Source organism: Nocardioides sp. NPDC058538, from assembly GCF_042719275.1.
In the GTDB taxonomy this organism is placed as follows: domain Bacteria; phylum Actinomycetota; class Actinomycetes; order Propionibacteriales; family Nocardioidaceae; genus Nocardioides.
Map to the genome: position 1 here is coordinate 1 of NZ_JBHXNY010000034.1, position 54538 is coordinate 54538.

The following is a 54538-nucleotide window of genomic DNA, read 5'->3' on the forward strand; positions in this document are numbered from 1 at the left end:
CAACACCCTTACCATGGCCTTCGGCGAAGAACGCCTGGGTCTGAACTGAACACAAGCAAGCCGATGATCAGTTACACAAAGTTCCTGACACTCCCGATCTTGTCGGTATCGCTGCGCGGTTGGTCGCGGTCGAGGACGATGTCCGTTGGAAGGGAGAGGGTCCATGGTTGACGATGTCGAGCAGGTCCGACACGAGATCCGGTTCGCGCTGAACCAATTACGCGTTCGCAATGGCCAGCATGAGTTCGAGACCCTGACACGGATGCTCGCCAGAGCGACGGTGACTCGGAACCTGCTGCCGGCTACCGGGCCCGTCGCCGGTGGCGGTGACCAGGGCCGCGACTTCGAGACATTCCCTACGCAGTTGCCGGGCCAGGTGCAGCGGATCGGGTGCGATCTCGGTGTTCCAGACCGCGCCGCGGTCGGCTTCGCATGCACGCTGCAGCAGGACGGCTTGCGCGGGAAGGTTCGCGCCGACGTCGCTGAGATCGTCGCTAGCGGGTCCGAGGTCGAGTTCATCGTCGCCTACTGCGAGGCAGATATCCCTGTTGCCCGGCGGCATGCGATCGAGCTCGACGCGATGGAACGGCATCAGGTGCGCCTGGCAGTCTTCGACGGGAACGCGATCGCTGAACTTCTGGCGGACCGTGCGACGTTCTGGATCGCCGAGACGTACCTGCACCTTCCGGCGCGGCTGCTACCCGTGCCCGTCGACCGGCCTGATTGGTACGAGGAGGACCTTGCTCGCTGGCGCGCAGATGGAGACGCGATCGACACAATGGGTCGCCTGCTCGACCTGGCAGGATGCTTGCACTATGCGTGCTCAGCCCGTGAGGGACGCCCTGATGTGCCGTTTTGGCTCGAGCGCCTGGAGAGTGCCCTCGAGCCGGGCCATCCGAGGCCGCTTCGTAGACGAGCTCTTTACGAGTGCGTTGCCGCGAACATCCGCGGCCTGGGCGACCTGACGCCGGCCGATGATCGAGCTGCCGAGTATCTCGATGACGCCATTGCAGCTACAGACGCTCAAGAGCTCTCGGACGCGTCGGTGATCTTGATGTACATGACTGCGGCTCTGGCTCGCGGCCGGACAAGGCACGCTGAGGAGGCATTCCATGCTTGGAACATAGGGCTGTCCCGACGGGTCGAGGAGCTTCTCAACGCGGATCCGCCGCCGGGTGCCGCGTGCGTCCTCCTCGACACGCTCGGGTGGCTGCGCCTTCAACCCGATGTAGTCACCGCGAACCAGACCGAGGACGGATACGTTATTGCTGGCGAAATCACCGACATGACGTCCGAGGAGCTCGTTGCGGCGGTGGCGGCCGAGGAGCTGACTGCGGTCACCGTCCCGCTCGTAGACCCTGAAGGTGCAATCGACGCGTACACGAGGCTGGTCGACATTCTGCCGGACGCACCGCTGTTTCCCGTAGAGACGCTCGGCAAGGTGCTCACGATGTTCACGCCGGTCCTAGTCGATATCCCAGGATACGACCAGGTGGTCGATGCAATCGACGCGCGGGTCGCCACAACGATAGGTGAGGCGACAGCCGCGAACAATGCTCTTGACCGGTGCCAGGCGCTGATTGCGGTGGACCGCCGGGTGGCAGCGCTCAAGCAACTGCACCGGGCTCGAAACGGGTTGTTCTCCGGCGATGCGCGGCAGCAGATGGTGCACGCGACCCTGGCGACGTCAATTGCATATCGAGACATCGGCCTCTATATGGCGGCAAAACAGTACGCGTTCGCGGCGGCCTACCTGTCCGACAATGCGGATGCCGCACAGCACTCGATCGGGTTGGCGTACGCCGCGTTCGCCGACTATCACCAGGGCTCGTGGTGCAGTGCGGCTCACTTGGACTGCGAGGCGCTCGTGTCACACCGTCTGCTCGCCGAGCGGCCGATGGACTTCAATGAACATGACTGGCTAACAGGTGCGTTCTTCGAGCTGACCCAGATCAGGTCTCTGGCTCGCAAGGCCGGCGATCCGTATCTGAGCCACGTGGAGGGCGTGATCGGTCGCTACAGGATCGGCGGGTTCCTCGATGAGCTCCTCGACGGAGCCTTCGAGGGTCGGCCGCCGCCTTGGTTCGAGAACATCAAGCTCGACGACCATGTTCACCGGGTGGTCGAAGATCTCGGTCGTCCGCCGTTCGGCGACACGACCGAGATCCGCCACGTTCGGTTCGAGGCCCTCGGGGTGACATGGACGGTGGTGTTTCGCAACCTGTACGCCGACAGCGCGATCGGTGAACGGTTCGCGGCCGCACTGCAGACCGTTCTCGCCCATCTGGCCGACGAGGACCTTGGCCTGTTGCCCATGAGACGGACCGTCTACGTCACTGCGTTGCACGCCGGGGCTGACTTCGAGACTGAGGAGACGTTGTCGACACCCGAGGAGAGCAGGCTCAGCGTGTCGCTGGCGGGAGTAGGCAAGCTGACACAAGAGTCGGCCAACTTGGTTACGCGGGACACCTTAGCGGCGGTGATGGCTGCGATCTTGGGTGTCTCCACGCTATCCCAGGAGCGGCTCCAGAGCATCGTGGTTGGTGCTCTTGAGGATCACCTGCTGACCGATATCTCGTTCGCTGTTCCCTACGACGTGTTGTGGCACTCGATCGTGTCTGAGGCGAGTTTTGATGCCCGACCGCGCAATACGAAGCCGCTGTCTGCGCCAGAGGCGACGTCTGCTGAACCACATCGAGAACTGGCGGCCCCCGCGAATAGCGGACCCGGCTATGATCCGGACCGCAGTCGGGAAGAGATCGAGCACCGCTACAGCGACCTGCCGTCGCGCATGGGACCGACCCTCGACGCGTTGCGGGACGACTCAGCCTTCGCTGACGTGGTCGCGACGCTGCGGGACGAGGGCTGGCTGGACTGGCAACTCCTGATCGCGGTCCACAACGTCGCGAAGAACGCGCGGCACACGTTCCTCGCGCCGCGATCGCCCGAGGAGGCGCGGGAGTTGCAAGGCCGATTTATGGCTCCGGAGCCCGATGGTGACCCAGTATCGACCAATCTGTTTACCGCCGAGGCGTTGCGGAAGGCTTTGCTTACGACCGTGACACTAAGCGCCCAGACGTGGTGGAGCTTGGTGCTCCGGCCGGAACCACTGCCGTCGGCTGCGGTTCTGGAGCTTCTGCGCGTCAGGTATGGGTGGAACGAGGACGACGTCGATCACCTGGATCCGTTCGTGAGACCGGCTGTCGCAGTTGAGTAGACCAGTTGATGGACTCGCAGCGTCGGGCTGGCATGACGCTCTAACGCTGGCCGCTATCCCGCCATGGCGATCGCCGCTGCACGTGGTTGACCTCGGAACCGGGGGAAGCCCGCTGTTTGGTGTCCTACTCCCGCGTCGCGCACCTCGTTATGACGTGGCTCGCTGTCGCGCTGGTCGGAGGCTCCGCTACCGAATTCATCTTGGCGGGGGTGCTCGTGGCCCCGGTGGCAGTTTGAGCGCCCACTGTGTGCCGCCTACCTCAATTTGAGTATAAGAGCGCTCGGCTCGGGACGCGCGGCGCGGTTAGGCGCCTAGCGGTCGGGTGTTCGTATACGGTGCGGAGTGCCAATCGACCGGGCTCAGTGGAGGATCACTTGCAGCACAAGACAAGGGATTTCCCTCTTGACGAAATGATTCGGTTGGTCGCGTCAGGTGGCGCCGCTCTTCCGGAGTTCCAGCGCAAGTTCGTATGGGATCCGAATCAGGTTGTCGAGCTTCTGGACAGTGTCAGGAACGGGTGGCCTATTGGTTCGTTGCTCATGCTGGAAGGGCCGCAACCGTTCGGCATCAAGAGCCTGGAGGGCGGTCCAACGGTAGAGCCAGAGTACGTCCGCTTCTACCTGCTTGATGGACAGCAACGAGTGACCTCGCTCTACCACGCTCTAACAGACACCGGCGAGTATGTGTACTACGTGGACTTCGCCGACGAGGACGTGGAGGAGGACGACGCTCCTCGGATCCGCTGGGCCCCCAGGGCGCGAGGGATTCCAGTCGCTCGGAGATCGACCGCGATCACCGTGGCAGCCCTGTCCGATGACCGATTCTTCGACGACTGGACAAGCCGGCTCTCGATGGATGATGCAACCCGAGCGCGGAAGGTTCGCAAAACACGGCTCGGGTACATCGCTGGCGGTGAATACGAAATCCCGTCAACCGTTATGTTGCGCGACATCGACTTGGAAGCGTTGACACGCATCTTCGAGACCCTAAACCGGACTGGCCTTCGGCTAGATGCCTTTGACCTCATGGTCGCAGTTCTGTATCCAGACGGATTTAACCTGCGCAATGAGTGGGAGCGCGCGAGCGAGAGTTTTCCAATCTTTGATGAGATGGGCTCGGATGGGCTCGAGATTCTTAAACTTATTGCACTGTGGCGCCGCGACGAGGATCGGATGAACCCGGCGATCCGCCCGAGCAGGAGGGTGATGGGGGTTCGTCAACGCGACGTCTTGAGGACGCCGCCCTCGTACGTGCGCCAACATTGGCAGCGGGCCATCGGCGCCTACAGCGAGGCGTTGGAGTTCCTCAGAGTTGAGGGGGGGATCCGAGACGGCGACGGCGTGCCCTCCGATGCCATGACGCTGACCCTGGCGTACGCGCTGAACTCTGATTACTCCCTAGATGCAGTTCGCAGTTGGTACTGGACATCCATTGCCGACCAGCGCTATCTCCAAGGTGCAAACACTCAGGTATTGGCGGACATCACGGCATTCCGCAGGTCGCATCACGACCCGGGGGCAGTGCTGACGCAGATGAGAATCTCGCTTCAGGAGCCCATCCGACGCAACCGCATCCTGCGCATGGGGGTTCGCGGCTTGCTGATACGTAACGGCGCATTAGATCCCCTCACTGGAACGCGGCTCGAGGGGCCAACGACCGACGTTTCGATTGTGGAACTGGCGGGCGGGAAGGTTGCGATGAGTCCGGATCGACCGGCGACTGAGATCCTCGTTTTCTCTCGCGAGTCCGCGTCAGAGTTGAAGCACCGGATCAAGAACGAAAGACCTGAATATCTACTCGATCCAATTGCGCTTGGCAGTCAGGAAGTTCCTTCCCTGTCTGCGCTGGGCGACGGCGACTGGCAGACGTCTCGGATCCAGACCTTCCTCTCATGGATGGAGTCCATGCTGTGATCAACTGGAACTGGCCGAAGATCATTGGATGGGGTCTGTTCGCAACTGTTGTTATTTGGTTCGTCGCCCTGGCGCCCACCTTACTGGTCGTCGCGCTGCTGCCGGACAGCAAGCTTCCTGTCTACGGCAGCGCCGGTGGCATGTTCGGAGCTAGCTCCGCGCTCTTCAGCGGCCTCGGCTTCTTCGGCCTTGTGCTCGTTCTCTACTCTGATCTCAAGGAGCGTCGTCGCGACTTGAGTCACCGAGAGGATGACCTTAAGGAGCGCAAGCAGAGCAGGACGCCTTTCCTGGTCCCTTCCGTGGCGGAGAAGGGATCCAGGATCGTCCGTGCGAACAAAGTGGACGGCCGCCACATGGAGACTTCGTTGACACTGGACTTGCTCGTTCAGAACGTCACAGACGAACCGGCGATGAATATCACGCTGACTAGCATGATCGCGGGCGACGGTATGCCAGGCGCCCATGCCGTCATTGATGACACCCCGTTTGGTACGGGCGACGCCGCCAAGAAGAAGGCAAACCTTCACTTCTCTGCATCTGGGGCGGCTGCTGAAAAGCTTCTGCAACATCTGGCCGACGGTGTGGCCACCACGGTCGTGATCGGGCTTGAGTATGCCAGCATAAACGGGACACGCTGGACATCAGAGGTCAAGTACGAGCTAAAGAGTCAGGCGGCCGAACGAATTCTCTTTCAGGGCATCATTGACGGTAACGCCGAGGCCTTCGTCGAAGAGCGACCCGGTTTCAGTGGCGGCGACGACATATTCTTGGCCTTCAGCGTCGTACCTGGCTCATGGACGCATCGGCCGATGGCCTGATGTCCCGGCCGTGATTCCCGCTCTCGCGAGCCGCGGCATTCGATCACATTATCGACAGTTCAATCGAGTATCCTTTATCAATTCAAAGGCCGCAATCATTGGAGCGTTGTGCCCTCGGGCATGGCAGCCGAGAGGCTCGGCACCGTCCGGCACAACGGCAACCGATGTCTTTCGCCAGAAGCGGGTTAGACGAACGGCTTGCTGATGTCGCGCGGCGTCTGCTCGACTCAGCATCACCCGATCAGCTTGTGCGCCTTGGTCGGCATGTTGGCACGTTCGAAAGTCGAGCCGATCCGACTAGGGCGCCGTCCGCCGCCGTCTTTCTGGAGCCGGTTTGATTCGTGCGTACCGTGTAACGCCTGGGCACGAGTACGTGTGGGTGCACGTCGAGCACCAGCCCACGAACGAGGGTGCAGTGTGGCGGTTGGGGCACTCGGAGGACCTTCAGGATCCGTCCGTGCTGCTCGATGCGCTTCGGCGGCTGGGGTCGGATGTTGAGGACTGGGTGTGTGAGACGTCGTTCGGGTGGGGCGAGCAACGCCATGCCCGGCGTCTGGAGCCTGATGACCTGCCAGGATCGCCGTAGGAATGGCAGCATGAGCACCCCGTCACCAGGAGGCCCCATGCCCACCACAGCCACATTCGTCTCGCCGACCGACGGCACTGCTCTTGCAACCCGGACGTGGGGCGAGGAGCTGTCCGCGCCGAAGGGCGTGGTCCAGATCGCCCACGGCATCGCCGAGCACGGGCAGCGTTACGACCGGCTCGCTCGGGCTCTCGTCGAGGCTGGGTACGTCGTGCGGGCGGTCGATCACCGCGGTCACGGCGGGTCCGTCGCGTCGGCCGACCAGCTCGGTCACTTCGACTTCGGGGAGCTGGTGGCCGACGTCGCGGCCATGGGTGCCTCGCTACGCGATGAGTTCCCCGGGATCCCGGTGTTCCTGGTCGCGCACTCGATGGGGTCCTTCGCGGCGCAGACGGTGATCGTGGACCGGTCCGATCTGTACGACGGTGTGGTGCTGTCGGGCTCGACCGCCCTCGACGTACTCGCTGGTGCGCTCGCGAGCGCCGAGGGTCCGGCCGGGCTGGAGGCGTTCAACGCCGGGTTCGAGCACCGGACGGGGTACGAGTGGCTCTCGCGCGATGAGGCCGAGGTCGATGCGTACGTCGCAGACCCGTTGTCCGGGTTCGATCTGCCCGACACCGCCGTGCCCCAGCTCTTCGCCGGCGCCGAGCGGCTGGCCGACCCGGCGGCCCTCGGTGCGATCCGCACCGATCTGCCGGTTCTCGTCGTCTCCGGCGACGCTGACCCGCTTGCCGGAGGCGGCGCCCTGGTCGAGCTGCTGGGGGAGCGTTATCGAGAGGCCGGACTGAAGGATGTGACGGTGACGCTCTATCCCGGGGCGCGTCACGAGATCTTCAACGAGACCAACCGCGATGCGATCACCGCCGACGTGATCGGCTGGCTCACGGCTCATTCCTGACTGGGGCGTCCTCCTCGCGGGCGGCCACCCCGGCGACAGCACCCCCTCGGATGCTGGCTGCTTGGCTGGCGTCGACGAGGTGGTCGGTGTTCGTCGCCAGCGATGGTCAGATAGCTTCGCATATGCGAAACTATCTGTCATGAGTTTCGTGGGTGTGTCCGATGCCGCCGAGCGGCTGGGCGTGTCCACGCGGCGGGTGCAGCAGCTCGTCGCGAGCGGAGCTCTTGGTCAGGTCGCGCGCGGCCTGGTGGACGAGACCTCGGTTGAACGGTTCGCCACCGTTCGGCGTGGCTCGCGTCGCGCATGGTCGGAGGCCACGGCATGGGGCGCGGTGGCGATCTTGTCTGGGGCGGGTGCCGAATGGATGGGGGAGCGGCAGCGGCTCCGCCTCAGGGCGCGACTTCGCGAGCTCTCCGCCGTTGAGCTGGTCGAGCGTGCCCGTGAGAGGGCTGTTGTGACTCGATACCGTGCTCATTCCAGCGCCGGGAAGTACCTCCTGGCGGAACTGGTTTATCCGGTCGATGTGGCGGGCAGGCTTGGTCTCGCGGACACGAACGACATCGATGGCTACCTCTCGGCCGATGACGTCGCTGGCGTGGTGTCGCGACATGGTTTGATTCGGGACGAGGACGGTCGCGTCACGCTCCGCGCTACAACCATGAGCCTCGACGTGGTGCGTGACCTGTCGGGGCGGGGCATCCTGCTCGCGGCAATGGATCTGGCTGAGTCCCTCGACGTGCGCGAACGGCGGGCCGGCCTTGACGCGCTCGAGCATGCGCTGGAGGACTTCCATGGCTGAACGCGCCACCATCGAGGTGCCGAGTCCCGGTGGTGGTTGGGGTGCACCGTGGCCCAACGTCGCTGAGATCGAGGCGGTGCTGAGGCACGAGAAGTGGACGCTGGTCGGCGGTCTGATGGCGCAGCTCCACGCCATTCATCGAGGTGTCGACGCCCTACGGCCGACGAACGACGTGGACCTCGTGCTGCATGTGGAGACGACCCGTGGCATCGCTGCCGAAGCGGCGAACGCGTTGGAGTCGATCGGGTACGCGTTCGCTCCGTCGATCGATGAGCGAAGCACCATTGCCCATCGCTTTGTCCGAGGCACGTCGCGGGTGGATCTCGTCGCCAGCGCCACGGATGTCGTCGACGTTCTGGTGGCCGACCATGCCGCACCTCGTGTGATTGAGAAGCTGCGCGGCAAGAACATGATGGCGATCGAAGGGGGGACTCAAGCACTGCAGCGAACCATCAACGCGCGCCTGCAGATCACACCAGGGCGAACGACGACGGTAAGCGTGCCGTCCCCATTCGGTGCGCTGATCCTCAAGGCGGCCGCGTACCAGACCGATCCACGCGACAAGGAGCGCCACCTCCAGGATGCCGCGCTCCTGTTGTCGGTGATCGAAGATCCCTACGCAGAGCGTGAACACTTCGCCGGGTCGGACCGGGCTCGCCTGGCGGCGCTCGCGAAAGCGATGCCAGACAACGCGCGGGCATGGAGAGCCCTTCCTGCAGATCGACAGACCGACGGTCAAGTCGCGCTCCGTATTCTCACGGGCTGAGGCCGCCCGGCCGAGGGATACTCGCGGTAGGAGAGTGGCCGGGTGTGACGTCTCGGCCGACGTACGTGACTTCTCGGCATGCTTGCGCCGGACAGCCTCCTGCCGGGCGGCCGCCCGGCACAGCTCGCCTCAGACGTACGGCCGGATGGCGTCGATGATGCGGGACCAGTTCTCGGCGCCGTACCCGCGGGAGCGGGCCCAGGTGTAGTGGGCCTGGACGGCGCGGGGGAGGTCGGTGTCGATGCCGGCGGCCTCGCTGGCCTCGACGAGGTGGTCGGCGGTGGCGCCCATCATCGTCACGGTGCTGAGGTGGCCGGGGTGCTGGCCGGCCTCGAGCTGGGCGCCGAGGTCCTCGCCGGCGGCGAGCATCGGGGGGATGCCCGCCAGGGTCTGCATGAGCTCAGGCAGAGCAGCAGAGGGCTTGATGCCGCCGGTCTCGAGCAGGGCGACGGCGTGGAGGAGCGAGGAGAGGGAGGTCAGGAAGATGTCCAGGTTGGCCTGGTACATCAGCTGGGCGAGCCCGGGGTCCTCGCCGAGGTAGCGGACCGACCCGATGCGGGCCAGCGCGTCCTCGTGCTGGGACAACACGGAAGCGGGGCCGCTGACATAGACGTACGCATCGGGGGTCCCGACCATCGGGGCCGGGACCATCACGCCGCCGGTGAGGAAGTGGGCGCCGTGCGAGGCGGCCCACTCCGCACCCCGGCGCGTCCCGTCCGGCGACTCGGAGCTGAGGTTGACGATCGTGCGACCCTCGAGCTCGGAGGTGGCGGAGCCGAGCACGTCGTACATCGCCTGGTAGTCGGTCAGGCTGAGGATGACCAGGTCGCTGGCCGCGACGGCCTTCGCCGGGGAGTCGGCCAGCTGGGCGCCGGCGGCCACCACCTCCGAGGCGCGCGAGGCCGTGCGGTTCCATACGGTCACCGGATGCCCGGCTGCGAGCAGGCTGTGGACCATCGCCTGGCCCATGGGGCCGAGGCCGATGAGGGTGACGGGGGTGAGAGGTTGATTCATGAAGACAATCCTCGGCCTTTACGTACGATGGCGGGAGTACCCACTATTTACTGGGGTACTTACCAATTGGTGAGTGAGGAAGCCCGATGACGAAGCCCCGAAACGGTCCCTACATCTGCGGCATCGACGCCGCGCTCGACGTGGTCAGCGGCAAGTGGAAGGGGCTGATCCTGTGGGAGCTCGACAACTACGGCGTACGCCGCTTCGCCGAGCTCCGCCGAGGCCTGCCCGGCGTCAGCGAGAAGATGCTGACCCAGCACCTGCGCGAGATGGAGCACGACGGGCTGGTGCACCGGGAGGTCTATGCCGAGGTGCCTCCGCGGGTGGAGTACTCGCTGACCGATCACGGCCGCAGCCTCAACACCGCGCTCGGGCCGCTCGGCCGCTGGGGCATGGACCGCATCGCCCGCGAGCGCACCGAGCTGGTCGAGCACCGCGACGCGGGATTGCTGCCCCGCCCCTAGCAACAGGCCGTCAGACCGACCGGACCTCCGACCCAGCCGCCCGCGTCGGCAGGCCCGCGGAGGCCAGCAGGGCCAGCTTCTCCGCATCGGCCGAGCCGGCGTCGGGGTGGTAGACGACGAGCATCAGGTCGTCGGTGCCGTTGATCGTCAGCCACTCCCGGTTGAGGGTGATCTCGCCGACCTGCGGATGGTTCATCTTGATCGGGGCGCCGGTCTGGGCGCGTACGTCATGGCGTGCCCAGAGCTGCCGAAAACGCGCGCTGGCCAGGGAGAGCTCGCCGATGAGCTCGATGAACCGGGGGTCGTCGATATCGGTGCCCACCGCCTGGCGCAGGTTGCCGACGAAGCACTCCGTCATCGACTCCCACTCCGGATGGAAGGCCTGCTGGCCCGGGTCGAGGAACTGGTCCCGCAGCTGGTTGCCTCCCGCCGCGAGCCGCGGCGAGAGCGCACGCGCAAGAGCGTTGGCCGCCAGGATGTCGAAGTAGCGCCCCCCGATGAACGCGGGCTGCACCATCGAGTCGAGCAGCTTGAGCGCCCCGGGCGGGACGGTCTCCTTGCGCCGCCTCCGACGACGCCGGGGTGCCTCGGTGACCAGCGACATCATGTGGGCGGTGTGGTCGTCGTCGAGCTGGAGCACGCGGGCGATCGACTCGAGCACCTGCGCCGACGGGTTGCGGTCGCGGCCGCGCTCCAGGCGCAGGTAGTAGTCGGCGCTGATCCCGGCGAGCATCGCGACCTCCTCGCGGCGCAGCCCGGGGACGCGACGTACGCCCGCGGCCGGGATGCCGGCCGCCTCCGGCGTCACCAGCGCCCGCCTGGCCTGCAGGAACGCGCCCAGCGGGTTCGTCACCTCACTCATCTCTGCAGCCTCGTGCCTCCAGCCTAGGTCGGCCCCGAGCAGGTAGCGGGGGTCCTGTCAGGACCCGGTCCGACCAGGACTCTGGGCGGTGGTCGCCGGCATGCCTAGCGTCGAAGACGGCCCGATCGGGCCGTCCGACGAAAGGAAACAAACAGCAATGACCGTCGCACTCATCACCGGCGCCAACAAGGGCATCGGATTCGAGACCGCCCGCCAGCTCACCGACGCCGGCTATGACGTCTACCTCGGAGCACGAGACGTCGAGCGAGGAGAGAAGGCGGCCGCCGAGCTCGGCGCGCGCTTCGTACAGCTCGATGTCACCGACGACGCCTCGGTCGCCGCAGCACTGGCCACCATCGCGGCGGCCGAGGGTGGCCTCGACGTACTCGTGAACGATGCCGGCGTCCTCGTCGCCGAACCGCTCGACGGCCCGACCGCACTGCAGGTCTTCGACGTCAACGCGGTCGGGATCGTCCGGGTCACCGAGGCCGCCCTGCCGATGCTGCGCCGCTCGGAGAACCCGCGGGTGGTCAACGTGTCCAGCAGCATGGGTTCGTTCTGGGCCAACACCAATGCCGACCGGGTCGAGCACGGGATGTTCCTGCCGCTGTACGCCGCGTCCAAGGCCGCCGCGACCATGCTGACCGTCCAGTACGCCAAGGCGAACCCCGACATCAGGTTCAACGCAGTCGAACCCGGCCCCACGGCAACCGACATGACCGCCGGCTTCGGCATCGAGGACATCGCCGAGTCGCCCGCGGAGAGCGCCAAGACCGTCGTACGCCTCGCCACCCTGGGACTCGACGGCCCCACCGGGACGCTCCAGGACAAGGACGGGCAGCTCGCGTGGTAGTGGTCACAACCGGCGGTTATCGGCCGTTCGCGATTTGGGCGGGGGAGCGGAGACTTGTGAACCTGAAGTAATGAGTCAAGCTAAAAGTGAGACCACCGCGGGCGAAGCCGGCGACCGGTCTTTCCTGGGCCAGCCACGCGTACTGGCCAACCTGTTCGGCGTCGAGCTGTGGGAGCGGTTCAGCTTCTACGGCATGCAGGGCATCCTGGCGATCTACCTCTACTACTCCGTGGCCGAGGGCGGCCTCGGGATCAGCGAGACGGTCGCGCTCGGGATCGTCGGTGCGTACGGCGGAGCGGTCTACCTGTCCACGATCATCGCGGCCTGGATCGCCGACCGCCTGATCGGCGCGGAACGTACGCTCTTCGCCTCTGCCTGGCTGGTCGTCTTCGGCCACCTCGGGCTCGCCCTGATCCCCGGCATCGCCGGGGTCGGGGTCGGGCTGGTGCTGATCGCGCTCGGTTCGGGCGGGGTGAAGGCGAATGCCTCGTCCCTGGTCGGCACCTTGTACGCCGCCGATGACGAGCGCCGCGACGCCGGGTTCTCCCTCTTCTACCTGGGCATCAACCTGGGTGCCCTGGTCGGTCCGCTGCTGACCGGGCTGCTGCAGAAGCAGTGGGGCTTCCACGTCGGCTTCGGGCTGGCCGCGATCGGCATGATCTTCGGTCTGGTGCAGTACGCCCTCGGCCGCAGCAGGCTTCCCGCCGAGAGCCGTGTCGTCCCCAACCCGCTTCCCGCCGCCGAGCGTGGCCGCTGGATCGCCATCGCCGTCGCCGCCGTGGCGGCGATCGTGGTGCTCTGCCTGACCGGTGTCATCACCGCACCGCGCCTGGCCAACATCGTGATCGGCATCAGCGCGGTCGCCGCGGTCGCGCTCTTCGCCGTCATCCTCTCCAGTCGCCACGTCACCGCCGTCGAGCGGAGCCGGGTGTGGGCGATGGTGCCTTTGTTTGTTGCCTCCGCGGTGTTCTGGTCGCTCTACCAGCAGCAGTTCACCGTCATGGTGGTCTACTCCGACCAGCGCCTGGACCGCGACATCTTCGGCTGGGAGATGCCGGTCTCCTGGGTCAACTCGATCAACCCGGTCTTCATCATCCTGCTCTCCGGGGTCTTCGCGGCTCTGTGGACCAAGCTCGGCTCCCGTCAGCCGTCGACCCCGGTGAAGTTCGCGATCGGCACGATCCTGATGGGGATCGCGTTCTGGGTCTTCCTGCTGATGCCGAGCGGTGAGCACACCGTGCCGCTGATCGGCCTCGCGTTCATCCTGCTGCTCTTCACCCTCGCCGAGCTGCTGCTCTCCCCGGTCGGTCTCTCGCTGGCCACCAAGCTCGCCCCCGAGCGCTTCCGCACCCAGATGATGGCGCTGTTCTTCCTCTCCGTCGCCCTCGGCACCGCGATGTCCGGCCGGCTGGCCGAGTTCTACGACGTCAACGACGACAGCGGCTTCTTCTGGTGGGTCGGGCTCGCCTCGGTCGTCGTCGGTGTCCTCCTGCTCATCGGCAACCGGCCCATCCGGCGGCTGATGGCCGGCGTGCACTGATCCTGTTCGCCTGCGCCGCCGGCCGTCGGACGCCTCCGAGGGAAGTGTGGATCAGGCCATCTTCCGGCGACGGGTGAGGAAGGCGCCGATGCCCCCGATGCTGGCGAGCAGCCCGCCGACGGCGAGGAGCACTCCGTTCGGACCGCCCGTGTTCGGCAGGGTCCCAGCCAGACCGGCATCGATCCGGGTCGGGACCTCGGAGTCGGCCTTGATGCTGGCGGATTCAGCCGTGGTGTTGGCGTCCTTGACGACTGCCGCGCACCTCTCCGACTCGTTGGTCTTGGTCTCGTAGACAGCCGGGATGACGACCGTGACCGAAGAGGCAGGCGAGTCCTCCACAGTGACCTCTGATGCCGGGCTGTCCTCCACCGTGCGGGTGTCGACCAGGTCCCAACCCTCAGGCTCGTCGGCGGTCCAGGATGCGTCGGCCAGGTTCGTGGTCGGCTCACCGTCCTGGACGAAGTAGAGCGTGACGTCGGGGTCGGTGTGGGCCTCCCTCGCGATCACGGTCTGCTCGTACTGCTCGCCGATCCGGGACAGGTTCAGCGGGTTGTCATCGCCGTCCTGACCGTCCTCATCGGCCGGGGTCCCCGACGTGGTGGTCCAGGTGGTGAAGTGGTCCCACTGCCACGGGCCGAAGACGGCAGGAGTGGCCTCTTCGACCACGACGGTCTCGGTCCAGGCCTCCTTGTCCACTACGGTCTCCGTCCAGGCCTCCTTGTCCACGACCGTCTCGTCCCATGCCTCCTCGTCCACGACGGTGACGGTCTCGGTCAGGTCGCCCCCGGCGAAGCGGACCCAGCCCTTGTCGCCGTGCTCGTCCTCGCCGTTCCAGTCCGGCGTGTCCAGGTAGCGGACCTTGCCGGTCTGCTTCTGCCTGTAGGCGTAGCCACGGTCCTGAACGCGAGTCTCCTCGTGGGTGACCGCCTCGTGGTGGACCACGTGCGTCTCGGCCGGGTGCTCGACCGTGTGGGTCTCAGCCGGGTGCTCGATGGTGTCGGTCACCGCGTCGGTGCCGGGCGTGTAGGTCCGGGTGTAGACCGAGTTGCGGAACTGGTCCTCGGTGACAGCCTCGTGGCTCTCACCCTTGACCACCTTCGAGAAGCGGGACTCCTCGTGGGACACCGCGTCGGTGTGCTCCACGTGCGTGACCGCAGGGGTGACCTCGGTGGTCTTCTTCTCGTCGGCGACCTTGACCTGAGAGGTCACGGTGGTCGTCTTGCAGTCCTGCGCGGCCTGAGCCCCAGGGGCTGCCACGACCGTGGCGACTCCGGCAACGGCTACAGCCGCGAGGCCGATCTTGATGGGGTTGTGCGTGTTCATGGGTTGGTTCCTTCACGGGCTGTTGTGGTTCGTGCCTGTGGTGAGCAGGCAGGGCTGAGGTACCCGAGACCGGGCGGGCGGACAGAGATGCCTGTCGCGGTCGGCCTGGGCCGATCTCGGGTGGATGGTGCGGACCTCTTGAAACCGAGGAGCAAGTGCGGCGCGTTGGGCCGCCCCGGCGAGGCCTGTGAGATGAGGGTCTCCCGGCGCTGTCTCAGCGGGTTGAGGGAATTCCCTTCACCTACCCCATATTGGGGTGGACGGGACTTTCGACCCTCTTGTGTTGCCCGACTCTTGGGACCAGGTCCCGGGTGGTATTCGGCAGGGTCGCAGCGGGTCACGGCCCGTCGCGCTGCCGGTCCGCATCGACCGAGACTGCGCCGCCTGACCTGGCGTAGCCTGGGGACATGAGCGCGGACGACGACCTGTACGCCGAGATCCCAGCCCTCGATGAGCGGTCACGACGAGCGCTGACGGTTGCCGAGAAGTGGATCGGGGAGGGCATCGCGGGTGTCGCGATCGGTGCCGCCGAGGATGGGGGACCGGCGGTGGTGGTCTACGCCCTCGACCCGGCCTCGGCCGCGGTGCGGTCCTTGCCGCAGGAGTGCGAGGGCCTGCCGGTGCGCGTGGAGACCGGAGACGCCTTCAGAACCGAGGGCTGACGGCATCTCCGGGCCCTTCAGCCGATCACGGCCAGACACGCACCTGAAGGGCGAGCTGGACCAGCGCGATCGGGTTGAGGATCGTCGCCACGCTCGATCCCGCGAAGAGCAGCCCGACCGGGTTGTTCTGCAGGTCGAGCACCATCGAGCCGGAGTCGCCGCCGGCTGACATGTTGGTCGTGATGATCTGGTTGCAGAACTTCGCGACGTTCCCGCCGCCGTAGTTGACGTTCACCGTCGCCGCGATGGCGGTGACCCTGCCGGTGGTGAAGTTCGTGGTGCGGCCGGTCTTCTTGAGCAGCATCCCCACGGTTGCGGCCTTGGCGGCCGTGGCCGGGTAGCCGTTCCAGTAGACGTCGCGGTCGATCACGTGGAACGGCACCTCTGCGACCGCGGCGTCCACGGAGTTGCAGGTGCCGTCGAACCTGATCGGCACGAACCGGGCCAGCCGGCCGATCACGTCCGCCGGTGCCGTTCCACCGTCGAACGGGCCGGGCTGCAGGATCGGGTCGCCGATGCTGGCGTCGTTGGAGTTCGCGAGCACGTGGTTGTTGCTCAGGATGTAGTAGCGCGGCGGGATCCCTGGAAAGGAGCGCAGGTCGTACGCGCCCGCGCCGATCGTCCCTGCGGTGATCTTGAAGTGCCCGACGCTGAAACCCGGTCGAGCCGGACGGATCCGGGTCGCCAGGGTCTGGGCGTCGACCTCCTGGGTCTCCATGAGCTGCTGGCTCCCGCCGGCGAACAGGTGCCCGACCTCGAGGACGTCGGTCGGCTTGCCGTCGACCGTGTCCGGGATGGTGTCCGTGCTGCTGACCAGCTCGGTCGGCATCTTCTGGCTGACCAGCACCATCACGCTCGGTGTCTCGGTCTGCTCGCCGTTCGTGATCTTGAGGCCGACCCCGACGCCGACCACGTTCTCCCTGCCGAGCAAATCCTCCTCGGCCGATGCCTTCGAGTCGGCCACGGCCGAGAGCTCGTCCGGCACCGCCTCTGACTGTGCCATGAACAGATCTTCGTTGTTCATGTTCATTCCCCCTGTGGGCTCCAGGTTCCGGACCTTCCAGAACGACAACCGAAGCCTCACTATCGAGGAGCGGTAGCGGCAGGCTCTGATACGCGGGGCGGTATTCAGTGTGCAGTCGCGACGCAGAACTCGTTGCCCTCGACGTCGCGCAGGACCGTCCACTGGATTCCGAACTCGTCGTGCTCGCCGAGGACCGTGGCGCCGAGGTCGACCAGGCGAGCGACCTCCGCAGGCCGGTCCTCTGCGATGAGGTCGGGGTGAGCGCGGTTCTTCGCCCGGCGCGGCTCAGGGACACGCGCGAACAGCCATGCCGCTGCGCCGGGCGTGGGCTGCTTCAGGCCGATGGAGCTGAACTCGTCGCTGCTGCCCTCGTCGAGCTTCCGGTCCAGCGCGGCGGCCCAGAACGTGGCGGTACGCAGCGCGTCGGAGCAGTCGAAGCTGATCGCGGCAAGGGTCAGGGTCATGGAGTGTCCTTTCGGGGGATGAGCGGCCAGACGATCCGATGGACATCAGTGGGTCGCTCATGCGGCCATCCTCGGGCATCCCCCTGGGGGAGAGGCAAGCAGTGAAGTCAGGTCCGGTTGGGGTCGCCGCGGGTGACGTCGACGTACTCGATCTCGATCGTCGAGAGGTCGAGGCCGGGAGCGGGCCCGAGGATGCCCTCGACGATCTCGAGGATCCGCGGGCGCAGGGTGTCGGCGAGCGGGTGGAGCTCGACGCCGTACCTGGCGACGAGGCGGATGTGGATGCCGGTCAGGCGGCCGTCGTCGACGCGCAGGTCGATGGCTTCGGGCGCGTGAGTGGGGTGCTCCTGGAGCAGCCGGCGCAGCGCCGCGGTGACGACGCGTGCGGAGACGTACGTCTCGGAGCCCTGCTCATCGCGCGCCGGCGTGCCCAACTCGGTGAAGGTGAGGATCGGCTCGGACGGGATCACGATGGCGCGCACGCGCGACATGATCGAGCCGGCCAGGTCGACCCATCCGGGTGGCTGCTCGGCACGGGCGGCGCGGATGGCGCGGCCGAGGGGGCTGGGATCTAGCGCCATCTGGCCATCCTCTCCGCGAGTGTGCGTCGTCCGCGGTACAGGTGTCCGCGGACGGCGCCGATCGGCATGGCCAGGGCGATGGAGATCTCCTCGTAACTCATCTCTTCGACCTCCCGCAACAGCCAGGTCGCCCTTTGATGCCACGGCAGCTCGTTCAATGCTAGCTGCAACGCATCCAGCAGTTCGGCGTCCAGAACAGACTGCAGAGGGTTGTCCGTCGCGGCCGGGGACAGCCGCGACATCAGCCCGTCGTCGATGGGTGTCGCGCGCCGGTTGCGCTGGAGATCGGCCGCGCGACGGTGCACGAGTCGGATCAACCAGGTGCGCAGCGAGGAGCGCCCCGCGAAGCCCGACAGGCTCCGCCACGCCGAGACGAACGCCTCCTGGGTGGCCTCGGCGGCGTCGCCGGCGTCGCCGACCAGGTGAAGGGCGTACCGATACATGGCCGGGCCATGCCGATCCACGATCTCCCTGAACGCCTCGTGGTCGCCCAGGCGGGCGGCGCGCACGAGGGCTTCATCCGTCGCCAACGGCTCAGATGACGCCTGCGAATTCGACATTGCCCCCGAGTTCCTCGTCTGCTGCCACGCGAGGGCAGAGTCTGGATAGGAGAGTTCTACCATCCGCAAGCAAAGAGATGTGAGCTAGAACACACCCGAATTCCTGTGACACATCGGTACGAGGTTGCGACTAACCAGCGTCAGATCAACCGAACACGATCAGGAAGGTGCTTCTCATGGCGCAGACGAAGTCGGAGACCACGAGCTTGTCGACCACGGGGACAGACTCGGGTGCTCTGGTGAGTGAGCACGGGCGTACGTCGATCGCCGACACCGTGGTCTCGAAGATCGCGGGGATCGCTGCTCGCGAGATCAGCGGCGTGCACGACCTCGGTGGCGGCGCGGCCCGCGCGGCCGGAGCGATCCGCGAGCGGATCCCGGGTTCGCGGACCAACATGGGCCAGGGCGTCGCGGTCGAGGTGGGGGAGCGGCAGGCGGCCGCCGACCTCGACATCGTCGCCGAGTACGGCACCTCGATCCCCGACCTCGCGAGCGCGATCCGCCGCAACGTGAAGGCCTCGGTAGAGCGCATGACCGGCCTCGAGGTCACCGAGGTCAACATCACCGTGCACGACGTCTTCCTCGAGGACGAGGCCCGCGACTCCGACCCGGACGCCGGCCGGCGGGTGGAGTGACCGTGCCGGCCGACCCCGATCCGCACGACGGCGCCGAGCCGGACGTTGCGGACGTGGTGGCAGCGGCCGTGCTCGCGGTGCCCGGTGTCCACGACCTGCATGCCGGCGTCGCCGGGGAGGTGGCCACCTACCTCCCCGGGCGCCGGGTCAACGGGATCAGGATGCGCGAGCCCGGCTGCTCGGTCCACGTCGTCCTGCACTGGGGATTCCCCGTCATCGGCACCACCGACGCGGTGCGTGACGCGGTCCGACCGTACGTCTCGGGCCCGGTGGACATCACGGTGGAGGACATCCTCCCGCCCGGCAGCACAGGCTCGGCCACGGCCTGACCGCTTCGACCTCTGAAGGAGAACACGTCATGACCAACTCGACACTGGGCCTGGTCGCCGGCCTGCTGCTCACGATCGCGATCGTCACCGGGGGCCTCATCGGCCTGCTGCTGGCCGTCGTGCTCGGCGGCGCCGGCTACCTCATCGGCGGCCACGTCGACGGCGAGCTCGACCTGGGCAGTCTGCTGCGAGGACGCCGTGATTGAGTCCCCGACGCGTCCGATGCCGACCACCGATGAGGGCTCGCACGACCCCGACCTCGTCGAGGACCGGGGCACGCTGGATGTGCGCAACAAGGCCCTCCAGCGGATCGTCGAGCACATCGTGCTGCGGGTCCCGGGCACGGTGACCCACCGCAGCACACTCGGCCGCATCACCGGCATGGCGCTGCCCAAGGCCGAGATCACGACCGAGGGCCGTGCCGCCCGGGTGAAGGTCGACATCGCGATGGCCTGGCCCGGCAACATCTCCCAGGTCGCCACGACCGTGCGGGACACCGTACGTCAGGAGGCGTTTCGCCTCTCGGGCATCCAGATCCGCAGCGTCGACGTCACCGTGCACGCGGTGGACCCGTCGGCCTCCGACGACACCGGCAGGAGGGTGGAATGAGCACGCCCACCGTGGAACACGTCGAACAGGTTGAACGCGTCGCCCGCCCGGCGGCGCCACGCGTCCAACCCCGCCGCGCGCCGGTAGCGGTCGCGACCGCCACCGTGCTGGCCATCGTGCTGATCGCGTTCGCCGTGGTCGCCATCCGCGAGCTCGCGCTCAGCCAGGGATGGGCGGCCGGCACGCCGCTGGCCCCCGACCTCGTCGAGGGTCTCGACGGCCTACGCGCGTCCGTCGGACTGGCGATCGGCGGCGGGGCCATCGCGCTCATCGGGCTGGTGCTGCTCTGGCTCGGGCTGCGGCCTGGGCGGCGTACGCACCTCCGCGTCGCCGGCGATGCCGACCTGTGGCTCTCGCCCGGCGCGGTCGCCGCCATCGCCCAGGAGACCGCCGACCGGCTTCCCGGGGTGGTCTCGGCCGAGTCGTCACTCAGGTCAAGGCGTCGCGTCGTCGTCGACATCGTCGCGCAGGACGCGGCTGCGGTCGCCGAGCACGTGAGTGCCGTACTCGAGGACCAGGTCGGGCGACCGACCGGAGCCAGCATCAAGGTACGAGCCACGGAGGTTCCCCGATGACGCCCCGCATGATCAGGATCGACCGGGCGCTGACCCTGCTCGTGGCGATCCTTCTGGTCGCCCTGGGCCTGCTGATGGTCGACTGGCACTACCGATGGCTCTTCGACACCTACCCGACCGAGCTCTCCACCGGGCCGGCCCGTGAGTTCGTGACGGCGGGCTGGTTCCCCTGGGCGCTCGCCGCGGCGGGCATCGTCCTGGGGTTCCTCGGCCTGACGTGGCTGCTGGCGCACCTGCGCCGGCGCGGCCCCTCGACGATGCGACTCCGGACGAGCGACGAGACCGGTCGCGTCCAGGCCGATCTCCGCTCGATCGCCGATGCCGCCGGGGGCAGGCTCGAGAGCATGGCTGCTCTCACCGGTGTCACGGGGACCGTCGCCACCATCCGGTCGCGGCCGGTGATCCTGCTGCGCGGGCGGATCGACCCCGTCGCGTCGGCCGACTCGATCACCGACGCCGCCGAGACCTGCGCCCGGGACGTCGCCGCGGCGTTCCCCGATCAGGCGATCAGCTGCCGGATCCTGGTCGACTCGCCGCGACGAGGCAAGGGACGACAGCAGTCCCAGATGCGGGTGCGCTGAGGGCTCGATGCCGGGGCTCGATGCTCCTGATGACGGCGTGACCCGAGCGGGGGCGGGGCCACGTCGTCTCCAGGAGCATCGAGCCGCCACCTCACTCGGAACGTGTGGGTGCACCCGGGGAGGCATCGGCCATAGCGACCTCGCGCCGCCACACCCCGACGGCGACGGCACCGAGCAGCACCGGCACGGCCACGGTGAACACCCGCCACACCATCAGCCCGGCCACGGCCGCCGCCTCGACCTCGAGGCCACCGGCTTCGACCAGGGCGGCGAGGATGAGAGCATCGACGATGCCGATCCCCCAGAGGGGGAACACGGTGAACGGGAAGGCGAACAGGTAGGCGATCGCGATCCACACGAGGCTCACCTCGTCCGCCGTGACGCCGACGAAGCGCAGGCACAGGGTGAGCGCGGCGAGGTCGACGACCATCATGCCGACCTGAGAGAGCACCGCCAGGGGGAACCCGCTGTGGAACCGCTCGGCGATGTCGGCACGGAAGCTCTGACACGCATCGGCCCAACTATCGGGGTCGACCGACTTCCGGAACCGGCGGACGATCCGTCCGGAGCGGGTTCCGACGGTGCGGGCGAGCCGGTCGCTGCGTACGACCATGAGAACGGTCACGAGGATGACGGCCGCGACCGCGATGCTGAGCAGCTCGAGCCACCGGAACGAGGGGGCCTCGCCGACGGTCAGCAGCAGGATGAATCCCAGGAGCGGGCCCGAGAACCTCGCGATGTAGAACGTCAGCGAGTTCATCACCGTGCCGGCGAGGCCTTTGGCGGGGCTGACCCCCCACGACTTGAACATCGCGACCCGCAGCGCGATGTCGCTCGGCGGCGGAGCGATGAGCGACATCAGCGTCGCGCCGAGGTCGTTGATGGTGGCCCGGTAGAACGTCACCCCGCGGATGAAGAACCTCAGTGGCATCGCCAGCAGGACCTGACGAGCCAGGACGACGACGAGCAGCACGATGGCATGCCACCAGCTGAGGCGCGTCAGCGCGTCCCGGGCCGCCTCCCAGTCGACCCGCCCGACCAGACGTACGACGGTGACGGTGCTGAGCGCGGCCACGACCAGCAGGACGATGCGGGTGATCCAGGCGCGACGTCCAGGCCGGGCATCGCTGACGTCGGGGCCCTCCGGTGTGCTCACTGCGCGGCCGCGACGGCTCAGAAATCCACGGGATCGCGGCTGATCGGGCAGGTCATGCAGTGTCCGCCACCGCGGCCCCGGCCGAGCTCGGCTCCCACGATGGTGATGACCTCGACCCCGGCCTTGCGCAGCAGCGTGTTGGTGAGGGTGTTGCGGTCGTAGGTGAACACCACGCCGGGCTCGAGCGCGACGGCGTTGTTGCCGCTGTCCCACTGCTGTCGCTCGGACTGATAGACGTCCCCGCCGGTGTCGATCACGTGGATCGAGGGCAGCCCGAGCGCCTGCGCCACGACGTCGACGAAGGCCGCGTCGCCGTGGTCGATCACCTCGACCCCGGGCGCCTTGTCGGAGGGCACCAGGGTGAAGGTGTGTACGGCATCCATGATCGTCGGATACAGCGTGACGATGTCGCGATCGACGAACGTGAAGACCGTGTCCAGGTGCATGGCCGCCCGCAGCTTCGGCATCCCGGCGACGATCACCTTCTCCGCGGCTCCCCGCTCGAAGAGGGCCTTGGCGACCTGGGTGATCGCCTGGCGAGAGGTGCGCTCGCTCATGCCGACGAGCACGACTCCGTTGCCGACCGGCATCACGTCGCCGCCCTCGAAGCTGGCCTGCCCCCACTCCTGCTCGGGGTCGCCCCACCACACGGTCGAGCCGACGTAGTCGGGGTGGTGCTGGTAGATCGTCTTGTAGAGGAGCGTCTCGTCCTTGCGCGCCGGCCAGTAGAGCGGGTTCATGGTCAGCCCGCCGTACAGCCAGCAGGTCGTGTCCCGGGTGTAGAGCGTGTTCGGCAGCGGCGGCATCAGATACTCCCGGGCTCCGGTCGACTCCCGGGCGAGGCCGACGTAGGGGGAGCGGAAGTCGCTGGGCAGGTCGTTGGTCGCGAGGCCGCCGATGAGGAACTCCGCCAGCTGTCGGTCCGAGACCGACTCGAGGTAGGTACGGGTGTCGTCGACCAGCCCGAGGCCGACCTGGTTCGGCACGATCTTGCGGTCGAGGATCCAGTCCTTGGCGCCGGCGACCGCGAGCGTCTGTGCCAGCAGGTCGTGCAGCTCGACGACCTCGACACCACGCTGGGTCAGCTTGTTCACGAAGTCGGCGTGGTCGCGCTGGGCGTTCTCAACCCACATCACGTCGTCGAAGAGCAGTTCGTCGTTGTTGCTGGGGGTGAGCCGTCGGTGGGCCAGGCCGGGTGCGCAGACGAGCACCTTCCTGAGCCTGCCGACCTCGGAGTGGACGCCGTACGCGGGCTCCTGCTCGGACATGAGATGCCTTTCTGTTGGGGACGGGAGGTCAGAGGGAGATCCGGCCGGACCACAGGCCGAAGACGGCGAGCGCCGCTCCGATGAGGATCGCGCCGAACAGTGCTATCTCGGTGGGACTGAAGATCCGCCGGCCACGTTCGCTGCGGGCCTTGATGTACAGCAACGACGCCGGCGCGAGGATCAGCGTCATCAGCAGCACGAACTTCAGCCCGGCAGCGTCGAAGAGGAAGAACGTGTAGGCCGTCGCGATGCCGGCCACGATCGTCTCCTTGCGACGTACGCCGGCCGGCACGCCTTCGTACGCCTCGCCGGTCAGGCCGAGCTTGAGTGCGTACGCGGCGGCCAGCAGGTAGGGCAGGATCGCCAGGCTGGTGGCGAGATCGAGCATGAAGTTGAGCGCGTCGTTGACGAACAGGGTGAGCGCGAGGAGCGCCTGGACGCCGAGCGACGTCACCACGAGCGCGGTGATCGGGGTGCCGTTGCGGTTCTCCTGACCCAGGAAGGCGGGCATGTCGTCGGAGCGGGCCGGGACGTACATGACCTCAGCGGCCATCAGCGTCCAGGCGAGGTAGGCACCCAGGACCGAGACGATCACCGCGATGCTGATGAACACCTCGCCCCAGTCGCCGACCACCGACTCGAAGACCCCGACCATCGACGGCTGCCGGGTGGCGGCCAGCTCGGGCTGCGGGACGACGGAGTAGCTGGAGAGGGTGACCAGCGCGAAGATCGACAGCACGCTGAGGAAGCCCAGCACGGTCGCCTTCCCGACGTCCTCGCGCTTCTTGGCGTAACGGGAGTAGACGCTGGCCCCTTCGATGCCGATGAAGACGAAGGTGGTGATCAGCATGGTGTTGCGGATCTGCTCGTCGAGGTTGCCGAGATCGCCGTAGCCGGTGGCGACCCAGTTGTCGGCGAAGACGCCGGCGTCGAAGGAGATGAAGAGGACCACGATGAAGACCAGGATCGGCAGGACCTTGAAGATCGTGACGATCCGGTTGATCACCGCGGCGTCGCGGACGCCGCGCGCGATCAGATAGTGGAAGAGCCACACCCCCACGGTGGAGAGCGCGACGGCGAGTACGGTGTCGCCGTCACCGAACCCGTCGAAGAAGGCGCCGATGGTGGCGCCGATGAAGACCCAGTAGAAGGTGTTGCCGGCGATGGAGCTCGCCCAGAAACCGATCGCGGAGTTGAAGCCCGCGTAGTCGCCGAAACCGGTCTTGGCGTAGATGAAGACCCCGGAGTCGAGCTCGGGCTTGCGGATGGCGAGGCTCTGGAAGACGAACGCCAGCATGAGCATGCCGGCGCCGGCGATCGCCCAGGCGATCAGCGAGCCGAGGATGCCGGTGGCGACCCCGAACCGGGCCGGCAGGGAGAAGACCCCGGCGCCGACCATCCCACCCACGACCATCGCGGTCAGGGTCGGGAGACTCATCTTCGCTGCAGCGGGGGCCTCGGTGGTGGCAGAGTCAGAACTCATGCCCCTGATCTGATGTCCGATCCGATCCGTCCACCTCACCCGGAACGTGTGATCCGCCCCGCTTCGCCTGCGACGACGCTGAGATGGTCCTGTGAAGGGAGACAATGATGGGCTTTCGAGACCGACGCGAGAAGCGTCAAGAGGAACGCGAGGCCTTCGGGCGCGGCGGGAGCGCCCACCGCTTCCAGATGCGCCAGAAGATGATCTCCATCGGTGACGACTACTGGATCGAGAACGAGGACGGCGAGCGGGTCTTCCGTGTCGACGGCAAGGCGTTGCGGCTGCGCGACACGTTCGATCTCGAGGACGCCCACGGCAACAAGATCTGCCGCATCCAGACCAGGGTCCTGCACATCCGGGACTCGATGGCGATCGAGGACGCTGACGGCAAGAAGCTCGCCCTCGTGCACAAGGCGCTCATCTCGCCCCTGCGTGACCGCTGGAAGGTCGACCGCGAGCACGGCGAGGACTGGACGGTCCAGGGCAACATCGTCGACCACGAGTACGACATCGAGGCCGACGGACGCAAGATCGCCGAAGTGTCCAAGAAGTGGTTCCGCATCCGGGACACCTACGGTGTCGAGGTCGCGCCCGGCGAGGACGCAGCCCTCGTCCTGGCCGTGACCGTCGCGGTCGATGCGATGGTCCATCCCGAGAAGTGACGCGGTCGACGTGCTGCGGAAGCGGTTGCGAAGGCAGCTGCGAGCGCCGTTCGCCGCGACGGCCGGCACGATGGTGCTTCTCTGGGCGTCGCTGACCCCTTCACTGATGCCGCGGACAGCGCTCTTCCAGGCGCTGCTCACCGCGCTGTGCATGCTTGCCGGCTACGGCGCCGGCGCGTTGGCCGGATGGCTGGTCCGCAGCTGCGGTGCCCGGTTGACGGGCCGGGCACGGGTGATCGCATGGCGCGTCCTCGCCGGTGTCGCCGGCGTCGGCACCCTGATCGTGCTGGGCCTGTCGCTGCGGTGGGAGAACGAGGTACGCGACCTCGTCGAGGTCGACCGGGTGGGCGTATGGCATCTGGTGCTCACCGTGCTGATCGCCGTGGTCCTGTTCGCGCTGCTCCTGGCATTGTCGCGGGGGATCAGGGCGCTGGGCGGCTCGATCGGCCGGTTCGTCGGCCGCTTCCTTCCCGCTGCCGCGTCCACCGTCATCGGCGGCCTGATCGCTGCGGTCCTGATCTACGAGCTGGCCATCGGGGTGGGCGGCAACCGGCTGTTGGGAGCGCTCGACTCGAGCTTCGCCGCGATCAACGAGGAGTTCAGGACCGACGTACCCGCGCCCACGGAGCCCGAGCTCACGGCCGGCCCGGCCTCGTCCCAGGCATGGGATGACCTGGGCCGCCAGGGACGGGTCTTCATCGCGAGCGCGCCGACCGCCGCGGACATCGGTGCGTTCACCCAGGAGCCTGCCCGGCAGCCGGTGCGCGCCTACATCGGGGCCGGCCCCGAAGGCGTCGACATCCGCGACGAGGCGCAGGCCGCCGTGGCTGAGCTCGACGCGCTCGGCGGCTTCGACCGCGCGGTGATCAACGTGGTGACCGGCACGGGCAGAGGCTGGGTCAACGAGAACCAGGCCCAGGCGCTGGAGTTCATGTGGGGTGGCGACACGGCGACGGTCAGCCTGCAGTACTCCTACCTCCCGAGCTGGATGTCCTTCGTCCTGGACCGCCAGCGTGCACAGGATGCCGGCCTGGCGCTCTTCGACGCCGTCTACGGACGCTGGCTGGAGATCCCCGAGGCCGAACGTCCGCTGCTGGTGGTGAGCGGGGAGAGCCTGGGCAGCTTCGGCGGCGAGGCCGCCTTCAGTGGGGCTCAGGATCTCGCGACCCGCACCGACGGCGCCCTGTTCGTGGGCCCGACCGCCGACAACCGACTCTGGAGCCGGTTCACCGAGGAACGCGAGCCGGGCACCCCCCAGGTGCTGCCGATCCTGGACGACGGCGAGATCGTACGCTTCGCCGACCAGCCCGAGGAGTGGGACCTGCCCGGGGCCTGGGACGGCACCCGGATCGGGTATCTCCAGCACGCGAACGACCCGATCACCTGGTGGTCGCCGTCGTTGGCGCTGGAGCGCCCTGACTGGCTGGAGGAGGAGCGCGGCCGCGACGTCTCCCCGAACGTACGCTGGATCCCCGGGGTGACGATGCTGCAGCTGGGTGTCGACCAGTTCTCCGCCAACTCTGTGCCCAGCGGGCAGGGCCACCAGTTCGGTACCGCCCCGGTGTACGCCTGGGCGGAGATCCTGTCGCCCCCGGGCTGGTCCGATGAGCGCACCGACCAGCTGGCCGTGGTGATCGGTGACCGGGCGTGGTTGAGATGAGGCATGGCGTTGCCAGGTCTCCTGGTCAGACCTGAGGCAGGCGGTTCAGGACTGCACGTAGAGGCGGCCACCGGTCGCGCCCTCGGCGAGTCACGGCATATCCGCGCAGTCGCACTCTGGGGTCGGTCAAGGGCCGCACGGTGACGCCACGGCGTGAGGTGCGTCCTCGCGGCAACAACGCGAGTCCGTGACCCGCGAGGATGAGATCGTCCACGAGCTCCAGGGCGTCGACGCGGTGGACGACTCGGGGAGTGAATCCGGCCATCGACGCCAGCGTGCGCAGCACCTCCTCGTCGGCGGTGTGACGCGAGTTCACGATCCAGTCCCGGTCGGCATAGGTCGCGAGCGGAGCACGAGGCTCCTGCGTCGGCACGCCGAGGCCCCATTCGACCTCCCACAGCGCCACGGTGTCGTGGTCGCTGCGCCAGGAGGCGGGGGCGACGTTGTAGTCATAGACAAGGGCAAGATCGACGTCGTCGCGCGCGAGCAGGGCCAGGGCCTCGGGCGGTTCGTGCTCGTGCACCCGCACCTCGAGGCCGGGGTGAGCGTGCCGGAGACCGTCGATCGCGGGCATGAGGGAGCGCCGGATCGCGGTGGCGAAGCCGGCCACCCTGAGCACGCCGACCGGCTCCGCGTCCGGGTCGAGGTCGAGACGGGCGGCATCGACCGCCGCCAGGATCGTGACGGCGTGATCGGCAAGACGGTGGCCTGCCGGAGTGAGGCGTACGCGCCGGCCATCGGGCTCGATGAGGTCTGTGCCGACGTCCCGTGCGAGCGCCGCGATGGCCTGGGACACGCTGGATGTGCTGGTGCCGACCTCGGCGGAGACCTCGTGCATCGAGCCGAGGCGAGAGAGTTCGAGCAACATCCGGAGCCGACGCACGTCCACAGGACCAATTGTTTAGGATCTACGAACGTAATGTCCAGAAATGTCACGTGGACATGAACGGATCTCATCGGGTCGACTGGATGGCATGACCACCACAGCTCCACGCTCTGCCCGTGCCGGTGCCCCCATGGCAATGGCGGCCATGCTCTGTGTCCAGCTGGGTCTCGCGGCATCGGTGGGTCTGATCGACCAGCTCGGTCCGGCGGGTGTTGCCTGGCTGCGCCTGTTCTGGGCGGCTGTGCTGCTTCTTGTCCTCGTCCGGCCGCGTCCCTCGGCGTTCGGGCGCGAGACGCTGCTGGCCGGTGTCGCTCTCGGCGTGGTCACCTCCGGGCTGACCCTGCTGTTCATGGCGGCTCTGAGCCGGCTTCCGCTCGGCACGGCCGCCGCGCTGGAGTTCCTGGGGCCGCTCGGGGTGGCCGTCGTCCGCAGCCGCGGCATCGCCCGGGCATGGGCGCTCGTGGCAGCCGGTGGCGTGCTGTGCCTGACCCAACCATGGGACGGCACCGTGGACGCGGTCGGTGTCGCCTTCGCTCTGGGTGCGGCCGTGTGCTGGGCGTCCTACATCCTGCTGACCCAGAAGATCGGCGATGCGGTCAGCGGCATCGGCGGCCTCGCCATCTCCATGCCGGTCGCGGCGGTCGTCGCCACCATCGTGGTCGGACCTGGCATCGTGGGAAAGCTCACCCCGGAGCTGGTGCTCGCCGGCCTGGGGCTGGCCCTTCTGGTGCCGGTGGTGCCTTTCGCCCTGGAGATGCTGGCGCTACGTCGCCTCACCGCCGGTGCCTTCGGGACGCTCATGGCGCTCGAGCCGGCGCTCGCGCTGGTGATCGGGTTCTTCGCTCTCCATCAGGTGCCCAACCTCGTCGCGGTATTCGGGATCGGGCTCGTGGTCGCGGCCGGCGTCGGAGCAGAGCGTGCCGGAGTCCGCGGTCCGTCTGGCCCGGCTGACGAGACTCCACACAGCGCCGCGGAGACGACGCTCCTGCGGTGAGCCGTCCCGCCTTCGCGTTCAGCCCTGGCTGATCAGGCTCTGTGCGACGGTGCGTACGCGGTCGATGGGAACCGCGAAGCCGATGCCGATGTTGCCGCTGGGGCCGCCGAGGGTGGCGATGGAGGTGTTGATCCCGACGACGCGGCCCTGGAGGTCGACCAGGGGGCCGCCGGAGTTGCCGGGGTTGATGGCGGCGTCGGTCTGGATCATCTCGGGCCTCGATCCGGAGGAGCGGTGGGGTGAGCTGATGATGCCGGAGGTGACGGTGCCGTTGAGGCCGAGGGGCGAGCCGACGGCGATCACGGGCTGTCCGATCCGGAGGTTGCCGCTGTGGCCGATGGTGGCGGCGCGTACGGCATTGGGGTTGGTGGCGATCACCGCGATGTCGTTGCGCTCGTCGCTGCCGATGACGCGGCCCGAGGTGGTGCTGCCGTCGGCGAGGACAAGGCTCACCGAGTCGGAGCCTTGGACGACGTGGGCGTTGGTGACCACGTGGCCGACGCCGTCGATGGCGACCCCGGAGCCGGTGCCACGGCCCGCGCGGACCTGCACCACGCTGGGCAGGATGCGCTGGGCAGCGGCCTCGGTGGCGTTGGTCGGCGCCCCTCCTTGTGTCCCGCCCTGAGGTGCTGGAGCCGGCGCGGCGATGGTGCCTGCGCCGGGCTCACGGTCGGGAGCGATGAGGGTGATCGCGCCGCTGGTCGCCGCACCCGCGACGACGGCCGCCGCCAGGGTGAGCGTGACGGTTCGGGTACGTCGTGGACGCCTGGCCAGCGCGGCGGGTGGCTCCGCGTGGGTGCCCGCCGGCCGGTCCTGTGGAGAGGACGCAGCGAGGGATCCGGGTTGGGCGACCAGCCGCACCCTGCCGTAGCGGTCACGCACCACACGTCGCGCCGGAGGGGGCGCCGACAGGGGGGTCGGGCTCGGCGCGGCCGGTGGTGCCGGCGTGGGTGCGACTGGTCGGATCGGGGGTGGTGGCGGGGGCTGGAGCGGACGGAGGGCGCGGGCGGGTGGCGCCGAGACGGTCCACTGCTGGGGTCCGGTGGGGCGGCCGAGGCCGGGCCCGGCCGATGCGGTGTCGTTCACGAGAGTGCCTTTCCGGAGTGCCTAGATGAGCCGGGCGAACCAGCGCAGCGAGAGCGCGGCGGCGACGAAGGCGAGGACCATGGCGCCGATGACGATCCAGACGGTGATCTCGCGGTATTCGACGTGGTAGCCGACGAGGGTGCCGATGTCGTCGTAGACCTCGCGCAGCTCGTCGGCGCTGGAGGCGCGGTAGAACTCGCCGCCGGTCGTGTCGGCGAGCTCGCGCAGCGTGTCTTCGCGGACCTCGACCGACTGTCCGCCGGGCAGAGCGGCACTGGGGCCCTCGGTCCCGTAGGCGATCGTCGAGACCGGCAGTCCCGCCTCACTGGCGGCCTCGGCCGCGGCCACCGGGTTGCGACCTGCGGAGTTGCCGCCATCGGAGAGGAGTACGAGATGGGCCGGGGAGCCGCTCTCGTCGGTGTCGTCCTCGGAGCCGTCGGGCGAGGGCGAGGGTGAGGCGGACGGACCTGCCGAGGCGGCTTCGTCCAGGACCTGCCGCAGGGCGTTGACCGAGGAGAAGACGGTCTCGCCGATGGCGGTGCCACCGTCGGGCGGGCCGAGGCCCTCGATGCTGCGGGCGACCAGAGCATGATCGGTGGTCGGGCTGGAGACGACGCGGGCACTGCTCGAGAAGCTGACGAGCCCGACGTTGTAGCGCGGCGGCAACTGGTCGATGAACTCGACGGCGGCCGACTTGGCGGCCTCGAGACGGTTGGGCGGCATGTCCTCGGCCGACATCGAGGCGGAGGTGTCGATGGCGACCAGGATCGTGGCGCGTTCGTACGGCACCTGCGCCCGGACCTGGGGCTGGGTGGTGGCGACCGCCAGCATGGCCAAGGCCCCGACGACCAGGCCGGCGGCGAGGTGGCGGCGCCAGCGTGGACGGTGGGGAACGAGGCGCTCGAGCATGGGCGCGGTGGCGAACCGGAGGGCGTACTTGATCCGACGGCGCTGCATCACCAGGTAGCCGATGGCGAGCAGGGCGACCGGGACCAGCGCGAGCAGGAACAGGGGCTGGGTGAGTCTCATCGCGGGCTCCTTCCGATCAGTGGGTGGCCGTGGCCGCGCGTGAGCGGGCCGGTCGGGGATGGCGTGCCCGGCGGCGCAGCAGGCGGATGAGCAGGCGTGCCCAGTCGTCGTCGGTGGAGACCCGGAGGTGGTCCGCACCGGCGGCCCGGACGGCCTCCGTGTTGTGGTCGCGCAGCGACCCCATCGCCTCGGCGTACGCCGCCCGCAGCCGCGGGTCTGAGGTGTCGGCCTCGTGCTGACGGCCGGTCTCCGGGTCGAGGATCGTGACGTGGCCGACGGCGGGCAGGTCGAGCTCGCGAGGGTCCACGATCTCGACGACGATCACGTCATGGCGTGCGGTGAGCCGCCGCAGCGGCGGCTCCCAGTCGAAGGGCCGCTCCCAGGTCCCGTCCGCGGGCAGCAGGTCGGACACGATCACCCGCAGCCCCGGGATCCGGGCGCGCCGGCCGAGCTCGACCAGTGCCGCTGCGAAGGTGACGCCGCGTGTTGCCGCGGCGCCGGTACGCGGCGACGGTGGCTCCGAGGTCAGCAGCCGGCGGGCGACCCGGCGACCCGTGGTGGGCGGGCGCCAACGTACGCCGCCGGCATCCAGGATCCCGAGACCGACCCGGTTGCCGGGGCCGTCGGCCACGATGCCGATCGCGGAGACGGTCGCCTCGGCGACCTCCACCTTCTCGGCGAGCGCGGTCCCGAAGGCCATGCTGGGGGTGCGGTCGACCAGGACCCAGGTCTCGAGCTCGTGCTCGGCCTGGGTGAGCCAGACGTGCGGGTCGCCCAGGCGGGCGGTGGCGTTCCAGTCGATGCGGCGTACATCATGGCCGGGGGAGTAAGGGACCAGCTCCTCGGCGTCGCTGCCCGGCCCCAGCCGCAGCCCGGCCGTCTCGCCCTGGAGCAGTCCGCTCACCCGGCGCTGGACGGTCAGGTCCAGGCGTCGGAAGGCGCCGTCGGGCGAGCGCCGTGCCGGGTTCACGAGGCCAGCTCCGCATCGGGCGTCGGCTCGGCGGTCTCGGAGTCGTCGTCGCTCGGCGTCGCCCGCGGCTGCGGGACGACGGCGAGGACGGCGTCCACGACGGCGCGGGGATCGACCCCGTCGGCCTCGGCGTCGAAGGTGAGCACCAGCCGGTGGGCCAGGATGTCGCCGGCCAGGTCGGCGACATCGCCGGGCAGCACGTAGTCGCGCCCGCGCAGCAGTGCCAGGGCACGACCTGCGGTGATGAGGCCGAGGCTGCCGCGGGCGCTGACGCCGTAGGCCAGCAGGCCCTCGAGGTGGCGGAGCCCGTAGGCGTGCGGCGTACGCGTCGCCATCACGAGCTTGACGGCGTACTGCGCGACGGTGTGATGGACGAAGACCTGGTCCGCTCGTGATTGCAGGTGCCGCAGCGCGGTGGCGTCGAGGATCTGCTCGGCACGCGGCGGATGGGTGCCCATCCGCTGGATGATGGTCATCTCCTCGAGCTCGTCGACGTGGCCGACGTCGACCTTGAGCAGGAAGCGGTCGCGCTGGGCCTCGGGCAGCCGGTAGACGCCGTCGTTCTCGATCGGGTTCTGGGTGGCGAGGACGAGGAACGGGTCGGGCAGGCGGTGGCTGGTGCCTCCGATGCTGACCTGGCGCTCCGCCATCGCCTCCAGCAGCGCCGACTGCACCTTGGCCGGCGCCCGGTTGATCTCGTCGGCGAGGACGAGGTTGGCGAAGACCGGTCCCAGCTCGGTGTCGAACTGCTCCGCCGACGGGCGCCAGACCCGGGTGCCGACGATGTCGGAGGGCATCAGGTCCGGGGTGAACTGGAGCCGGGCGAACGAGCCGCCGACGACGTCGGCGAGGGTGCGTACGGCCAGGGTCTTGGCGACACCCGGCACACCCTCGAGCAGCACGTGGCCACGGGCGAGCAGCCCGACCAGCATCCGCTCGATCATCAGGTCCTGGCCCACGACGACGCGCTTGACCTCGAACAGCACCCGCTCGAGGACGGCAGTGGTCCCGATGTCGGACCGGATCGGCTCGGTGATCGGCTGCTTCTGCTCTGGCTCCCACATGGGGGACCTCCCTGGCTGGCTGTGTCCTGGATGGCTCTGCTGAGCACCGATCACATCGAAGAAGGGCGAAAACCAGCGGAAACGGCACCGAAAGCGATCCGAAAGAGCTGGACGGAACCGATACCGGGCGATTACGTCCTGTGCATGGGCGACGGCCCGGCTACGCGCTACCGTTCTTGAGCGTGAGGGTCTTGATCGTCGAGGACCAGGCGGGCCTGGTCAGCGCCCTGCGGGTCGCGCTGCAGCGGGAGGGGTACGCCGTCGACGGGGCCGGATCGGTTGCCGACGCGCTGGAGAAGCTCGCCGTGAACGCCTACGACCTCGTCGTCCTGGACATCAACCTGCCCGACGGCAGCGGCTTCGAGGTCGCCGCGGCGCTGCGTACGGGGGATCTGGAGATCCCCGGCGAGGACGCCCCGCGGATCCTGATGCTCACCGCCCGCAACCGCCTCGACGACCGGGTCCGCGGCCTCGACGTCGGAGCTGACGACTACCTGACCAAGCCGTTCGAGCTGGCCGAGCTGACCGCGCGGCTGCGCGCGCTGCTGCGCCGGCCGAGCAGCGATGGCTCCGCCGTCCTGACGCACGGGCCGATCCGGCTCGACACCGCCCGGCAGCTGGCCCGGCGCGGCGACCGGGAGCTCGGGCTGACGCTCAAGGAGTTCTCGGTCCTGCGCTACCTGATGACGCGGCCCGCGTACATCGTCTCGGCCGAGGAGCTCCTGGAGCACGTGTGGGACGAGAACGCCGACCCGTTCACCCAGACCGTGCGGGTCACCGTCGGCACCCTGCGTCGCAAGCTCACCGTCGGCGAGGAGGCTCCGGCGCTCGAGACCGTCGTCGGTCGCGGCTACCGGCTCCGCGACCTGCCCGAGCTGGACCAGGGCGCGACCGCATGAGTGAGCGTCAGCAAACGACAATAGGCCTCAGGCCGCCGCTTCCGTATTCTCCGCCGTTCTCTACGGAGGCGGCGGCATGAGTGAGCGCCTCGGTCGGCTGGTGCCACGATGGCTCCGCACGGTGCGGATGCGGCTGACCCTGACGTACTCCTCGCTCCTGTTCGGGGTGACCGCGCTGCTGCTCGCCGGGGTCTACCTGGCGCTCTCCAGCAGCATCAGCGCGGCGCCGCTGGACCCGGTGACGGTCAAGAAGTTCGAGACCGAGGACGGCCACATCGTCTACAAGCCGGGGCAGGAGTTCCAGGCCGCGGACTTCGCCGATGTCCAGGAGGCGGTCAACTACGCCTCGCTCCAGACGCTGCGCAACTACTCGATCATCGCGCTGATCGTGATGTTCGTCCTCAGCCTGGCGATCGGCTGGTGGGTGGCCGGGCGGTCGCTGCGGCCGGTCGGTGCGATCACCCGCACCGCCCAGGAGATCAACGCCTCCGACCTCACCCGGCGCATCGGCGCGACCGGACCGCACGACGAGCTGCGTACGCTCGCCGACACGATCGACTCCATGCTCGCCCGTCTCGACAGGGCGTTCTCCGACCAGCGCCGGTTCGTCGAGGACGTCTCCCACGAGCTGCGCAACCCGGTCTCCCTCATTCACACCAACGTCGAGGCCGTCCTCGCCAACGACCGCTCCACGATCCCCGAACGGCGCGAGGCCAGCCTGGTCGTTCTCCAGGCCACCCGCCGGATGCGCCGCCTCCTCGAGGACCTGCTGGCCATCGCCCGCAGCCGCTCGGAGGCGTTCACCGACCGTCAGGTCGACCTGGCCGGAGCCGTCACCGCTGCCGTTCGGGAGTACCGGCTGCCGGCGGAGGCACGCGGCCTCAGCGTGGTCGAGCGCAGCCATGGCGGGCCGGTCGTCGTCGGCGACCCCGACGCGTTGCAGCGCGTCATGGCCAACCTGCTGTCCAACGCGGTCAGGCTCGCCCCGGCCGGCTCCACCCTCACGGTCGGCATGGGCAGCCGCGACGGCTGGGCCTGGGCCGCGGTCGCCGACGAGGGACCCGGGATCGACGAGGCGAACCAGGAACGCGTCTTCGACCGGTTCTACCGAGGGAACGGTACGTCCGGCGACGACGTGGTCACCGACGGGTCCGGCCTCGGTCTCTCCATCGCCCGCCAGATCGCCGAGAGCCACGAGGGCCGGCTCGTGCTGGTCAGCCACGGGCGGGCCGGCAGCACCTTCGTGCTCTGGCTCCCCGACCACGCCATGAACCGTTCCGCCGGGCGCACCGACTCGCCACCCGAAGGTGACCCGCTGCTGGGGCGGCGCACGGACCGACCCTTTGAGGAGTGAGCATGAGAACAGCATCGACGTGGCGCGGCGTACGAGGTCTCGCCCCCGTGGTTCTGCTCGGAGCCGTCACCAGCGCCTGCATGAACGTCACGGTCCAGGTGGACCCGGCGCCGACGCCTCCCACCAAGCCGACGACCTACTACGGCACGGTCGAGAAGGTCGAGACGGTCGAGACGGTCGAGACGGTCGAGACGGTCGAGACGGTCGAGGAAGCCCGTTGGTCGACGACGTACGCCGACGACCCGACGGACGAGACGTGGGACGACTGCTGGGCGAGCTGAGCCGAGGTCGCCAGCGGCGCGCGGCTACCGCTTCCCGAGCAGCTGGCGTGCCATCACGAGGCGCTGGATCTGGTTGGTGCCTTCGTAGATCTGGGTGATCTTGGCGTCACGCATCATGCGCTCGAGCGGGAAGTCCTGGGTGTAGCCGGCGCCGCCGAGGAGCTGGACGGCGTCGACGGTGATCTCCATGGCGGTGTCGCTGGCGAAGCACTTGGCGGCTGCTCCGAAGAACGGCAGGTCGCTGGCGTGCCGTTGGGACTTGGCGGCGGCGATGTAGACGAGCTGGCGGGCGGCCTCGAGCTTCATGGCCATGTCGGCGAGCATGAACTGGATCCCCTGGAAGTCGGCGATGTGCTTGCCGAACTGCTGGCGTTCCTGGACGTAGGCCAAGGCGTGGTCGAGGGCGCCCTGGGCGATGCCGACGGCTTGGGCGGCGATGGTGATGCGGGTGTGGTCCAGGGTGCGCAGCGCGAGCTGGAGGCCGGTGCCGGGTTCGCCGATGATGCGGTCGCCGGGCAGGTAGACGGCGTCGAAGATCAGCTCGCAGGTGGGGGAGCCCTTGATGCCCAGCTTCTTCTCGGGGGCGCCGATGGTGAACCCCTCGTCGCTCTTCTCCACGACGAAGGCGCTCACGTTGGATCCGCGCCGGCCGTCGGGGTCGGTGACGGCGAGGACGGTGTAGTAGTCGGAGATGCCGGCGTTGCTGATCCACGACTTCTGGCCGCTCAGCACCCAGTTGTCGCCGTCGAGGACGGCGCGGGTCTTCATGGAGGCGGTGTCGGAGCCGGCCTCGCGCTCGGACAGGGCGTAGGAGAACGTCGAGGTGCCTGCGGCCAGCGGTGGGAGATAGCGCTGGTTGAGGCTCTCGGAGCCGGCCAGGATGAGCGGGAGGCTGCCGAGCTTGTTGACCGCGGGGATCAGGGAGGAGGAGGCGCACACGCGGGCGATCTCCTCGATGATGATGCAGGTCGCCAGGGCATCGGCGCCCTCGCCACCGTACGCCTCGGGCACGTGGGCCGCGTGGAGGCCGGAGGCGACAAGCGCGTCGTAGGCCTCGGTCGGGAACCTGGCGGCGGCGTCGACCTCTGCGGCGTACGGAGCGATCTTGTTCGCCGCGATCGCGCGCACGGCCTCGCGCAGGTCGAGGTGGTGGTCGGCGAGCTCGAGGTAGGGAAAGTCGTCGGTCATGGTGCCTCCTGACTAGAGGTGTCGATAGGTCAGTAGTGGTAGAAGCCGCGGCCGGTCTTGCGGCCCAGCAGGCCGGCGTCGACCATGCGCGCGAGGAGCGGCGGCGGGGCGTAGAGCGGCTCCTTGAACTCCTCGTAGAGCGACTCGGCCACGGCCTTGGTCGTGTCCAGCCCGATCAGGTCCGCGAGCGCCAGCGGTCCTTGGGGGTGGGCCGCGCCGCGCACGAGGCCCTGGTCGATGTCCTCGGCGGTCGCGAACCCGGACTCCAGCATCCGGATCGCGGAGAGCACGAACGGGATCAGCAGCGCGTTGACCACGAAGCCGGCCCGGTCCTGGGAGTCGATGGGGTGCTTGCCGAGGTCCTCCTCGACGAACCTACGCACCCGATCGGCGGTGTCTTGCGCGGTCAGCAGGCTGGGCACTATCTCCACCAGGGAGAGCACGGGGACCGGGTTGAAGAAGTGCAGCCCGATCACCTGCGCGGGCCTCTTGGTGGCGACCGCGAGCTTCATGATGGGGATGGAGGAGGTGTTGGAGGCCAGCACGGCCTCGGGGTCGGTGACGATGGCGTCGAGCCGGGTGAACAGCGTCGTCTTGGCGGCCTCGTCCTCGACGATCGCCTCGATGACCAGATCGCGATCGGCGAGTGCCTCGAGGTCGCTGCTGACGGTGATGCGCTTCAGCACCTCGGCGGCGTCGGTGATCTTCCCGCGCTGCTCTGCCCGTTCGAGGGAGGCCCGGAGGCGGTCGTGGCCGGCCTCGGCGGCAGCCGGGTTGGCGTCGATGAGGACGACGTCCTTGCCGGCGCGCGCGGCGACCTCGGCGATGCCTGCGCCCATCAGTCCCGCGCCGACGACGCCGATGTGGTTGAACCCGTTCATGTGCAGCCTCCTTGTTGGTACGCCGTACCTTATAGACGGAACGGCGTACCAACAAGTAGGTTCAGGTCATGAGCGAGAAGCCTCGATCAGCGACGACGAAGGACCGGCTGGTCGCCGCCGCATTCGAACTGTTCGAGGAACGAGGGTTCGAGGCGACGACCGCCGAAGACATCGCGCGGCGCGCCGGCGTCGGGCGTACGACCTTCTTCCGCGCGTTCGGGTCCAAGGACGACGTGATCTTCCCCGAGCACGACCAGCTGCTCGATCGCATCGACCAGCGTCTGGCCGCCGCGACCCCGGCCACGCGAGCGCTCGCGCTGAGCGAGGCCACTCGGGTCGTGCTGCGTCACTACCTGGACGAGGGGGAGCTGGCGCGTGCGCGCTACCGCCTGGTCGGCTCGGTGCCCGCCCTCCGTGCCCGTGAGACGGGTGGGATCCAGCAGTACCAGCGGCTGTTCGCGCGCTGGCTCCGGGAGTGGATGTCCCACCTGCCTGACGGGCATCTGCGCGCCGATCTCCTGGCCGCCGACCTCGTGACCGCCCACAACTATGTGCTCCGACGCTGGCTCCGGGACCAGACCTCCGACCCGGAGAGCGAGTTCGACCAGGCCATGCGCGTCGCCCTCGAGCGCTATCAGCCCTCAGGGCTCGAGCCGTCCACCGCCGTGGTCGTTCTACGCACCTCCGCAACGCCCGCCGCCATCCAGGCGCAGCTGCAGCCCCTGCTCGACAACGACGCGCTGTGAGCTGAGTCCACCGCCCGGCCGGCGGTCGCGCTCTTCGTTGGCCAGGACGAGCGCGTACGCCTCGTCCGGATCGGTCCGCCGGTGGGCCGTGCGGCAGCCTGCCCTGGCGAATTCGCGCGCGGCGCGGATCGCGACGGAGCTCGATCGGACTGCGGCTGCCCGTCGGGGTGGCCGTCTGACTTCTTCGGCCGCGGACGTCTCGGCCCTTGCCTTCTGTATTTCTTTCTTGCAGAATTAATCTCTGAAAGACAGAGGCCACGGAGGAGTGCTGATGGAAGACCAGACAGCGGTGTTCGAAGCCGTGCGCGAGGGCATGATCCCCGCGCATGTGTACAACGACCGCGAGATCTTCGAGCTGGAGAAGGAGCGTCTGTTCAATCGCTCCTGGATGTTCGTCGCCCACGAGTCCGAGATTCCCAACGTCGGCGACTACGTCGTCCGGCATGTCCTGGACGACTCGTTCATCGTGTCCCGCGACAACAAGGGCGAGGTCCATGTCATGTTCAACATGTGCCTGCACCGCGGCATGCAGGTGTGTCGCGCGGAGATGGGCAACGCCTCCAACTTCCGGTGCCCCTACCACGGCTGGAGCTACCGCAACGATGGCCGCATCCTCGGCCTGCCCTTCCATCAGGAGGCGTACGGCGGCGAGGAGGGGTTCAAGAAGAAGGGGCAGACCCTTCTCCCCGCCCCGAGCATGGACACGTTCAACGGCCTGATCTTCATCAGCCTGGACCCCGAAGCCGAGCCGCTCGAGGAGTTCCTCGGCGACTTCAAGTTCTACCTGGACTACTACATCAGGCAGAGCGCAGACGGCGTCGAGGTGCGTGGTCCGCAGCGTTGGCGGGTGAAGGCGAACTGGAAGATCGGCGCCGAGAACTTCGTCGGCGACATGTACCACACCCCGCAGACACACACCTCGGTCGTGGAGATCGGCCTGTTCCGCGAGCCCAAGGCCGAGCGGCGGAAGGACGGCAACACCTACTGGGCCACCAGCGGCGGCGGCACGACGTACAAGCTTCCGCAGGGAAGCCTCGAGGAGCGACTCGCCTATGTCGGTTACCCGGCCGAGATGATCGAGCGGATGAAGGAGGTCTGGAGCCAGGACCAGCTCGATGTGATCGGCCGGGACGGGTTCATGATCTCCGCCGCGTCGATCTTCCCGAACATCTCCCTGGTGCACAACTGGCCCAAGGTCGAGGACGCCGACCCGGAGAGCGCGGACGAGGTGCTGCCCTTCATCTCGCTGCGTCAATGGCAGCCGATCAGCGAGAACGAGACCGAGGTCCTCTCCTGGTTCCTCGTCGACAAGAACGCACCCGAGGAGTTCAAGGCGCTCTCGTACAAGGCGTACCTGATGTGCTTCGGCTCCAGCGGCATGTTCGAGCAGGACGACGTCGAGAACTGGGTCTCCCTGACCAACACCGCAGCCGGATCGATGGCCCGGCGCCTGCACCTCAACTCGCGGATGGGCATGAAGATGGACGGCTCCGAGGTGGTCCCCGCACTCACCGCGGAGCAGTTCGCCGGTCCTGGGACGGCGTACGTCGGCTACGGCGAGTACGGCCAGCGCAACCTGCTCAACAAGTGGGCCGACTACCTCGAGCGCGAGCCCGAGAAGGCCGCGGACATCAACATCGGCGGCGTCATCCGTGGGGATCACGGCCACCAGGGCAACCGTGGGGAGCAGGTCCGATGACGACGCACTATCCCATCGACGCCAGCCGCTCGCCCCTCGGCGGATACGCCTCGAAGACCGAGAAGATCGGCGAGAGCCTCGCCTTCGACGACCCTCGTCATCTCGCGGCCCACCGCTGGATCGTGGAAGAGGCCTACATCCTCGATGAGCAGCGGTACCAGGACTGGCTGACCATCCTCGCCGACGACATCCACTACTACATGCCGGTCAAGGTGACGACCGCTCTCGGTGCCGGGTATGACACGGCGCCGGCGATGGCGCACTTCGACGAGAACAAGTACTCCCTCTCCCGCCGTGTCGCCCGTTTCGAGACCGAGCACGCCTGGACCGAGGACCCGCCCTCACGGCTGCGTCACTTCGTGACGAACGTACGCACCTTCGCGACGGACAAGGACGACGAGCTCATCGTCGAGTCGGCCACCCTGCTCTTCCGCAGCCGAGGCGACGTCAACGAGCCGGCGATCGTGTCGGCCGGTCGCCGCGACCTTCTCCGCAAGGACGGTGACGGCTGGCTCCTGGCCCGCCGCCATCTGGCCGTCGACGAGTCGGTTCTGCGTACGCAGAACCTCGCCATCTTCCTGTGAGGACATGATGACCAACAAGCGACCCCACCTCGAGTGGGAGGGCGAGTCCGAGGACCGCGCCGCAGCAGCTGTCGCCGGACGACGGCGCGCGGAGTTTCTCGAGCTCGCGGTCGGAGATCCGATCGTGATCGCCAACGAGTTCTCGGAGATCCGGGTGGTGCGCATCAACACCCGTAACGGTGCACGGCTCTTCATCGACTCTCCGAAGTCCGGCCAGTGGATCACCCTCGATCCGTTGGAGCTCGAGGCCCTGACCTGGCAGAACGAGGCCACCTTGGCTGCCATGGTCGGGAACATCGCGGCTCCGTTGATCGCCGACGCTCCGGAGGACGAATGAGCGGGTGGCTGGAGGGTCGGCGAGCCCTGGTGGTCGGCGCCGGCTCCGGCATCGGTCGTGCCGTTGTCGACGCCTTCCTCGATGAAGGGGCTCGCGTCGCGGTGCTCGAGCTGTCGAAGGAGAAGTGCGCGGCGATCTCCGCGGTGTACCCGGACATGCCGGTCGTCGTCGGAGACGCCACCACCTTCGCTGCCAACGAGGAGGCGGTCGGCGCGGCGGTGGACGCGTTCGGTGGCCTCGACGTCCTGGTCAACTGCGTCGGCATCTTCGACTTCTACAAGGGCATCGGCGACCTCGACACAGACGTGTTGGACTCGGCCTTCGACGAGATGTACAGCATCAACGTGAAGTCGCACCTGATGTCGGTCAAGGCGGCTCTGCCGGCGCTGGAGGAGGCCGGCCGGGACCATGGCGAGGCGTCGGTCGTCCTGACCGAGTCGACCTCTGCCTACTATCCAGGTCGCGGCGGGATCCTCTACGTCTCGTCGAAGTTCGCCGTCCGGGGCGCGGTGACCTCGCTGGCCCATGAGCTGGCCGAGAAGAAGATCCGGGTCAACGGGGTCGCTCCAGGCGGCACCCTCAACACCGATCTGCGGGGGCTGGGCAGCCTCGGGCTCAACGACAAGCGCCTGGATGACACTCCGGGACGCGAGAAGGAGCTCGCCGGTCGGGTCCCGCTCGGGGTGGCGCTCAGCGGCACCGACCACGCCTGGAGCTATGTGTTCCTGGCCTCGGGCCGTGCCCGCGGCATCACCGGAGACGTGGTCCACCCCGACGGCGGCATCGCCGTGAAGCGCTGAGAAGAGCAGACGAGGAGAAGGGAGCCAGGATGGCCAAGATCATGGCCGACTTGGAGGCATGCCAGGGCTATGCCAACTGTGTCGTCGCGGCCGACGACGTCTACGACCTCGACGACGACGGCGTCGTGGTGCTGCTGAAGAGCGCGGTCGAGGAGTCCGACCGGGCCCGAGTGGAGGAGGCGGCCCGCAGCTGCCCCGTCTCCGCGCTGTGGTTGGAGGACGAATGACCGCCGTGGTGCCGCGCACCGTCATCGTCGGGGCTTCGGTGGGCGGAGTGCGGACGGCGCAGGCTCTGCGTGCGGAGGGATACGACGGCGAGATCCTGCTCGTCGACCGGGACGCGGAGCTGCCCTATGACAAGCCGCCCCTGTCGAAGGGGCTGCTGTCGGGGAAGTCGGAGCTCGCAGCCATCCGGCTGTTGACGGCCGAGAAGGCCGCCGATCTTGGTGTCGAGCTACGGCTCGGCGTCGCGGTCACCAGCCTCGACTCCCTCGCGCGCAGGGTCGAGCTCGCCGACGGGTCGACGGAGTCCTACGACCACCTCGTGATCGCGACCGGTGCGACCGCCGACCCGGGCCCCTGGGGGCGGCGCGAAGGCATCCACGTCATTCGTACGTTCGCCGACACGGCCGCCCTGCGGGCTGATCTGGATCTAGGTGGGCCGGTAGTGGTCATCGGCAGCGGGTTCGTCGGAGCAGAGGTGGCCGCGACTACCCGCGAGCTCGGCCACGAGGTCCATCTGGTCGATCTGGCAGCCACGCCCATGGGCCGCGGATTCGAGGCCGACGTCGGCCAGCGGTTCGCAGCACTGCACGAGGACCGTGGCGTGCACTGTCACTTCGGCGTCGGGGTCGACGCTGTCGAGGGCACGCGGGGGGACCTGACCGTCCACCTCACCGACGGGACGGCACTCGCCGCCGGTGTCGTGGTCGTCGGCATCGGCGCCCGTTCGAACACGGGGTGGCTCGACGGGTCGGGCTTGAAGGTCGACGACGGCGTCGTCACCGACGAGTTCCTCCGGGCTCGGGGCGTGGAGGGCGTCTTCGCCGTCGGCGATGTCTGCCGGTGGTTCGATCCGCCCAGTGGCAGGTACGTCCGAGTGGAGCACTGGACCAACGCCGTTGATCAGGCCGTCTGCGTCGCCCACAACGTCGTCGCTCCGGACGATCTGCGCTCCTATGCCTGTGCGGAGTACGTCTGGACGGACCAGTACGACTGGAAGGCCCAGGTGGTCGGGCGCCACGCAGGCGCGGTGGTCCGCGAAGAGGTCGCCGGAGGGCGTGGGTTCGCGGTCCTCTACGGTGACGCCGACGGCACTTTGATGGGTGCTGCGGTCGTGAACTGGCCCAAGGCCCTGGTGGCAACCCGCAAGGCCTTGGCCTCACGGATGTCGTTCGCCGAGGTTGCCGACAGGCTCCGCCCGGCTCCTGCGACGGACGGAGCCGGAGCATGAGTGCCCCTGCGACGTACCGGGCCGAGCGGCAGCTGATCGCCGAAGCCTGCCGGGTGCTGGCCGAGCGGGGGCTCGCCGACGGGATCCTCGGCCACATCAGCCTCCGCGTGGGCGATGGCCAGGTCCTGGTCCGGTGCCGCGGTCAGCAGGAGCGCGGTCTGGGCTGGACCACACCGGATGACGTCCGGCTGGTCACCCTCGACGGCGAGCCTGCCGCGGAGGGAGAGCTCGAGGAGCACTCCGTGCCCAACGAGCTGCCCCTGCACACCGCGGTCCTGCGCGCTCGCCCCGATGTCGTCTCGGTCGTGCACGCGCATCCACCGCGCGTGGTGGTCGCGGATCTCGCCGGGATCGCGATCCGACCGATCGTGGGGGCCTTCGACATCCCGGGCACCCGGCTGGCGGCCGGTGGCGTGCCTGTGTATCCCCGAGGTGTGCTCATCCGTAACGAGCGGCTGGGTGTGGAGATGGTGGCGGCGATGGGGGAGCGCCCCGTCGTCGTGCTGCGTGGGCACGGGCTCACCAGCGCCGCTATGACCGTCGAGCAGGCGGTGCTGCAGGCGTTGAGCGTCGACACCATCGCCGGCCTGGCGATCCAGGTCACCGCGTCGGGAGGAACGCTGGTGGACCTTCCCGAGGAGGACATGGCTGAGCTTCCTGATCTCGGAACAGGGTTCAACACCGAGACGGCGTGGCGGCACGAGCTGGCGAGGGCGGGGATCGTCGGCTGAGCGCCGGGCACAAGTGTCGAGCCGAGTCACCCAGAAGGACCACTAGAGTGAAACCGTGACAGCAGCCATCGACGCGTTCCCGCCCGCTCCAGTCCACTCCGACGCGCCGCAGTACCCCATCGAGTCGGTCGATAACGCGCTTCGCCTGCTGTGGTTGCTCAGTGATCGCCGCTCGTTGCGCCTGACCGAGGCCAGCCAGTATCTCGAGGTCGCCTCCTCCACCGCCCACCGGCTGCTGGCGATGCTGCAGTACCGCGGCTTCGTTCGGCAGAATCCGGCCACCAAGGCGTATGAGTCAGGCCCTTCGCTGGATCGGATCGCCTTCGCGCTCCTGCGCCGACTCGACGTCCGCGACCTGGCGCGGCCGGTGATGGAGGGGCTCAACGAACGCAGCGGTGAGACGGTGCACCTGGGCACGCTCGAGGGGACGACGGTGCGCTACCTGGGCTCTCTGGAGAGCCCTCGGGCGGTCCGGGTGACGTCGCGCGCCGGCGACTCCATGCCGGCGCACAGTACCTCCACGGGCAAGGCCATGCTCGCGACCCTCACTGAGGAGCAGGTGTTCGCGGCGTACCCGGAGGAGGAGTTGCGGCAACTGACCCCTAACACGGTCGCGACCCGGTCCGCGCTGCTCGCGGAGCTGGAGACCATTCGCGCCCGAGGCTATGCGATCAGCAACGAGGAGAGCGAGGAGAGCGTCTGGTCGGTGGCGGTCGCCATCCCGGGCGCCCCGGTTCCGGTGGCGATCAACATCTCCGCGCCGGTCAGCCGAATGAACGTGAAGCGCCGGAAGGAGCTCGCGGGCATGGTCCAGGCGGCGGCCGTCGAGCTGACTGCCAGCCTCAGCTGACTCTCTGACCCGTTCGTCCGCACTCTGCTGTCCCTCGTCGCACCCCGTCCTCGGGCGGGGTGCGACGCATTTGCGCGCCGCATCGGGGCCACGGCAAATCTCTCCTGAGCACCCTTGACCTGTGACGGCGATCACTGTAGAACAGAGGGCACTTCTTCAGAGAGGAAAAAGCTATGGGTGTGATGACCGCGATGCAGGCCCCGACGGCACGCCGCCTCGGCCCGCTCGGAGTGGCCGCCGCGTTGGCGCTCTCCGGGTGTTCTTCCCCGGCTGCTGCAGATGACGGCGTCTACCGGATCGGTCTCATCACCAGCCAGACCGGACCAGGCAGCCAGCTCGGCATCGGTGAGCTACGAGGTGCGGAGCTGGCCGTCAAGCAGATCAACGCCGCCGGCGGAGTCGACGGTCACGAGCTCGAGCTGATCACGGCCGACGACCAGAGCAACCCGTCGCAGGCGGTGCTCCAGGCGCGCAAGATGCTCGGCCGCGTCGGTGCCTTCGTAGGACCGTCGACGTCGGGTCCCTGCAAGGCGATCGGGCCGCTGGCCGAGAGCGCTGAGGTGATCGACTACTGCCTCTCGCCAGGGCTCAAGCCCGAGCCGGGCGGTTGGCAGTGGTCGGCGAGCGTTGCGACGCACGACCTCACCAGCCGATTGATCGACTACTGGAAGGACCAGGGGATCACTCGGATCGGTCTGCTCACCCAGACCGACTCCTCCGGTGCCGAGGGCGCCGTCTCTGCCAAGGAGGCCATTGCCGAGACCGACGGCATGGTGCTGGCCGGTGAGGCGACCTTCAGCCCGGACGCCGTCTCGGTCACCGCGCAGCTCCAGCAGATCGCCAAGCACAGGCCTCAGGCCTTGGTGGTGTGGGCCACCGGCGCCGGTGCCGGCGTCGCGTTCAAGGGCATGGGCCAGGTCGGTCTGGACGTCCCCGTCGCCACCACCGATGGAAACCTCACCTACGCGTTCGTCGAACGGGTCGAAGACTTCCTGCCCGACCCACTCCTGATCCCCGCCACGCGTGACTTCTGGGATCCCGAGGAGTACCCGAACGACGAGGTGCGGGCTCTCGAGGCGTCCTACCGCGACGAGTACGCAGCGGCACACGGTGAGCAACCCGACTTCGGCCCTGGCGTTGCCTATGACGCGGTCTACCTCGTCGCCGAGGCGCTCGAGCGTGCCGAGGGCGACTCCGCGGACGCACGCGCGGAACTGGAGAAGATCCGCGACTTCGACGGTGTCGTCGGGACCTACAACTTCTCCGTCGAGGACCACCGCGGCCTGAGCGAGAAGGACGTCGCGATCGTGCAGGCGACGAAGGACGGGTTCGAGTTCATCGGAGGCGTCGAATGAACGACTACCTGCAATCCATCCTCGGCGGCCTCGCCGACGGGTGCGTGTACGCGCTGATCGCACTGGGCATGTCGGTGATCTACTCGATCAGCCGGATCATCAGCCTGGCCCAGGGCGGCTTCGTCGTGCTCGCCGCGCTCACGGCGGTATCGCTGCAGAGCTCGCTGGGCATCAGCCCGCTGGCCACGCTGCCGATCGTGGTCGTCATCTTCTCGGTCGGCATGGTTGGCGTCGCCCAGGTCATCATCCAGCCCGCTGCCAAGCGAGCCACCCCGGAGCGCCTCCTGCTGGTCACGGTCGGCATGCTCCAGGCGGTGGGCGGGTTGCTGCTGCTCGTGTGGGGCAACCTTCCTTACACGATGCCGGCGTTCACCGGGGACGCCCCGATCAAGGTTGTCGGACTGAGCCTGCCCACGCAGTACTTCTGGCTGGCCGGTGCACTGATCATGTCGGTCGCGGCGCTCTGGCTGCTGCTCACCAGGACCGAGCTCGGGCTGGCGATGCGCGCGACTGCCTCCAATCCTGGTGCGGCCGCGCTTCAGGGCATCCGGGTCGAGCGAATGCGCCTGGTGGCCTTCGCCCTCGCCGGTGCGATGGCCGCCCTGGCAGGCGTGACGATCGTCCCCATCACCTTCCTCCAGTTCACCACCGTCACCCCGTACGCCGTGGCCGGCTTCATCGCCGCAGTCGTCGGCGGCCTGGGAAGCAACCTCGGTGCGGTCACCGGTGGTCTGCTGCTCGGCCTCCTCCAGGGCATCTTCGGTCGCTACTGGAATGCGGACCTGGCTCAGCTGACCGCGATCGCGCTGCTCGTCGCGGTGCTCGTGGTCCGTCCGCAAGGCATCTTCGGGACACCGGAAAGGGTGCGTCGATGAGTATCGCTCAGGTGGCTCCCTCGCGAGGGGTTGCAGTGTCCGGCCGCATCACCCGGATCGGTCTTGCGATGGTCGGCGCCGTGCTGGTGGTCGCGGTGCCCTACCTGATCCCGACGCAGATGAGCCTGCTCGTCACTGTCGGCATCTTCTACCTGGCCTGCATCGGGCTGACTCCGTTGATCGGGCAAGCAGGACAGGTCTCGCTTGGCCAGACCCTGTTCATGGCGATCGGTGCGTACGGCGCCGGTCTGCTCACACTGAGATGGAACTGGCCGACCGTGCTCGCTGCGATCGTCCTGGCACTGTTCTGCGGTGGCCTGGCGCTGCTCTTCGGTGCGGTGTTCCTGCGGCTGCGTGGTTACTACTTCGCGCTGGCGACGCTCGGGCTGGCCGTCGCGACCGCGTCCTTGAGCACCGCGTGGATCGCCGTCACCGGTGGCCCGTCGGGCATGGTCGACATCCCGAGCCTGAACCTGTTCGGCTACGAGGTCTTCTCCGACCAGGCGAACTTCTACCTGCTGGCCGTGCTCGGCGGGCTCGCCGCATGGATCACGACGAACCTGCGCAACTCACAGACGGGTCGAGCGTTGGCGGCGGTCGGCAACGATGCGATCGCAGCAGGGATGCTCGGCATCAACGGGTCGCGCTACAAGGCCACTGCGTTCGCGATCTCAGCGGTCACCGCCTCCCTGGCCGGCAGCCTGTACGCCTTCTACCTGCGATTCTTCTCCCCGGAGATCATCACGGTCACCGTGGCCTTCAGCATCGTCATCATGGTGGCGATCGGCGGGTCACGCAGCGCCTTCGGCCCGCTGATCGGGGCGATTGTGATCCAGGGTGTGCCGCAGATGGGACAGACCTTCTCGATCTGGGTGCCGTTGCTCGCCGGGCTGGTCCTGATCGTGGTGATGACCTACTTCCCCGCCGGCCTGTGGGGCGCGATCAGCAATGCTGCTCGCGGACTTCGGCGCAGTGTCCCGGCTGACTTGAAGGAGCAGTGATGAATGCGCTGTTGACCGTACGCGGCCTGAGCCGCAGCTTCGGCGGTGTCGCCGCCGTCCAAGGTGTCGACCTGGAAGTGCAGGAGGGCACGATCCGCGCAGTGATCGGCCCCAACGGTGCCGGCAAGACGACCCTGCTCGACCTGGTCACCGGGTTCACCAAGCCTGACGAGGGCACCGTCGACTTCGCCGGCCACCAACTGGTCGGACGCTCGCCACGGGACCTGCCGTCCCTCGGGCTGATGAGGACCTTCCAGTCGGCCCGTCTGGTGCCGATGCTCACGGTCCGGCAGAACGTCATGCTGGGGGCCTACCGCTTCACCAGAGCACGGTTCCTCTCCGACGCTCTGCGACTGCCGCGGACCCGCAGGGAGGAGCGCGAGCTCGGAGCCCGTGCCGACGATCTGATCGACTTCCTCGAGCTGACCCGCTTCGCCGACAGCCCGGCGACTGACCTGCCTGCCGGTGCGCAGCGCCTGGTGGAGGTGGCGCGTGGCCTCGCCGGTGCGCCCAGGCTCCTGCTGCTCGACGAGCCGGCCGCGGGCCTGGACGACAGCGAGACCAGGGAGCTGGCCGACGCCCTGCACGCTGTGCGCGACGGCGGCGTCTCGATGGTGCTGATCGAGCACAACATGTCGTTGGTGCTGGCGATCAGCGACCAGGTGACGGTGATGGACGCCGGCAAGGTGATCGCCGACGACATCCCGGGTGCTGTCCGTGAGAACGCCGCTGTCCGCAAGGCCTACCTGGGGGTCGCATCATGATCGAGCTGAAGAACCTCTCCGCCCGGTACGGCCGGGTCGGTGTCCTGCGCGGGGTGGACCTGCGCGTTGAACCTGGCGAGGTCGTTGCGCTGCTCGGTGCCAACGGTGCGGGAAAGACCACCCTGCTGCACAGCATCTCCGGGGTGCACCGCGCCGTCACCGGCAGTGTCACGTTCGATGGCGATGACGTCACAGGACTCACCGCCGCCGAGCGGACTCGTCTGGGGACGTCGTTGGTTCCAGCGGGTCGCCAAGTGTTCGCGGATCTGAGCGTCGAGCAGAATCTCCAGGTCGGTCTGCACGGGACGAGGCTCGCTGCCGATGAGCGCGACGAGCGCTTCGAGCAGGTCTTCGGGATGTTCCCGATCCTGCGTGACTTCGCATCTCGGCCGGCAGGGCTCCTGTCCGGTGGTCAGCAGCAGATGCTCGCCATCGCGAGAGCCCTCGTGCGACGACCGGCGTACCTGCTGCTCGACGAGCCTTCGTTGGGTCTCGCACCGCAGATCGTGGAGCAGATCCTCGGCGTGCTCGCGACGTTGACCGACAGCGGCGTCGGCGTTCTCCTGGCCGAGCAGAACGCCGGTGCCGCCCTTGGGGTATCGCAGCGCGGCGTCATCATGGAGAACGGTGTCGTCGTCCGCTCCGACACGTCGCCGGCGCTGCTCAACGACCCCGAGGTGAGCAACCACTACCTCGGCGTCGAGCAGGAGGCCGTCGAGGTCGCCGACCGTGCGGTGCTCCCCAGGAGCATCTTCGAGCCGATCGACTGAATCACGGCCCGGCCAGCTCGACCGCTGTCGCGACGTGTTGCTACATCTCCGGTAGCGGGCCGTCGTCAAAGCCGAGCTGCACGCTGGCGTCGCGTGCCGCCTGAATCACGGGGCCGGCAAGCTGGTCCACGGTCTCGGGTGTCACCCGCTGCGTCGGGAAGCCCAGGCCGATGACTGCGGCGAGGCTTCGGGTGTGGTCGAAGACCGGAGCGCTGATCGAGGCGACGTCGGGGTGCCGTTCCCCGAAGGCGGCGTAGTAGCCCTGCTCGCGTGCGGTGGCGATCTGCTCGTCGATCCGCTTCATGCTGTCAGGGGTGCTGGACGTGAACGTCGCCAGCTCCCCGCTCTTCTTCAGGTCCTCTCGTGCCTCGGGGTCGAAGGCGAGGAAGACCTTGCCCGGAGCGCCTGCGTGTATCGGCATGACCATGCCGACCATGAAGGGCCGGATGACGACGTGACGAGTCTGTGCCACGGCGACGACGGTCCGGTGGATCCCGTCTCTGACATAGAGGCACGCGGTCTCGCCGGTCTCGTCGCGAAGTCGCGTGAGGATCGGTTTGACGACGCGCACCACGTCGAGGCCGAGGGTGCCCGGCGCGGCCCAGCGAACCAGGGCGATGCCGACGCGGTACCGATCGCCGTCACGGTCCAGGAACCCCTCGTTGGTCAGGTCCTGCACCAGACGCTGGCAGGTGCTCGAGGGCAGTCCGGTCTTGCGCAGGATCTCCTGGAACGTGGGCTCGGGCGCATCTATCGAGAAGCAGTCGAGGATGCGGACGATCTTCCCGAGCACCAGCGTGGAGGACTTTCGGTCACGTTCGTCTGCGGTCATGCCACGTTCCGTCCTTGGAGGGTAGATCGACAGCCCACATCGTAGGACACCGGCCCGCGATCTGGGTGCGAGTGGTTGACATCACATGCGTTCAACCTGCATTGTGGGTTCGGAGCCCAGAATATGGGTTCGCATCCCTACAACGTTTCGGAGTTGACAGATGACGACTGGAGTCGCGAATTCAGCTGGTCGGGAGCCGCAGGCAGCTGCTCACAGTTCCCGGATCGGACTGATCGTCCCGAGTTCGAACATCACCATGGAGACCGAGCTCCCGGAGCTGTTCCGTCGCCAGTCGGTCGCCACCGGGCACCGCTACACCTTCCACTCGGCGCGGGCGACGCTGAAGAGCGTCACCAAGGAAGAGCTGCTGGCGATGGTCGACAAGGCGGCGGACTGCGCCGTCGCCGTCTCGGACGCTGACGTCGACGTGATCGCGTACGCCTGCCTGGTCGCCGTGATGGCCCAGGGGCCGAACGCCCACGTCGGCTCGGAGGAGATCATTCGGGAGGCGGCGGCCGGCAACGGCATGCCGGCGGACGTCACGAGCAGCGCCGGTGCGCTCGTTCGGACGCTCGAGGCCATCGGCGCCCGCAACGTCGCGATGGTGGCGCCCTACATGAAGCCGCTGACGAAGATGGTGGGCGAGTACATCGAAGGCGCCGGCTTCACGGTGGTCGACGCCACCAGCCTCGAGGTCTCGGACAACCTCGCCGTGGGTTGCCTCGACCCGCGCAACCTGCCGGCCATCGCCCGCGATCTCCGTCACTCCGAGGCCGACGCCCTCATCCTGTCCGCATGTGTTCAGATGCCCTCGCTCGCCGCCGTCCAGGCGGTGGAGGACGAGCTGGGTCTGCCGGTCATCACCGCCGCGACAGCGACGACGTTCGAGATCCTTCAGGCACTGGGTCACCAGCCGGCCATCAGCAACGCGGGACTGCTGCTCGAGGGTTCTCTCGTCGCGACACCCGCTGCCACCAGGTGAGGCGAGTGCCGACATGACCGTGTCCCTGGTTGCATTCCTCGTTCTGATCACCGCCTTCGCTGTCGGCTGCTTCACCCGCATCAACGCCGGCCTCCTGGCGCTCGTGGCGGCTTTCGGTGTCGGCGCCCTCATCGGCGGGCTGTCGTTGGACGATGTGATGGCCGGCTTCCCGACCGAGCTCCTGCTGATCCTCGTGGGCGCCACCCTGCTCTTCGGGATCGTCAAGCAGACGGGCACCATCGACCTGCTCGCCTACTGGGCAGAACGGCTCGCCAACGGTCATCGACTCCTCGTGGCCGTGCTGATGTTTCTCCTCACCGCGCTCCTCGCCTCGGCAGGGGCGTTCACTCCGGCCGCCATCGCCATCGTCGCGCCCGTCGCCCTGGCGCTCGGCGCCCGGTTCGGGATCAGCACGCTCGCGATGGGCCTCGTCGTGATCCAAGGTGCCAACGCCGGGGCGTTCTCCCCGGTCAATCCGTTCGGCGCCCTGGCCAACGTCATGCTGGACAAGGCGGGAGCACCGGACGGCACGCTGAAGCTGTACGTGTACTGCTTCCTCTTCAACGCTGTCCTGGCGGTCATCGCCTACGCCGGTGTCCAGGCGATCGTCCGCCGCCGCGCGGCGCGGGCCGAGAGCCGATCCGACACCCGGAGCGAGCTACCGGCGTCCGGGTCGCCCCAGGGTGAGCTCGGCGGCGGAACCGGAGGTGGTGTGCTCACTGAGCCGACCAGGACCGAGGTGCTGCCCCAGAAGGTGGACGTCACCCCCATGCGCCTTCTCAGCCTCGTGAGTCTCGTCGCGCTCCTCGTCCTCACGACGGTCTTCGGGCTTGATGTCGGCGTGGCATCGATCGCTCTTGCCGTCGTCCTCATCGTGGTCAACCCCGATGTTCAGAAGCCGACCATCGACACCATGCCGTGGTCGGCGATCCTGCTGGTGACCGGCATCGTCACCTATGTCGGGATGCTCGAATCGGTGGGCGCGCTCGAGGACCTCCAGGGAGGCATCGAGAGCCTGGGCAGCGGCTCCATCGCCGCGCTCATCACGAGCTATGTTGTCGGCCTCATCTCCGCCTTCGCCTCCACCACGGGCACGCTCGGCGTGATCAGCCCGGTCGTCGTGCCGATCGCCGCGGATCCCACCCTCACCGCTCTCGGCGTCGTCACCGCGATCTCCATCAGCTCCTCGGTCGTCGACACGAGTCCGATGTCGACGAGCGGCGCGCTGCTCATGGCCAGCGCCAAGCCCGAGGAGGAACGGCTGTTCTTCAGGTCGCTCCTGCTGTGGGCGGTCGTGATGATCGCCGTGGTTCCGCTCGTTGCCTGGCTGGTCTTCGTGAAGCTGGGCATCGGGTAGACACGCCGAGCCGGCGTCATCCGTCGGTCGGTGATGTCACAACAGGCAGGCGGGGACCCACGACCTGGGTCCCCGCTTGCTCCGCGTCGACGGCCGGAGCCGAGGCGTCGCGCTCAGCGCTTTGCCAGGACGAGCGCGTACGCCTCCTCCGGATCGGTCCACCAGCGCAGGTCGCGGAAGCCCGCCGCGGCGAGCTCGAGTGCGGCGATGCTGCGGCGGAACTTGCAGGACAGCTCGGTGAGGAGCTCTTCGCCTTCGTCGAACTTGATGACGAGGTCGAGCTCGCGCAGCTCCACGCGGGTGGACTCCTGTGCCACGAGGCGCATCTCGATCCGCTCCTCCTCGGTGTTCCAGAGCGCCAGGTGTCGGAACCCGTCGAGCTCGAAGTCGGCGCCCAGGCTCTGGTTGAGGACGCGCAGCGCGTTGAGGTTGAACTCGGCGGTCACGCCGGCGGAATCGTCGTAGGCGCCGACCAGCCGTCCGGGGTCCTTGACCAGGTCCAGCCCGAGGAGCAGACCTTCCCCGGGCTGCATGGCGGCGGCGACGGATCCCAGGAACCGTTCGCGGCCGGGGCGGTCATAGTTGCCCAGCGTGCTGCCGAGCAGTGCGATCAGCCGGCGTCCCGGGGCCGGCAGCTGCCCGAGATGCTGGTCGAAGTCGGCGACGACACCCTCCAGAGCGAGCTCCGGCCTCTCCTCGGCGAGCGCATCCATCGCCTGGGTGAGCGCGCTGGCGCTGACATCGACCGGGACGTACGTCGTCAGCAGGCCGGTCTGGGTCAGCGCGTCCAGCAGGAGCCGGGTCTTCTCCGAGGAGCCGGACCCGAGCTCGAGAAGCACCTCGGCGTCGGAGGCCTCGGCGATCTCCCGCGCATGCTCGGTCAGCAGCGCCCGTTCGGTGCGGGTCGGGTAGTACTCCGGCAGTCGGGTGATCTCCTCGAACAGCTCCGAACCACGCTCGTCATAGAAGTACTTCGGTGGCAGCCACTTCGGTGCGGCGCTCAAGCCGGTGCGGGCGTCCTCCGCGAGGCTCTGGCGCAGGTCCTCGGCGGTCAACAGGTTGGTGAGCCTGCCCCGGGCCGGTGTGCTGGTGCTGGTCTGGCCGTTGCTGTCGAGGGTCACGCGAGGTTCTCCTTCGGGTTGTGAAGCGGTGTGTCGAGTCGCCACCAGGTGGGCCCGCACGGGCTGAGGACCCCGATGGTGCGGGGCGGGATCGAGGTGGACGGAGCGCCAGCGAGCGGACGGTTGCTGACGACGTACTCCCAGGACGCCGGCTCGACGAGGTGGCTGGCGTCGTCGCCGGTCAGCAGGGCGAGGTCCTCCCCGTCGCTGAGGAGGACCGAGAAGCCGCCGACCTCCAGCTCGTTGGCGAGCTGGACCACGGCGGAGCCGACCGGCAGGCGCTCCTGCTGCGCCTTCTCGAGGATGAGCGTCCACGAGTCGTCGATGGTGCCGCTGACCGCGGCGGT

Annotated in this window: 58 protein-coding genes (1 of these 58 cut by a window edge); 38 read left to right on the plus strand and 20 right to left on the minus strand. The window is 68.2% G+C overall.

All coding sequences use genetic code 11. From position 1 onward, the window contains the following. Positions 1-163: 163 nt before the first annotated feature. From ACFWQC_RS22995 to ACFWQC_RS23020, 6 genes are all read left to right on the plus strand, one after another. Entirely contained in the window at positions 164-3217 is a 3054-nt protein-coding gene (locus ACFWQC_RS22995) for a hypothetical protein (protein WP_378683394.1), read from the plus strand. Positions 3218-3591: 374 nt separating this feature from the next. Further along, positions 3592-5130: a DUF262 domain-containing protein gene (locus ACFWQC_RS23000; RefSeq protein WP_378683396.1), complete on the plus strand. Its 1539-nt coding sequence runs from the start codon at positions 3592-3594 to the stop codon at positions 5128-5130. Beyond that, a complete protein-coding gene (locus tag ACFWQC_RS23005; RefSeq protein ID WP_378683398.1) occupies positions 5127-5948 on the plus strand; it encodes a hypothetical protein in 822 nt (273 codons plus the stop codon). The genes ACFWQC_RS23000 and ACFWQC_RS23005 overlap by 4 nt, the downstream gene beginning before the upstream one ends. 623 nt (positions 5949-6571) lie before the next feature. Further along, complete coding sequence (locus ACFWQC_RS23010; protein WP_378683401.1) at positions 6572-7432, plus strand: alpha/beta fold hydrolase; 861 nt, start codon at positions 6572-6574, stop codon at positions 7430-7432. A gap of 139 nt (positions 7433-7571) precedes the next feature. Continuing rightward, positions 7572-8231, plus strand: a complete 660-nt coding sequence (locus ACFWQC_RS23015) for a hypothetical protein (protein ID WP_378683404.1) — start codon at positions 7572-7574, stop codon at positions 8229-8231. After that, positions 8224-8997 carry a hypothetical protein gene (locus ACFWQC_RS23020; RefSeq protein WP_378683407.1) on the plus strand — a complete coding sequence of 258 codons (774 nt, stop codon included), beginning with the start codon at positions 8224-8226 and terminating at the stop codon, positions 8995-8997. Before ACFWQC_RS23015 ends, ACFWQC_RS23020 begins: the two co-directional genes overlap by 8 nt. A gap of 129 nt (positions 8998-9126) precedes the next feature. On the opposite strand, the gene ACFWQC_RS23025 is transcribed toward ACFWQC_RS23020, so the two are convergent. Beyond that, the gene (locus ACFWQC_RS23025) at positions 9127-10011 is read right to left on the minus strand and encodes an NAD(P)-dependent oxidoreductase (protein WP_378683410.1); all 885 of its coding nucleotides are present in this window, start codon (positions 10009-10011) and stop codon (positions 9127-9129) included. Between the two features lie 86 nt (positions 10012-10097). Here ACFWQC_RS23025 and ACFWQC_RS23030 point away from each other — a divergent pair, with 86 nt between their 5' ends. Further along, complete coding sequence (locus ACFWQC_RS23030; protein ID WP_378683412.1) at positions 10098-10475, plus strand: winged helix-turn-helix transcriptional regulator; 378 nt, start codon at positions 10098-10100, stop codon at positions 10473-10475. Between the two features lie 10 nt (positions 10476-10485). Here ACFWQC_RS23030 and ACFWQC_RS23035 read toward each other — a convergent pair whose 3' ends face one another. Further along, a complete protein-coding gene (locus ACFWQC_RS23035) occupies positions 10486-11337 on the minus strand; it encodes a helix-turn-helix domain-containing protein (RefSeq protein ID WP_378683414.1) in 852 nt (283 codons plus the stop codon). Positions 11338-11494: 157 nt separating this feature from the next. Here ACFWQC_RS23035 and ACFWQC_RS23040 point away from each other — a divergent pair, with 157 nt between their 5' ends. Next, complete coding sequence (locus ACFWQC_RS23040) at positions 11495-12190, plus strand: SDR family NAD(P)-dependent oxidoreductase (protein WP_378683417.1); 696 nt, start codon at positions 11495-11497, stop codon at positions 12188-12190. 70 nt (positions 12191-12260) lie between these two features. Beyond that, entirely contained in the window at positions 12261-13730 is a 1470-nt protein-coding gene (locus ACFWQC_RS23045; RefSeq protein WP_378683420.1) for a peptide MFS transporter, read from the plus strand. Positions 13731-13781: 51 nt separating this feature from the next. Here the strand turns inward: ACFWQC_RS23045 and ACFWQC_RS23050 are convergent, their stop codons facing one another. Then, positions 13782-15053, minus strand: coding sequence for an LPXTG cell wall anchor domain-containing protein (locus tag ACFWQC_RS23050; protein WP_378683423.1), 1272 nt, complete (start codon positions 15051-15053; stop codon positions 13782-13784). A 407-nt stretch (positions 15054-15460) separates the two neighbouring features. Between ACFWQC_RS23050 and ACFWQC_RS23055 the strand changes: the two genes are divergently transcribed. After that, a complete protein-coding gene (locus ACFWQC_RS23055) occupies positions 15461-15715 on the plus strand; it encodes a hypothetical protein (RefSeq protein WP_378683425.1) in 255 nt (84 codons plus the stop codon). A 25-nt stretch (positions 15716-15740) separates the two neighbouring features. Here the strand turns inward: ACFWQC_RS23055 and ACFWQC_RS23060 are convergent, their stop codons facing one another. The 4 genes from ACFWQC_RS23060 to ACFWQC_RS23075 all read right to left on the minus strand — a co-directional run bounded on the left by ACFWQC_RS23060 (position 15741) and on the right by ACFWQC_RS23075 (position 18344). Further along, the gene (locus tag ACFWQC_RS23060) at positions 15741-16718 is read right to left on the minus strand and encodes a serine protease (RefSeq protein WP_378683428.1); all 978 of its coding nucleotides are present in this window, start codon (positions 16716-16718) and stop codon (positions 15741-15743) included. A gap of 125 nt (positions 16719-16843) precedes the next feature. Then, a complete protein-coding gene (locus tag ACFWQC_RS23065) occupies positions 16844-17203 on the minus strand; it encodes a VOC family protein (RefSeq protein WP_378683431.1) in 360 nt (119 codons plus the stop codon). A 107-nt stretch (positions 17204-17310) separates the two neighbouring features. Then, positions 17311-17784 (minus strand): hypothetical protein, encoded by a 474-nt coding sequence (locus ACFWQC_RS23070; RefSeq protein WP_378683434.1) that lies wholly within the window; start codon positions 17782-17784, stop codon positions 17311-17313. After that, positions 17775-18344 carry an RNA polymerase sigma factor gene (locus tag ACFWQC_RS23075; RefSeq protein ID WP_378683436.1) on the minus strand — a complete coding sequence of 190 codons (570 nt, stop codon included), beginning with the start codon at positions 18342-18344 and terminating at the stop codon, positions 17775-17777. The genes ACFWQC_RS23070 and ACFWQC_RS23075 overlap by 10 nt, the downstream gene beginning before the upstream one ends. 176 nt (positions 18345-18520) lie before the next feature. Here ACFWQC_RS23075 and ACFWQC_RS23080 point away from each other — a divergent pair, with 176 nt between their 5' ends. From ACFWQC_RS23080 to ACFWQC_RS23105, 6 genes are read left to right on the plus strand one after another with little or no spacing between them, the layout of a single operon-like run. Further along, positions 18521-18979, plus strand: coding sequence for an Asp23/Gls24 family envelope stress response protein (locus tag ACFWQC_RS23080; protein ID WP_378683439.1), 459 nt, complete (start codon positions 18521-18523; stop codon positions 18977-18979). A gap of 2 nt (positions 18980-18981) precedes the next feature. Next, positions 18982-19308 carry a hypothetical protein gene (locus tag ACFWQC_RS23085; protein ID WP_378683442.1) on the plus strand — a complete coding sequence of 109 codons (327 nt, stop codon included), beginning with the start codon at positions 18982-18984 and terminating at the stop codon, positions 19306-19308. Positions 19309-19337: 29 nt separating this feature from the next. Next, the gene (locus ACFWQC_RS23090) at positions 19338-19514 is read left to right on the plus strand and encodes a DUF2273 domain-containing protein (RefSeq protein WP_141805347.1); all 177 of its coding nucleotides are present in this window, start codon (positions 19338-19340) and stop codon (positions 19512-19514) included. A 16-nt stretch (positions 19515-19530) separates the two neighbouring features. Then, a complete protein-coding gene (locus ACFWQC_RS23095; RefSeq protein ID WP_378683445.1) occupies positions 19531-19917 on the plus strand; it encodes an Asp23/Gls24 family envelope stress response protein in 387 nt (128 codons plus the stop codon). After that, positions 19914-20492: a DUF6286 domain-containing protein gene (locus tag ACFWQC_RS23100; protein ID WP_378683448.1), complete on the plus strand. Its 579-nt coding sequence runs from the start codon at positions 19914-19916 to the stop codon at positions 20490-20492. The genes ACFWQC_RS23095 and ACFWQC_RS23100 overlap by 4 nt, the downstream gene beginning before the upstream one ends. After that, positions 20489-21073, plus strand: coding sequence for a hypothetical protein (locus ACFWQC_RS23105; protein ID WP_378683451.1), 585 nt, complete (start codon positions 20489-20491; stop codon positions 21071-21073). The genes ACFWQC_RS23100 and ACFWQC_RS23105 overlap by 4 nt, the downstream gene beginning before the upstream one ends. A 91-nt stretch (positions 21074-21164) precedes the next feature. Here ACFWQC_RS23105 and ACFWQC_RS23110 read toward each other — a convergent pair whose 3' ends face one another. From ACFWQC_RS23110 to ACFWQC_RS23120, 3 genes are read right to left on the minus strand one after another with little or no spacing between them, the layout of a single operon-like run. After that, entirely contained in the window at positions 21165-22229 is a 1065-nt protein-coding gene (locus tag ACFWQC_RS23110; protein ID WP_378683454.1) for a lysylphosphatidylglycerol synthase domain-containing protein, read from the minus strand. A gap of 17 nt (positions 22230-22246) precedes the next feature. Continuing rightward, positions 22247-23497, minus strand: a complete 1251-nt coding sequence (locus ACFWQC_RS23115) for an arginine deiminase (RefSeq protein ID WP_378683457.1) — start codon at positions 23495-23497, stop codon at positions 22247-22249. Between the two features lie 28 nt (positions 23498-23525). After that, positions 23526-24980 carry a basic amino acid/polyamine antiporter gene (locus tag ACFWQC_RS23120; protein ID WP_378683460.1) on the minus strand — a complete coding sequence of 485 codons (1455 nt, stop codon included), beginning with the start codon at positions 24978-24980 and terminating at the stop codon, positions 23526-23528. Between the two features lie 107 nt (positions 24981-25087). On the opposite strand from ACFWQC_RS23120, the gene ACFWQC_RS23125 reads away from it, so the two are divergent. Together ACFWQC_RS23125 and ACFWQC_RS23130 are read left to right on the plus strand one after the other, a co-directional pair. Beyond that, the gene (locus tag ACFWQC_RS23125) at positions 25088-25642 is read left to right on the plus strand and encodes an LURP-one-related/scramblase family protein (RefSeq protein WP_378683463.1); all 555 of its coding nucleotides are present in this window, start codon (positions 25088-25090) and stop codon (positions 25640-25642) included. Beyond that, on the plus strand, positions 25617-27302 hold the full coding sequence (locus ACFWQC_RS23130; RefSeq protein ID WP_378683465.1) for an alpha/beta hydrolase: 1686 nt from the start codon (positions 25617-25619) through the stop codon (positions 27300-27302). Before ACFWQC_RS23125 ends, ACFWQC_RS23130 begins: the two co-directional genes overlap by 26 nt. A 25-nt stretch (positions 27303-27327) precedes the next feature. Here ACFWQC_RS23130 and ACFWQC_RS23135 read toward each other — a convergent pair whose 3' ends face one another. Beyond that, positions 27328-28170 carry a LysR family transcriptional regulator gene (locus tag ACFWQC_RS23135; protein ID WP_378683467.1) on the minus strand — a complete coding sequence of 281 codons (843 nt, stop codon included), beginning with the start codon at positions 28168-28170 and terminating at the stop codon, positions 27328-27330. Between the two features lie 106 nt (positions 28171-28276). On the opposite strand from ACFWQC_RS23135, the gene ACFWQC_RS23140 reads away from it, so the two are divergent. Further along, complete coding sequence (locus ACFWQC_RS23140) at positions 28277-29182, plus strand: DMT family transporter (protein WP_378683470.1); 906 nt, start codon at positions 28277-28279, stop codon at positions 29180-29182. A gap of 18 nt (positions 29183-29200) precedes the next feature. On the opposite strand, the gene ACFWQC_RS23145 is transcribed toward ACFWQC_RS23140, so the two are convergent. The 4 genes from ACFWQC_RS23145 to ACFWQC_RS23160 are packed head-to-tail and all read right to left on the minus strand — an operon-like array spanning position 29201 to position 33331. Beyond that, positions 29201-30268: a S1C family serine protease gene (locus ACFWQC_RS23145; protein WP_378683473.1), complete on the minus strand. Its 1068-nt coding sequence runs from the start codon at positions 30266-30268 to the stop codon at positions 29201-29203. 21 nt (positions 30269-30289) lie between these two features. Continuing rightward, positions 30290-31297 (minus strand): VWA domain-containing protein, encoded by a 1008-nt coding sequence (locus ACFWQC_RS23150; RefSeq protein WP_378683476.1) that lies wholly within the window; start codon positions 31295-31297, stop codon positions 30290-30292. 16 nt (positions 31298-31313) lie between these two features. Next, complete coding sequence (locus ACFWQC_RS23155) at positions 31314-32267, minus strand: DUF58 domain-containing protein (RefSeq protein WP_378683479.1); 954 nt, start codon at positions 32265-32267, stop codon at positions 31314-31316. After that, positions 32264-33331, minus strand: coding sequence for an AAA family ATPase (locus ACFWQC_RS23160; protein ID WP_378683481.1), 1068 nt, complete (start codon positions 33329-33331; stop codon positions 32264-32266). The genes ACFWQC_RS23155 and ACFWQC_RS23160 overlap by 4 nt, the downstream gene beginning before the upstream one ends. 182 nt (positions 33332-33513) lie before the next feature. On the opposite strand from ACFWQC_RS23160, the gene ACFWQC_RS23165 reads away from it, so the two are divergent. The 3 genes from ACFWQC_RS23165 (at position 33514) to ACFWQC_RS23175 (ending at position 35865) form a co-directional block, all read left to right on the plus strand. Continuing rightward, entirely contained in the window at positions 33514-34230 is a 717-nt protein-coding gene (locus tag ACFWQC_RS23165; RefSeq protein WP_378683484.1) for a response regulator transcription factor, read from the plus strand. A gap of 76 nt (positions 34231-34306) precedes the next feature. Further along, a complete protein-coding gene (locus ACFWQC_RS23170) occupies positions 34307-35584 on the plus strand; it encodes a sensor histidine kinase (protein ID WP_378683487.1) in 1278 nt (425 codons plus the stop codon). Positions 35585-35586: 2 nt separating this feature from the next. Beyond that, positions 35587-35865: a hypothetical protein gene (locus tag ACFWQC_RS23175; RefSeq protein WP_378683489.1), complete on the plus strand. Its 279-nt coding sequence runs from the start codon at positions 35587-35589 to the stop codon at positions 35863-35865. Between the two features lie 24 nt (positions 35866-35889). On the opposite strand, the gene ACFWQC_RS23180 is transcribed toward ACFWQC_RS23175, so the two are convergent. Then, positions 35890-37053: an acyl-CoA dehydrogenase family protein gene (locus ACFWQC_RS23180; RefSeq protein ID WP_378683492.1), complete on the minus strand. Its 1164-nt coding sequence runs from the start codon at positions 37051-37053 to the stop codon at positions 35890-35892. A 29-nt stretch (positions 37054-37082) separates the two neighbouring features. Continuing rightward, a complete protein-coding gene (locus ACFWQC_RS23185; protein WP_378683495.1) occupies positions 37083-37934 on the minus strand; it encodes a 3-hydroxybutyryl-CoA dehydrogenase in 852 nt (283 codons plus the stop codon). 68 nt (positions 37935-38002) lie between these two features. Here ACFWQC_RS23185 and ACFWQC_RS23190 point away from each other — a divergent pair, with 68 nt between their 5' ends. From ACFWQC_RS23190 to ACFWQC_RS23255, 14 genes are all read left to right on the plus strand, one after another. Further along, entirely contained in the window at positions 38003-38680 is a 678-nt protein-coding gene (locus ACFWQC_RS23190; protein ID WP_378683498.1) for a TetR family transcriptional regulator, read from the plus strand. Between the two features lie 271 nt (positions 38681-38951). Next, positions 38952-40379, plus strand: a complete 1428-nt coding sequence (locus ACFWQC_RS23195; RefSeq protein ID WP_378683501.1) for an aromatic ring-hydroxylating dioxygenase subunit alpha — start codon at positions 38952-38954, stop codon at positions 40377-40379. Further along, positions 40376-40963 carry a 3-phenylpropionate/cinnamic acid dioxygenase subunit beta gene (locus ACFWQC_RS23200; RefSeq protein WP_378683504.1) on the plus strand — a complete coding sequence of 196 codons (588 nt, stop codon included), beginning with the start codon at positions 40376-40378 and terminating at the stop codon, positions 40961-40963. Before ACFWQC_RS23195 ends, ACFWQC_RS23200 begins: the two co-directional genes overlap by 4 nt. Positions 40964-40970: 7 nt before the next feature. After that, positions 40971-41300, plus strand: coding sequence for a hypothetical protein (locus ACFWQC_RS23205; RefSeq protein ID WP_378683506.1), 330 nt, complete (start codon positions 40971-40973; stop codon positions 41298-41300). Further along, the gene (gene hcaB / locus ACFWQC_RS23210; RefSeq protein WP_378683509.1) at positions 41297-42100 is read left to right on the plus strand and encodes a 3-(cis-5,6-dihydroxycyclohexa-1,3-dien-1-yl)propanoate dehydrogenase; all 804 of its coding nucleotides are present in this window, start codon (positions 41297-41299) and stop codon (positions 42098-42100) included. The genes ACFWQC_RS23205 and hcaB overlap by 4 nt, the downstream gene beginning before the upstream one ends. A 29-nt stretch (positions 42101-42129) precedes the next feature. Beyond that, positions 42130-42327: a ferredoxin gene (locus ACFWQC_RS23215; protein ID WP_378683512.1), complete on the plus strand. Its 198-nt coding sequence runs from the start codon at positions 42130-42132 to the stop codon at positions 42325-42327. Beyond that, on the plus strand, positions 42324-43553 hold the full coding sequence (locus ACFWQC_RS23220; RefSeq protein WP_378683515.1) for an NAD(P)/FAD-dependent oxidoreductase: 1230 nt from the start codon (positions 42324-42326) through the stop codon (positions 43551-43553). Before ACFWQC_RS23215 ends, ACFWQC_RS23220 begins: the two co-directional genes overlap by 4 nt. Further along, complete coding sequence (locus tag ACFWQC_RS23225) at positions 43550-44284, plus strand: class II aldolase/adducin family protein (RefSeq protein ID WP_378683518.1); 735 nt, start codon at positions 43550-43552, stop codon at positions 44282-44284. The genes ACFWQC_RS23220 and ACFWQC_RS23225 overlap by 4 nt, the downstream gene beginning before the upstream one ends. A 55-nt stretch (positions 44285-44339) precedes the next feature. After that, positions 44340-45134: an IclR family transcriptional regulator gene (locus ACFWQC_RS23230; protein WP_378683520.1), complete on the plus strand. Its 795-nt coding sequence runs from the start codon at positions 44340-44342 to the stop codon at positions 45132-45134. A 173-nt stretch (positions 45135-45307) separates the two neighbouring features. Beyond that, positions 45308-46489, plus strand: coding sequence for an ABC transporter substrate-binding protein (locus ACFWQC_RS23235; protein WP_378683523.1), 1182 nt, complete (start codon positions 45308-45310; stop codon positions 46487-46489). Beyond that, complete coding sequence (locus ACFWQC_RS23240; protein ID WP_378683526.1) at positions 46486-47364, plus strand: branched-chain amino acid ABC transporter permease; 879 nt, start codon at positions 46486-46488, stop codon at positions 47362-47364. Before ACFWQC_RS23235 ends, ACFWQC_RS23240 begins: the two co-directional genes overlap by 4 nt. Continuing rightward, on the plus strand, positions 47361-48365 hold the full coding sequence (locus ACFWQC_RS23245; protein ID WP_378683529.1) for a branched-chain amino acid ABC transporter permease: 1005 nt from the start codon (positions 47361-47363) through the stop codon (positions 48363-48365). The genes ACFWQC_RS23240 and ACFWQC_RS23245 overlap by 4 nt, the downstream gene beginning before the upstream one ends. Further along, positions 48365-49129: an ABC transporter ATP-binding protein gene (locus ACFWQC_RS23250; protein WP_378683532.1), complete on the plus strand. Its 765-nt coding sequence runs from the start codon at positions 48365-48367 to the stop codon at positions 49127-49129. The genes ACFWQC_RS23245 and ACFWQC_RS23250 overlap by 1 nt, the downstream gene beginning before the upstream one ends. Continuing rightward, positions 49126-49899, plus strand: coding sequence for an ABC transporter ATP-binding protein (locus ACFWQC_RS23255; RefSeq protein WP_378683535.1), 774 nt, complete (start codon positions 49126-49128; stop codon positions 49897-49899). The genes ACFWQC_RS23250 and ACFWQC_RS23255 overlap by 4 nt, the downstream gene beginning before the upstream one ends. Before the next feature lie 40 nt (positions 49900-49939). Here the strand turns inward: ACFWQC_RS23255 and ACFWQC_RS23260 are convergent, their stop codons facing one another. After that, a complete protein-coding gene (locus ACFWQC_RS23260) occupies positions 49940-50731 on the minus strand; it encodes an IclR family transcriptional regulator (protein ID WP_378683538.1) in 792 nt (263 codons plus the stop codon). 232 nt (positions 50732-50963) lie between these two features. Here ACFWQC_RS23260 and ACFWQC_RS23265 point away from each other — a divergent pair, with 232 nt between their 5' ends. Beyond that, a complete protein-coding gene (locus tag ACFWQC_RS23265; protein ID WP_378683552.1) occupies positions 50964-51713 on the plus strand; it encodes an Asp/Glu racemase in 750 nt (249 codons plus the stop codon). A gap of 13 nt (positions 51714-51726) precedes the next feature. Continuing rightward, positions 51727-53070, plus strand: coding sequence for an SLC13 family permease (locus tag ACFWQC_RS23270; RefSeq protein ID WP_378683541.1), 1344 nt, complete (start codon positions 51727-51729; stop codon positions 53068-53070). 113 nt (positions 53071-53183) lie between these two features. On the opposite strand, the gene egtD is transcribed toward ACFWQC_RS23270, so the two are convergent. Further along, the gene (gene egtD / locus ACFWQC_RS23275) at positions 53184-54191 is read right to left on the minus strand and encodes an L-histidine N(alpha)-methyltransferase (RefSeq protein WP_378683544.1); all 1008 of its coding nucleotides are present in this window, start codon (positions 54189-54191) and stop codon (positions 53184-53186) included. After that, positions 54188-54538: the 3' portion of a hypothetical protein gene (locus tag ACFWQC_RS23280; protein WP_378683547.1), read on the minus strand. It continues 120 nt past the right edge of the window; only the last 351 of its 471 coding nucleotides appear in the window; the start codon falls outside the window, past its right edge — the gene reads right to left on this strand; it ends in the stop codon at positions 54188-54190. Before ACFWQC_RS23280 ends, egtD begins: the two co-directional genes overlap by 4 nt.

Coding starts and splice junctions, on each gene's coding strand:
- ACFWQC_RS23075 (WP_378683436.1), bottom strand. CDS start 18,344: ATGTCGAATTCGCAGGCGTCATCTGAGCCGTTGGCGACGGATGAAGCC.
- ACFWQC_RS23025 (WP_378683410.1), bottom strand. CDS start 10,011: ATGAATCAACCTCTCACCCCCGTCACCCTCATCGGCCTCGGCCCCATG.
- ACFWQC_RS23020 (WP_378683407.1), top strand. CDS start 8,224: ATGGCTGAACGCGCCACCATCGAGGTGCCGAGTCCCGGTGGTGGTTGG.
- ACFWQC_RS23190 (WP_378683498.1), top strand. CDS start 38,003: ATGAGCGAGAAGCCTCGATCAGCGACGACGAAGGACCGGCTGGTCGCC.
- ACFWQC_RS23105 (WP_378683451.1), top strand. CDS start 20,489: ATGACGCCCCGCATGATCAGGATCGACCGGGCGCTGACCCTGCTCGTG.
- ACFWQC_RS23090 (WP_141805347.1), top strand. CDS start 19,338: ATGACCAACTCGACACTGGGCCTGGTCGCCGGCCTGCTGCTCACGATC.
- ACFWQC_RS23140 (WP_378683470.1), top strand. CDS start 28,277: ATGACCACCACAGCTCCACGCTCTGCCCGTGCCGGTGCCCCCATGGCA.
- ACFWQC_RS23050 (WP_378683423.1), bottom strand. CDS start 15,053: ATGAACACGCACAACCCCATCAAGATCGGCCTCGCGGCTGTAGCCGTT.
- ACFWQC_RS23015 (WP_378683404.1), top strand. CDS start 7,572: ATGAGTTTCGTGGGTGTGTCCGATGCCGCCGAGCGGCTGGGCGTGTCC.
- ACFWQC_RS23080 (WP_378683439.1), top strand. CDS start 18,521: ATGGCGCAGACGAAGTCGGAGACCACGAGCTTGTCGACCACGGGGACA.
- ACFWQC_RS23100 (WP_378683448.1), top strand. CDS start 19,914: ATGAGCACGCCCACCGTGGAACACGTCGAACAGGTTGAACGCGTCGCC.
- ACFWQC_RS23175 (WP_378683489.1), top strand. CDS start 35,587: ATGAGAACAGCATCGACGTGGCGCGGCGTACGAGGTCTCGCCCCCGTG.
- ACFWQC_RS23215 (WP_378683512.1), top strand. CDS start 42,130: ATGGCCAAGATCATGGCCGACTTGGAGGCATGCCAGGGCTATGCCAAC.
- ACFWQC_RS23200 (WP_378683504.1), top strand. CDS start 40,376: ATGACGACGCACTATCCCATCGACGCCAGCCGCTCGCCCCTCGGCGGA.
- ACFWQC_RS23240 (WP_378683526.1), top strand. CDS start 46,486: ATGAACGACTACCTGCAATCCATCCTCGGCGGCCTCGCCGACGGGTGC.
- ACFWQC_RS23135 (WP_378683467.1), bottom strand. CDS start 28,170: ATGTTGCTCGAACTCTCTCGCCTCGGCTCGATGCACGAGGTCTCCGCC.
- ACFWQC_RS23270 (WP_378683541.1), top strand. CDS start 51,727: ATGACCGTGTCCCTGGTTGCATTCCTCGTTCTGATCACCGCCTTCGCT.
- hcaB (WP_378683509.1), top strand. CDS start 41,297: ATGAGCGGGTGGCTGGAGGGTCGGCGAGCCCTGGTGGTCGGCGCCGGC.
- ACFWQC_RS23125 (WP_378683463.1), top strand. CDS start 25,088: ATGGGCTTTCGAGACCGACGCGAGAAGCGTCAAGAGGAACGCGAGGCC.
- ACFWQC_RS23260 (WP_378683538.1), bottom strand. CDS start 50,731: ATGACCGCAGACGAACGTGACCGAAAGTCCTCCACGCTGGTGCTCGGG.
- ACFWQC_RS23195 (WP_378683501.1), top strand. CDS start 38,952: ATGGAAGACCAGACAGCGGTGTTCGAAGCCGTGCGCGAGGGCATGATC.
- ACFWQC_RS23070 (WP_378683434.1), bottom strand. CDS start 17,784: ATGGCGCTAGATCCCAGCCCCCTCGGCCGCGCCATCCGCGCCGCCCGT.
- ACFWQC_RS23045 (WP_378683420.1), top strand. CDS start 12,261: ATGAGTCAAGCTAAAAGTGAGACCACCGCGGGCGAAGCCGGCGACCGG.
- ACFWQC_RS23225 (WP_378683518.1), top strand. CDS start 43,550: ATGAGTGCCCCTGCGACGTACCGGGCCGAGCGGCAGCTGATCGCCGAA.
- ACFWQC_RS23010 (WP_378683401.1), top strand. CDS start 6,572: ATGCCCACCACAGCCACATTCGTCTCGCCGACCGACGGCACTGCTCTT.
- ACFWQC_RS23055 (WP_378683425.1), top strand. CDS start 15,461: ATGAGCGCGGACGACGACCTGTACGCCGAGATCCCAGCCCTCGATGAG.
- ACFWQC_RS23065 (WP_378683431.1), bottom strand. CDS start 17,203: ATGACCCTGACCCTTGCCGCGATCAGCTTCGACTGCTCCGACGCGCTG.
- ACFWQC_RS23185 (WP_378683495.1), bottom strand. CDS start 37,934: ATGAACGGGTTCAACCACATCGGCGTCGTCGGCGCGGGACTGATGGGC.
- ACFWQC_RS23235 (WP_378683523.1), top strand. CDS start 45,308: ATGGGTGTGATGACCGCGATGCAGGCCCCGACGGCACGCCGCCTCGGC.
- ACFWQC_RS23040 (WP_378683417.1), top strand. CDS start 11,495: ATGACCGTCGCACTCATCACCGGCGCCAACAAGGGCATCGGATTCGAG.
- ACFWQC_RS23150 (WP_378683476.1), bottom strand. CDS start 31,297: ATGAGACTCACCCAGCCCCTGTTCCTGCTCGCGCTGGTCCCGGTCGCC.
- ACFWQC_RS23245 (WP_378683529.1), top strand. CDS start 47,361: ATGAGTATCGCTCAGGTGGCTCCCTCGCGAGGGGTTGCAGTGTCCGGC.
- ACFWQC_RS23255 (WP_378683535.1), top strand. CDS start 49,126: ATGATCGAGCTGAAGAACCTCTCCGCCCGGTACGGCCGGGTCGGTGTC.
- ACFWQC_RS23180 (WP_378683492.1), bottom strand. CDS start 37,053: ATGACCGACGACTTTCCCTACCTCGAGCTCGCCGACCACCACCTCGAC.
- ACFWQC_RS23060 (WP_378683428.1), bottom strand. CDS start 16,718: ATGGCACAGTCAGAGGCGGTGCCGGACGAGCTCTCGGCCGTGGCCGAC.
- ACFWQC_RS23115 (WP_378683457.1), bottom strand. CDS start 23,497: ATGTCCGAGCAGGAGCCCGCGTACGGCGTCCACTCCGAGGTCGGCAGG.
- ACFWQC_RS23095 (WP_378683445.1), top strand. CDS start 19,531: ATGCCGACCACCGATGAGGGCTCGCACGACCCCGACCTCGTCGAGGAC.
- ACFWQC_RS23220 (WP_378683515.1), top strand. CDS start 42,324: ATGACCGCCGTGGTGCCGCGCACCGTCATCGTCGGGGCTTCGGTGGGC.
- ACFWQC_RS23170 (WP_378683487.1), top strand. CDS start 34,307: ATGAGTGAGCGCCTCGGTCGGCTGGTGCCACGATGGCTCCGCACGGTG.
- ACFWQC_RS23160 (WP_378683481.1), bottom strand. CDS start 33,331: ATGTGGGAGCCAGAGCAGAAGCAGCCGATCACCGAGCCGATCCGGTCC.
- ACFWQC_RS22995 (WP_378683394.1), top strand. CDS start 164: ATGGTTGACGATGTCGAGCAGGTCCGACACGAGATCCGGTTCGCGCTG.
- ACFWQC_RS23205 (WP_378683506.1), top strand. CDS start 40,971: ATGACCAACAAGCGACCCCACCTCGAGTGGGAGGGCGAGTCCGAGGAC.
- ACFWQC_RS23250 (WP_378683532.1), top strand. CDS start 48,365: ATGAATGCGCTGTTGACCGTACGCGGCCTGAGCCGCAGCTTCGGCGGT.
- ACFWQC_RS23035 (WP_378683414.1), bottom strand. CDS start 11,337: ATGAGTGAGGTGACGAACCCGCTGGGCGCGTTCCTGCAGGCCAGGCGG.
- ACFWQC_RS23030 (WP_378683412.1), top strand. CDS start 10,098: ATGACGAAGCCCCGAAACGGTCCCTACATCTGCGGCATCGACGCCGCG.
- ACFWQC_RS23120 (WP_378683460.1), bottom strand. CDS start 24,980: ATGAGTTCTGACTCTGCCACCACCGAGGCCCCCGCTGCAGCGAAGATG.
- ACFWQC_RS23130 (WP_378683465.1), top strand. CDS start 25,617: ATGCGATGGTCCATCCCGAGAAGTGACGCGGTCGACGTGCTGCGGAAG.